We start from the raw sequence: 49657 nt of genomic DNA, 5'->3' as shown, positions 1-49657 counted from the left end.
GTAACTCATCGTCGAAGTTGGCTTCGCCAACGAACCGACGCGAGTCCCCACACAAATTATCTGTTTCAGTTTTTAAAGAGCGTCGCCTTCGAGAGGCGCTGCCGTTGCGCGGTGGCTAGGCAGAAGCGGAACTCTAAGCTGCTTCGTTCGTTTCGTCAACCCCTCGATTTTTTACTTCGAGGTGTCGGCGGCGACCCGAACCAGCTTCCTCGCAACCAGTTTTTCAACCGGCATCCGCTGCGAGGGGGCGCATCTTACTGTGTCGTTTCTGGCCGTCAACCCCCTCGAATTTTTTATTTTCGAGGTATCGACGACCCGTCGAATCAGCGTCTTCGCAGCCCGTTTTTCAACCGGCGCCCGTTGCGAAGGCGGCGCATCTTACTGTCTCGTTTCGGCCCGTCAAGCCCTTCGAATTTTTTATTTTCGAAGTGCTGGCGGCGGTTCGAAACAGCTTCTTCGCAGCCCGTTTTTCAACCGGCGCCCGCTGCGAAGGGGGCGCATCTTACTGTTTGGTTACAGGGCGTCAACACCCGGCGTAAAAAATTTTTGAGGTGCGTTTCGACGGCTGAAAACATGGTTATTTCTTCGCCACGCCGAAACCGTATTTCGTAGCCGTTGCGTGAATTTGCAAGAGCGTGGACGCCGGTCGAAAGAAAATTTTTTGGTTGCGAAAGTGCTCCTGGGCTGCTCCCAAGAGCACTCGATTCTGTTAAGGCGAGCGACTGCTACGCCGAAGCCCGCACGATCTCGATGTAGGCGAAGCCTCGCTTGCCGACCTGGAACAAGCGCGCCGGGCCCGGCTCGAGTGTGGTCTTGATGTCTTCGATCCGTTCGCCGTCGATGCGAACCGCGCCCTGCTGAATGAGGCGAGTCGCCGCCGAAGTGCTGTCGGCCAGCCCCGCTTGTTTGATGGCAGCAGCCACGCCGAGGTTCGCCGCCTCGATCGTGAGGGTCTTTTTCTCGATGTTTTCGGGAATCTCCCGACGCTGACTGCGTGAGGAAAAATTCTGCCTCGCCTGTTCCGCGGGCGCGGCGCCCGCGAAGCGCGTAGTGATTTCCATCGCGAGCTCGAATTTGATCTCCATCGGATTGCGGCCGTCGGCGATTTGCTGTCGCAGGCTGGCAAGCTCTGCATTGGGACGGAACGACAACAAATCGAAGTAGCGCCACATCAACTCGTCGGAAATCGACATGAGCTTGCCGAACATGCTGTCGGCCTGTTCGGTGACGCCAATATAATTGCCGAGCGACTTCGACATCTTGTTCACGCCGTCGAGACCTTCGAGCAGCGGCATGGTGAGCACGATCTGCGGCTCCTGTCCGAAGGCTTCCTGCAACTGACGGCCCATCAACAGATTGAACTTCTGATCGGTGCCGCCGAGTTCGACGTCGGCCTGGAGTGCAACCGAGTCGTAGCCCTGCACCAGCGGGTACAGGAACTCATGAATGGCGATGGGCTGGCCGCCCTTGTAGCGCTTGCTGAAGTCGTCGCGCTCCAGCATGCGGGCCACCGTACTCTTGGCTGCCAGCTGAATCATGCCCGCCGCGCCGAGCTGGCTCATCCAGCGTGAATTGAATTCCACCTTGGTTTTAACCGGATCCAGGATCTTGAAAATCTGGTCCTGGTAGGTCTTCGCGTTCGCCTGCACGTCTTCCGGCGTCAGCGGCGGCCGCGTCGCGTTGCGGCCGGAGGGATCGCCGATCAAACCGGTGAAATCTCCGATCAAGAAAATCACGTCGTGGCCGAAATCCTGAAAGCGGCGCATTTTGTTGATCAGCACCGTGTGCCCGAGGTGCAGATCGGGCGCGGTCGGATCGAAGCCGGCCTTGATCTTGAGTGGCTTGCCTCGCTTGAGCTTCGTGAGCAGCTCGGACTCCAGCAGCATTTCGCTGCTGCCACGTTTGAGCTCGGACAATTGTTCGTCGGCGGAAAGCATCGGATTTCCAGCGTGCCGCGAAGGGCACGGTAGTGATTGTGAGTTGGAATGCTCGGCGACTTTAGTCGCTTCGGCCAGCTTCGGTCACGCCCGTAAAGCGGTACGGAGCGATTGTTCAGCGCCAAAGTGATGATGAACAGGACCCAAAAGGCAGGTTCATCGATTGAATCGGTAGTTGACGCAGGCGCTTCGATTCTTCAAATTTGCGACTTGGTTCATTTACTTTAACTTATTTACGCACCGGCCATGCGCGAGTCCAGGCAAGCGGCACAACTCGGTTTTCGCAAGGGATTACAGGCTAATCCCAGCACCTCGGCCCCCATCGCGCGGACCGCTTTCGATTACAAGCCCCAGTCCCCTCGCGGCAGCAATCATGCGCGTTGGTTCGTCTCCGGCCTGGTGCTGCCGCTGATCGGCGGACTGATTGCGTATGGCGTGGCGACTCGCGACGGCTCGTTTTTTTCGCCGCGCGAGCCGGCGGTCAACCTGGACAACCTGCCGCCGCTCGAGATCGCAGATGTCGAGATCCCGACGTCGGCGATGCCCACTTCCATTCTTGGCGACACGGTCGAATACGTGGTCCGTCGCAACGACACGATGGATCGCATTTTCCGGCAGCTGAAACTGAACCTCACCGACCTGGCCGCGATTCGCGACATGCCGAGCGTGCAGGAGCAGCTCGATCAGCTGCGCGTCGGCGACATCATTACGCTGGTTCACGATGAAGGCCTGGTGCAGTCGCTGACCCGCCGCATCAGCGAGACCGCGATTCTCTCGGTGACGCGCGCCAACGAAGGCTTCAACGCCGAAGTGATCGAGACGCCGCTGGACATTCAGGAAGTGCAGTCCGAAGGCACGATCGACTCCTCGCTGTTCGTGGCGGCCCGCGCCGCCGGCATCAGCCCCGAGCTGATCCTGCAGATGGCCAACGACATCTTCGGCTGGGACATCGACTTCGCGCTCGATATCCAGCCCGGCGACAAGTTCAACCTGGTTTACGAGCAGAAGTATCGGGACGGCAAGTTCATCGGCAACGGCCGCATCCTGGCCGCCGATTTCATGAACAACGGCACTCTGCACCGCGCGGTGTGGTTCGAGTCCAAGGACGGCAAAGTCTCCGACTATTTCCGACCTGACGGCCGCAGCGTACGTCGCGCCTTCCTGCGCGCGCCGCTGGAATTCACACGCATCAGCTCGAACTTCAATCCCAAGCGCCGCCATCCCATCCTGAACACGATTCGCGCTCACAAGGGCGTGGACTACGCCGCCGCGACTGGAACCGTGATCAAAGCTGCAGGCGATGGCCGCGTGACATTCGTTGGCACCAAAGGTGGTTGGGGCCGCGTCGTGATCCTCGAGCACGGCGGCGGCGTCTCGACGCTCTACGGCCACATGTCCCGCTTCGCCAGCATTCGCGCCGGCCAGCGTGTCCGCCAGGGTTCGACGATTGGCTACGTCGGCAGCTCCGGCGCCGCGACCGGCCCGCATCTGCACTACGAATATCTGGTGAATGGCGTCCACAAGAACCCGCGCACGGTGCTGCTGCCGGAAGCCGGACCGATTCCGGAAGCATATCGCGCCGAGTTCCTGACGAAGTCCGGTCAGATGCTGGCCAAACTCGATCGCGCCGGCGCCGCCACCGTCACCACTGCCGCCCTCGCCCCGTAAGCTTCGCAACCGGATCGCGTCTTTTAGTGGCGCGATCTTGGACGACATGCGCATGTAACACATGCGCTACTGCGCCCGTAGTATTCTCGAAGACCCTGCTATGGGACTGCGGCAACGGCGGCTATGTTGGATGTGAATCTCAAGGCTCCCGAGCACTACATCAATCGGGAACTGTCTTTCCTCGATTTCAACCAGCGCGTGCTCGCGCAAGCTCACGATGAGCGCCTGCCGCTGCTGGAGCGGATTCGCTTCCTCGGCATTTCCTGCTCCAATCTCGATGAGTTCTTCGAGATCCGCGTCGCCAGCTTGAAGCAGCGTCAGGAGCTGGGCTCGCTGACCGGCGGCCCCGACGGCATGACCGTGCCGGAGCAACTCACCGCCATTCACGAGCGAGCCGCGGCGCTGGTGAAGGATCAGTACGAGTTGCTCCACGAGCTGGTGTTTCCCGACCTCGCGACTCAAGGCATCCAGTTCGTCAACGCCAAGACGCTGACGCCCGCGCAGCGCAAATGGGTCGGCGATTATTTCGCGAAGGAAGTCGAACCGGTGCTCACGCCGCTCGGGCTCGATCCCGCTCGCCCGTTCCCGCGCATTCAAAACAAGAGCCTGAACTTCATCGTGCGCTTGTCCGGCAAGGACGCGTTCGGCCGCGACGCCGAGCTTGCCGTCGTGCAAGTGCCGCGCTCGTTGCCTCGAATCATTCGCCTGCCGCCGAGCGCCGATGAGCCGGCCAAGACGACGTTCGTGTTCCTGTCAGCGGTGATCTCGACCTTCATCGCGCAGCTGTTCAGCGGCATGAAGGTGGAAGGCACGTGGCAATTTCGCGTCACGCGCAATAGCGATCTGTTTGTCGACGACGAGGAAGTGGACAACTTGCTGCGCGCCATCGAAGGCGAGCTCGCGCAACGACGCTATGGCGCGGCCGTGCGCCTGGAGACGTCGATCGACTGCCCGGAAGACATCACCAACTTCCTGCTGCGGCACTTCGCGCTCAAGCGCGACGATCTGTACCAGGTCAACGGCCCGGTGAATCTCAACCGGCTGATGGCGATCTACGATCTGGTCGACCGGCCGGACCTGAAATTTCCGCTGTTCACGCCTTGTATTCCCAAGCGCCTGGTCGCGAAGGAAGACATCTTCGCGGTCATGCGCGAAGGCGAAATTCTGCTGCACCACCCGTTCGAAGCGTTCGCGCCGGTGATCGATTTCCTGCGTCAGGCGGCGGCCGACCCGGATGTGCTCGCGATCAAGCAGACGCTGTATCGCACCGGCCCGCAATCGCCCGTGGTCGACGCGCTGGTCGATGCGGCCCGCGCCGGCAAGGAAGTGACCGTGATCATCGAGCTGATGGCGCGCTTCGACGAAGCGGCGAACATCCAGCTCGCGACACGACTTCAGGAAGCTGGCGCGCACGTCATGTATGGCGTCGTCGGTTACAAGACGCACGCGAAGCTGATCATGGTGGTCCGCCGCGAGCGCGGGAAACTGCGGCGCTACTGTCACTGCGGGACAGGCAACTATCACCCGAACACCGCGCGCGTCTACACCGACTACGGCCTCTTCACCTGCGATGAGGCGGTCGGCGAAGACCTGCACGAGCTGTTCTTGCAACTCACCAGCCCGACACGCGTCGCGACCATGCAGAAGATCCTGCAGTCGCCGTTCACGCTGCACGAGGGCCTGCTCGAAAAGACGCGCCGGGAAATCGCCTTTGCGCGCGAAGGCAAGCCGGCCCGCATCATCGCCAAGATGAATGCCCTCATCGAGCCGCAAATCATCCAGACGCTCTACTCCGCCGCGATGGCCGGCGTGAAGGTCGACCTGATCGTGCGCGGCATCTGCGCGCTGCGCCCCGGTCTGCCGGGCATTTCAGAGAACATCACGGTGCGTTCGGTGGTCGGGCGCTTCCTGGAGCACTCGCGCGTCTACTATTTCCACAACGACGGCAATCCCGAAATCTTCTGCGCCAGCGCCGACTGGATGGAGCGCAACTTCTTCCGTCGCATCGAAGTGTGCTTCCCAATCGAGCGCAAACAGCATCGCGATCGCATCGTCGAAGACTTGCAGACCTATCTGGCCGATAACGAGCAAGCGTGGGTGCTGCGGCCCGATGGCAAGTACGAGCGAGCCAACGCCAATGGCGCGCCACCAGTGAGCGCACAGCAGGTGCTGATCCAGCGGTACTCGAACTGCAACGACTAGGAGCTAAATCACGCGCAAGCGGTAGCCGGCCGCTTTCAGGTACTCGATCTCGTTGTCCAGATCGGCGGCGGTCAGCGGATGGGAATCGAGCCAGCCCTTCGGGAACGTGATCTCCATCGCTCGCGCGCGCGGCAACAGGTCGATCTTCGGCAGAACCTCAGCGCTGCGCCCACGGTGTAACAACACAGCGAGCCGCAGGATCAGGATCAAGAATTGCGCCTTGATGTGCCATGGCGGCGTCAGCTCCTGGAGCGCGTCGAGCGCCAACTTGCGCCGATGCGCACCGACGATGTACGCGAGGATCTTCTGTTCTTCCTGCGGAAAGCCCGGCAAGTCGGCATGTTCGAGCAGATACGCGCCATGCTTCTGGTAGTGCGAGTGCGAGACATCGAGGCCGATCTCGTGCAGTCGCGCTGCGCACGACAACGCCATTTCGGCGAAAGGATCGTCGAGCTCCCACGCGGCCTGCGTCTGACGCAAGAAGCCGAGCGCAGTGGCTTCGACGCGTGCCGCCTGCGCGAGGTCGACGTGATAGCGGCCTTGCATGGCGCGCACGCTGCGCAAACGCGCATCCTCATCGGTGAAGCGGCCCACCAGGTCGTAGAGCAAACCCTCGCGCAAAGCGCCGTCAGCGGCCTTCATCGTCTTGATATCGAGCACGCTGAGCACCTCGGCGAGGATGGCGAGGCCGCCGGGGAATACCGGTAAGCGCTCGTCCGCCAATCCGGGCAGACGCAATTTCGAGAGCTCTCCGGCGCGCAACAGCTGCTCGATCAACAGCTCGATCCCGGCCGGAGTAATGATTCCATCGCCACTGGAACGCGCGCGCAGAACGTCGCTGACGGCGCGAATCGTGCCGGATGAACCGACTGTGTGCTCCCACCCATAGTTCTTGAATGTCGTCTGCACCGGCTCCAGCTCGAGGCGCGCGGCGAGCCGAGCGCGCTTCATGCGCTTCTCGGTGATCACACCATCGTTGAAGATGCGCGAGCTCATGCTCACGCAGCCCATGTGCAGACTTTCGAGCTTCTTCGGATGCTGGCCTTCGCCGATGATGATTTCGGTGCTGCCGCCGCCGATGTCGGCCACCAGGCGGCGACCGGGCTCATTGGGCATGGTGTTGGCGACGCCGAGATAGATCAGGCGCGCCTCTTCGATGCCGGAGATCACTTCGATGGGATGACCGAGCGCCGAGCGAGCGCGATCCAGAAAGGCGCCTTTGCGCTTGGCCTTGCGAAGAGTGTTGGTGCCGACGACGCGCACGCTCTCGGCCTTCATGTCGCGCAAGCGCTGGCCGAAGCGCTCCAGACAGGCGAGCGCAACTTCGATGGCTTCGCGCTTCAGGCGGCCCTGCTCATCGAGCCCGGCGCCGAGCCGCACGCTTTCGCGCAGACGGTCCTGGATGACGAGCTGCCCGTGCGAATGACGGGCGACGACCATGTGAAAGCTGTTGGAACCGAGATCGACGGCCGCAATGACGTCGGGAATTTTGCGCGCCATCGCAAAGACTATCCGATCGCCCGATTGCAGTTGTTGGACACGGCCATTCGCTCAACGTCGCATTTTTGACAGCGGCAACTGTGCCACTGTCGGCGAGGTCGAGCAATCCGCGCGGCGTGCGGTTACGTGTTGAACGACGAGCCGCAGCCGCAGGTGGTCGTGGCATTCGGATTGCGAATGACGAACTGCGCGCCTTCGATGTCTTCCTTGTAGTCGATCTCGGCGCCGGCGAGATACTGGATGCTCATCGGATCGATCAGCAGCGTCACGCCGCCGTTCTCGACGCGCGTGTCGCCTTCTTCCAGGTTCTCGTCGAAAGTGAAGCCGTATTGGAAGCCCGAGCAGCCGCCGCCTTGCACGAACACGCGCAGCTTCAGATTGGGATTCGATTCTTCACGGATCAGCTCGCTGACCTTGGCGGCCGCGGCGTCGGTGAAGACCAGGCTGGGCGTGCCGGCATGCGGAGCAAAACTGGAAACGGCGGATTCGGTGTTCATGAGGCCACGTTGGGGACGGCAGCGTCTGAATCAAGTGTAGCCCAGGCGCTGCCTGGAACGGCAAAACGCTCCCAAACCATTGAGCTATAAGGTCATCAGCCTGCGGAATCTGCGGCTGTCTGGCCAGGAGCCGGCTTGATCTCTGGCTCGGCCTTGCCGCCTCGGCGCGGCTCGTGGATCAGCTTGCCGGTGATCTCCGCACCCATTTCCATCTCGATCAGGGCGTAATACACGTTGCCGGTGACCCGCGCGGTCGCGCCGAGCTCGACGCGCTCGTGCGCCAGGATGTCGCCCTTCACCGTGCCGTTGAGGATCACGTTGGGCACGGCCACCGAGCCTTCCACGACGCCACTGTCGCTGACACTGAGCGTCGCACCGGAGTCGGCGGGCGCATCGACGTTGCCTTTCACGTGACCGTCGACGTGGAAGCCGCCGGCGAACTGCACGTCGCCGATGATGCGGGTGCCGGCGCCGATCAGCGTGTCGATACGATGCGGTTTGGGTTTGCTACGGTTGAACATGCGCCGTCCAGGTCAGGGGCCAGCTCGCCTCGAGGCGGTTACGCTTCGGTCTGCACTTGCCAGGGATAGGATTCTCGCACAGGGTCCATGCGCGGCGAACGCACCTCGACCGTCACGGCCCGCGGCTCGAAGCCGTCCGGCAGCACGATGTCCTGCTCGAGATTCTGAAAATAGCGGAATTGAAAGGGCAGCTGCCCATCGGCCCGCTGGGTTTTCGCGGCCTCCGAAAGCTGCAGCTGGACCGGTCGATTCTCGCGCACGCCTTCGAGCTGCACGACTACCGATCCGGAAACCACGCTTTCCTGGCGCATCGACTGCACCAGCACCAGCCGCAGCCGGTATTGGTGGTCGCCCGCGCCGGGCAGCACCTGGAACCGTTGAATGCGCAAACCGCCGATGCCGTCTTCTGGCGACACGATGCCGCGATAGAACGTCAGCTGCTCACGATGCTTGAGGACCTGCGCCTGTAGGTCCGCGAGATTCTTTTCAACGTCGGCGTAGGCTTTGTTTTCGACCTTGCGATCCAGCTCGGCGGCCGCGACCGCGGCGCGCAGCCGTTCATTCTCGTCCTGCAGCGACTCGATCTTGGCGTTCAGCTCGCGACGCTGCTGGATCTCGGCGAACTTGCTGTAGCCGCCCTCGAAGCGGCCCCACTCGTACATCAGGTACAGCGCGATCAGCACGCCCAGTGTCCCCACGATGAGCACGGCGCGCCGCCGCCAGGAAGGCATCTGGCGAATGACGAAGGCGCCGGTGCGTTGGGGAGCGAATTCAGGCATTTCTGAACGACTGTGAGGTGAAAGGACGCGGCTGCATCGAAAATAAGTAGTACGAATTTGACGAAAGCTGGTGAAATTAGAGCACAGCCGCCGCGCCTCGTTTTGAGAAGCGCCGCAAAGAATCCCGTCCCGGCGCCGGACTCGCCCCCACATCGGCGGCCGCCGTGCGCGACCGCATGCGGCGATTACCCAAAGCGGCTACAGGCGAAAGCCGCGGCAGTCCCGAAGGTCACGGAAAAGGTCATTCATGCTCTGGCTCAAGGCGTTGCACATTATTTTCGTAATCACCTGGTTCGCGGGCTTGTTCTATCTGCCGCGCCTGTTCGTGTATCACGCGGCGCTTGGAGTCAGCGATCCGGCAGGCGCCGAGCGCTTCAAGATCATGGAACGGCGGCTTTTCACCATGATGACGGTGGGCGGCGTGCTCGCGGTCCTGTTCGGCGGCGCGACGCTGGGCCAGGTGCCGGGCTTCATGCAGACGGGCTGGATGCACGCCAAGCTGACGCTGGTGGCCGGGCTCATCGCGTATCACGTCTGGTGCTACCGGCTGCTGGTCGCCTTCCGCAACGACCGCAACCAGCGCTCGGAGCGCTGGTATCGAGGCTTCAACGAAGTGCCGACCCTGTTCCTGTTCGGCATCGTGATCCTAGTGGTCGTTAAGCCGTTCTAACCGATGGCCTTGTCGCGCGCGGCCTTTTGCTGCCGCTGCGCCAGGTTGCGTAAATATTTTTCTTCCTGGGACCACTCCGGCAGCGCCGGCGGGTCCTGTGGGAAGGCGGTGCGCGCCAACTCGTCCAGGGCGCGCGCATAGACGGCGCGCTTGAAGTAGATGACCTCGCGAACCGGGGTCCAGTAATCGACCCATCGCCAGCTGTCGAACTCGGGCTCGCCGTTGGACACCAGGTCGAAGCGATCCTCGCTGCCCGCGAAGCTGAGCAGGAACCAACGCTGTTTCTGCCCGATACAGGGCGGATGGCTGTTCTTGCGGACGTATTGTTTGGGCAGGCGGTAACGCAGCCAGTTGCGGGTGCCCGCGATCAGCTTCACGTCCTGGGGATCCAGCCCCACCTCCTCCTTGAGCTCGCGGTACAAGGCTTCCTCGGGGGTTTCCCGCTGCTGTACGCCGCCTTGGGGGAATTGCCAGCCGCGGCCGCCGGTCCGGCCGCCAAGGAAGACCTGGCGGTCCTCGCGGATCAAGACGATTCCGACATTGGCGCGAAAGCCGTCTGCATCGATGAAATCGGTCATGGAACTGGAAAAAAATCGGATTGATCCGATTCTTTCATCAGTCGCGCGCGAACGCCACCACATGGTCGGGCTCGATGCGGATGCCGATTTGTTCGCCGACTGCGTGATCGTGGTGGCTCGGCACGAGCGACAGCAGTTGCACGCCGCTCGCCAGCTTCAATGTGTACAAGAACTCCGCTCCACGGAACGCGCGCTGACACACTTCCGCGCGTAGCGTGCTGGCGTCGTCGTGAATGACGTCGTCAGGCCGTAACAGCAGATCGACGTGACGCCCCGTCTGCCACTGTCCGTTGCCGTTGGCGCGCACCACGCCCAGCTCAGTGCGCACCGAGCCCGCTGCGACGATCTCGCCGGGAATGAACACGCCCTGGCCGATGAAGTCCGCGACGAAGCGCGTCTCCGGTCGATGATAAAGCTGATACGGCGTATCCCACTGCTCCAGCTTGCCGTCCCTCATCACCCCCACGACGTCGGCGACTGCGAACGCTTCCTGCTGGTCGTGCGTGACCAGCAACGCAGTCGTGTTGAGCGTCTTCAACACCGAGCGGACTTCGACGCTCAGGCGCTCGCGCAGTTCGACATCCAGACTCGAGAACGGCTCATCGAGCAATACGATCTCAGGCTCTGGCGCCAATGCTCTCGCCAAGGCGACTCGCTGCTGCTGACCGCCGGATAATTGATGCGGGTAATGACCGCGGTGCTCCGCCAGGCCCACCGTTTCCAATATTTCTTCCGCGCGTCGCTTGCGCTTGCTTCGATCCAGGCGGTGCAGGCCGAACGCCACGTTGTCGAGCACGGTGAGATGCGGAAACAACGCGTAGTCCTGGAACACCATGCCGATCTGCCGGCTCTCCGGCGGCGAATGAAAACTCTCGGACGCAAGCACGCGGCCGTGCGCGCGAATCACGCCGACATCGACAGGCTCGAAACCCGCGATACAACGCAACGCCGTCGTCTTGCCGCAGCCGCTTGGGCCCAGCAGACAACCGATCGAGCCTTTTGCCAGGCGCATCGACAAGCCGTTCACGGCCGAGCGCTCGCCGAAACGCCGCACAACGTTTTCAAGCTCAAGCCACATGCGCACCTCTGCGCGTCAGCATGGCGGCGGGAATGAGTCCGACCAGCACGATGGCAACCGCAGGCAAGGCTGCGCGCTCCCACTCACCTTCGGACGTCATCTCCCACACACGCACTGCCAGCGTGTCCCAGCCCGGCGGACGCGTGATCAACGTGATCGGCATTTCCTTCATCACGTCGACGAACACCAGGGTCGCCGCCGTCGCGAGGCTGGTTCGCAGCAGCGGCACGTGAACTTTACGAATCAGATCGGTGCCGACGACTCCAAGACTGGCGGCGGCTTCATCGATACTGCGTGTCACACGCTGCAAGCCGCTCTCGACTGGATTGAATCCAACCGTAAGAAAGCGCGCGAGATAAGCGATGAGCACCGCGAGCAACGTGCCTTGGAGCAGCAGCACCGGCGCCGACTCACCCATCCATGCGCGCAACCAATCCTGCAGCTGATTGTTCAACAGGACCAACGGCACAGCGATGCCAACGGCCAGCACCGTTCCGGGAATCGCGTAACCCAACATCGCAAGTCGCACTAGCACGCGCATCGACCTCGTCGAGCGACGCCGCTCGATGTAAGCAAGCGCGAGACTGGCGAACACAATGACAACAGCTGCGCTGCCTGCGAGCACCAGACTGCGTGCGATGAAGCCCCAGTAGCGGCTGTCGATGTCACCCACATTTTCGGCAGACCAGATCAAGAGCTGTAACAGAGGCAACACGAACGAGAGCGCCAACACCAAGGCAGCGCCGACAAATGCGCCCCATCGTGCCATCGGACCAAGATTCAACCGTGCAGCTTCGCGCGTCATGTCTCGGCTGCTGGCAAAACGAGCCCCCGCTCGCGAGCTGCGTTCCAGCGCGAACGCTGCGATCACAAACAACAACAGCACACCCGCGAGTTCGAGCGCCGCGCTCACCGAGAACATCCCGAACCATGCACGATAGATCGCGGTCGTGAACGTGTTGTAGTTGAACACCGAGACCGCGCCGAAGTCGGCCAGCGCTTCCATGCAGACCAACGCGACGCCGGCGGCGATCCAAGGACGCGCCATCGGCAGAGCGACCTTCCACGTCGCCGCCGCGCGCCCCAGCCCTAACATCTGCGCAGCTTCGAGCGCACGCCGGCCTTGAGTGAGAAACGCCGTTCTCGCGAGCAAATAAACGTATGGATACAGCGCAAGCGACAGCACGAAGATGACGCCACCGGTCGAGCGAATCCTCGGCACCCACGCGGAGCTGCCGGTCGCCTCGCGCAACCAGCTCTGCAGCGGTCCCGCGAAATCCAGAAAGCCCACGGCCACAAACGCGAGCACATAGGTGGGAATGGCCAGCGGCAGCAACAGCGCCCAATCGAAAAAGCGCCGACCGGGAAACTCACAGATCGACGTGAGCCACGCCAGCACTGTGCCGACGATGCCACTCAACAGCGCGACCCCGACCACCAGTTTGATCGTGTTGATCGTGACTTCGGGCAGCACATAGCGAGACAAGTGCGCCCAGACGTCGGCTTCAGGCGAGAGCGTGGCGTGCGCGATGACCAACAGAGGCACGAGCGCGGGCAGGCACAGCACGACCGCGAGCACCACACTCAGCGGATCGCGCCACGCGCCCCGCACTTCGGGCTGCATCATTTAAAACTCGAGATCGGGCATCCTGCCACGACCTTCGTGCGAGCTTGCAAAAAGGCGCGACTTTTTGCTGCTCGCCGCCGCCTGAGGCGGCGGGGTACGTCCCTGCACCCGGGTGGCATTCGAATGTTCATATTTGCAACTCGTCAGCGATAGCCGGCCCGATCCATCAGCTTCACCGCCGTGGCCTGCAGCTCGCCGGCCTGCGCCACGTTCATCGGGCTGCGCTTGAAGTCGCCCCACGCCTTGACGATCGGATCGGGCTCGATGCTGGGGCTGGCGGGATATTCCAGATTCAAACCGGCAAACATCGACTGCGCCTCGGGTTGCGACAGCCATTCCAGAAATTTCTTCGCCTGCTCGCCGCGCGGCGCGTGCGCCGTGACGCCGGCGCCGGAAATATTGATGTGCACGCCCTGCCCTGCCTGATCGGCCCAGAACAATTTGACCGGCAGATCGGGCTGATCGCGCAACAGCCGGCCGAAGTAATAGGTATTCACCAGTCCGACGTCGCATTGGCCGGCGGCGATGGCTTCCATCAGCAGCGTGTCGTTCGAGAAAGGCTCGGTGGCGAGGTTCGCGACCCAGCCGCGTACGATCTCTTCGGTTTTCGGCTCGCCATATTCGGCGATGAGCATGGCGACCAGCGATTGGTTGTAGACCTTCTTCGAAGTGCGCAGGCAGAGCTTGCCTTTCCAACGCTCGCTGCCGAGCGAGGCGTAGTCGCTCAACTCTTCGGGCTTCACGCGCTCGGTGCTGTAAACGATGGTGCGCGCGCGAATCGAGAAGCCAAACCAGCGGCCCTGCGGATCGCGCAGGCTTTCGGGAATGTTGGCGTTCAGCACTTCCGAATTCACGGGCTGCATCAGCCCGAGATCGGCGGCGTGCCACAACTCGCCGGCGTCGACTGTCATCAGGATGTCGGCCTGGGAGTTCGCGCCCTCGGCATTCAAGCGCTCGATCAAGGGACCCGCGTCGTCGGTGACGAAGCGGATTTTCTGGCCGCTCTCGGCCGCGTAGCGATCGAAGATGGGCTTGATCAGCTGCTCGTTCCGGGCCGAGTACACGACCAGCTCGGAGGGTTGCTTGGCGCAGCCGGCGAGACCCACTGCGAGCACCAGCGCGCCGACCAACGGCGCAAACACACCGAACCTTACTGACATGACCCGCGGAACCTCGGCTGAATCAATGCGAATGAATCGCATTTAATCACGTTTTGCCGAGGTCTGTCAGATGACTCTCTCAGCCGCAGGGCTTGTCGGGCATCTCGCCCGACGCCAGCGCGGCCCGATTCCGGCCAGCTTGCTTCGCGCGATAGAGCGCAGCATCGGCGTCGGCCAGCAGCCGCTCGGCGGCAGCCTTCAGATCCGCTTCGTCCCGCGCCACCGTGATCCACGCGACACCAATGGACACCGTCATATTCAACTGGACCCCGGAAGGCAGAGTCAGCGGCGTATCGCACACCGTTGCACGGATACGCTCGGCCAGACATGCCGCCTGTTTCGGGGTGATGGCCGGCGCCAGAACGACGAACTCGTCGCCGCCGAACCGGGCCGCTGCATCGCTGCCACGGATGTGCGCATCGACTCGTTGAGCCGCCTCGCGCAAGGCCATGTCGCCGGCGAGGTGTCCGTGCTGATCGTTGATCTGCTTGAACCGGTCCAGATCGATGACCAGGCACGTGAGGCTCGTGCCCTGACGCTGCGCGCGCGCCAGCTCTTCTTTGAGCCGCGCATTGAGATAGCGACGGTTGTGCCAGCCGGTGAGGAAGTCGGTCAAACCACTGCGCACCAGGCGCGCGCGGTTGATCGTGTTTTCGATCGCGAACGAGGCAATCACGCCCAGGTGCGCGAGGAAGTCGGTCGCGAGATGCCGCGAGAAACGTTTCTCGTCGATGCTGCCGAAGTTGAGACTGCCGAGCAGACGATCCTGCCGACGCAGCGGAATCAGCGCGGCGCTCTTCAACCCCGTGACATTGGGGAACACCAGCTGATGATCGCAACCCATGTATGGGCCCAGCCACGGCCGATGAAACGAATTGAACTGCGGCGCCATGCCCGCCAGGCTGTCCGTGAACAACACCTGCGGAAAGTCTTCCAGACTGACGTTGTCGGCGATCAGCAAATGGCGGATTTCGTGCTGGGGATCGAGCAACAGCAAGGTCACCGATTCGAGCGCGTATGAGGCTTTCAGCCCTTTGCAGATAGCGTCGAACAGCTGCGACATGTTCTCGGCCTTGAGCAGTTCGAGCTCGCGCTCCTGGCTCCGGCGCAGCAGCTTTTCATTGTTCGCAGCCTCATCCATGAGCGCGGCAATGCGCCCGCGCAATTCGCGGATCTCGCCTTGGAGATCCCGGGCCGACATTTATGCGAACCTCCCCGCGGCAGACCAACTAATCATTACGAACCCGGCCCGCGAGATACTCGCGGCCCTGCTGCATCATCGCGGTGAACTGCGGCGCGTCGCCGGTCGATACCGACTGCCACAACTTCTCCACCGCCCCGCGCAGTGCCTGTAGCGATTCGCGGCCGTAGTCGTTCAGATGCTGAATCTCGAAATACAGATCGGGGCTTTCGGCGGCCACACGGGTCGCGACATCGACCTGCGCGTCATAAGTCGTGCTGGACAATTGCGCCAGGCGCGGCGCAGCTTCACCGCTCTCGGCGAGCGCGGTGAAGAACGCAATGTTCAATGCGTGCGACAGACCCAGCACGTAGGCAATCAATCGGTCGTGTTCATCCAGCCCCATGACTACCTGTTTGGCCATCGTCGAGCCAAACAGTTCCTGCGCGGCCTGCACCGCCTCCGCGTTGCCCATATCGATGAAGATGACGTGGCGGCCGGACAGCAACTCGGTGTCCGGACCGAACATGGGATGCACGGACGTGACTTTCACGCCGGCGCTCTGCAATGCATCGATGCCTTGTCGCAGCGGTGTCTTGAGCGAGCCGATGTCGAAGACGATGCCGCGCGGCTTGCGCCCGGCCAGTTCCTGCAACACCACGTTCGCTATCTTGAGCGGAGTGGCAACCACGATCAGATCGTAGTCCAGCGAGGTTTCGCGCCAATCCGCGATGTACGCATATGCAGCGTTGTCCGGGCGGCGCGCCGGATCGGCCACGGTCACCGTATATCCCTGCGAGGCCATGAAATCGCTGAACCAGCGTCCCATCTTGCCGGTGCCGCCGATGATCAGCGCGGTCTTGCCATCGCCCCGGCCGCCGGCCGCAACGCGAATGCGCTCCTGCGTGGTCAGCGAGCCACGGATCAACAAGCGCATCACCTGCTCCGCCAGCGCCGGAGAAATGCCCATGGACTCCGCCGTCGCGCGCGCCTGCATCAACACCTCGCGCTCGCGGGTGTAGTCGCGGGTAGCCTTGCCTTCGGCGCGTTTGGCCTCGGCCACCTCACGGCTGAGCCGTTGGCGTTCGGCGACAAGCGCGACTACCTGCCGGTCCAGCTCGGACAGGCGTTCGCGAATTTCTTGCAGATTCATGGGAATTTCAGCCCGGACATGGCGGATTGCTGACGCCTTTTACCAACCCGTATGCGCAGCCCGCAAGTTCGCGCCTCATAAAATCAGGGCCGCGCACTGGCATAATTACTTCATCATTTGCCCCAGTACCGCCATGGCCGCCGACGAACTGCTCCCCGAGCCTCTGCCCGCCGATCCCCTGCCCACGTTTGCCAGTTGGTTCAGCGATGCGCGGGCCCGCAACGTGCAGCCCAACCCGGACGCCATGGTGGTGGCGACCGTCGGCGAAAACAGCGCGCCGTCGGCTCGGGTCGTGCTGTGCAAACGACTGGTCCCGGACCAGGGCTTCATCGTGTTCTTCACGAACTACGATTCGCGCAAAGGCCGGGAACTGGCCGAGCATCCGCGCGCGGCGGCAGTGTTTCATTGGGACGCGATGCATCGGCAGGTGCGCCTGGAAGGGCCCGTCGTGCTCTCGCCGGCGCCCGAGAGCGATCAATACTTCGCCAGCCGTGCGTTTGAAAGCCGCGTGGGCGCATGGGCCAGCGTTCAGAGTGCACCGCTCGCCTCGCGCGCGGCGCTGGTCGATCAAGTGCAGTCAGTGAGAGAGCGGCTCGGCTTGTTGCAGGCGACCGAAGGAAACGTGCCGCGGCCACCCCATTGGGGCGGGGTTCGATTGTGGATCGATACCATCGAGCTGTGGGCGGAAGGTGCCGGCCGGATTCACGATCGCGCGCGCTGGCAGCGCACGCTGACCAGGAAAGATGAGTTCACATTCAGCGCCGGTCCGTGGACCGGAACGCGGCTGAACCCCTGACGCCCGCATATTCAATTCAGAGCGCCCCGCTCGGCTTCGGGCCCTTCCGGGCCAGCGGCAAGCGCCAATCAAAGAATTGCTGCTGGGTTATTTGACGACTTTCAAAGTCGGCTTCGCGCGCTTGGGCTCTGGGCTGCCTGACGGCGCTTCCGTTGGCGCAGTTGGCGGCGCCGGCGGCGGTGCGTCCGCCTCCGAGAAAATCATGCCCTGCCCTGTTTCTCGCGCATAGATGCCGAGCACGGCCGCAATCGGCACCATCACGTCGTGCGTGACCGCGCCGAACCGCGCGCGGAAGCGAACTACGTCATTCCCCAAGCTGAGATTGCTGGTCGCGCTGTTGCTCACATTCAGGATGATCTTGCCCCCCTGAACATATTGGCGCGGCACTTCCACGCCTTGTAACGAAGCATCGACCACTATGTGGGGGGTCTGATCGCTGTCGCTGATCCATTCGTGCATGGCACGCAACAAATAGGGACGGCGCGATCGAACTGGAGCATCTGCCATGAGTACCGCCGCGGCTTTACGCGCGCATTTCCTGCTCGGCGCGCGACAGGCTGTGCCTGAATGCGGGCCGGGAGAACAATAGGTTGGCGTACTTGGTAATAGGTTGAGCCTGCGCTGGCAAGTCGATTTCCCAATACAACAGGCGCCACAGGATGGGAGCAATGGTGGCGTCCACCAACGAGAACTCATCCGACAGGAAGTACGGCTTGGCCTTGAACACGTCCGTGCTGGCCAGGATGCTGTCGCGGAGGATCTTGCGCGCCTTCAGGCCGTTCTTGCGATCCGAGGGATCGTCGATCTGCTGCGCGAGGCTGTACCAGTCCCGCTCGATCCGATACAGCGCCAGCCGGAACTGCGCACGCGCCACCGGATCCACGGGCATCAGCGGCGGGTGCGGGAAGCGCTCGTCCAGGTACTCGATGATGACTCGGGAGTCGTAGAGCACCAGGTCACGGTCCACCAGAGTGGGGACCGTGTGGTACGGGTTCAGGTCGAGCAGATCCTCGGGCAGGTTGCCGCCCTGCACGTCGATGGTCTCGACGTGGATGCTCTTCTCAGCCAGGACGATCCTGGTGCGATGGCTCCAGGGATCGTCGGCGCGTGAGAAGAGCGTCATCACGGTAGTACGCTCCAGACAGTTCTGAATGACCGCGCGGCAGCTCCCACGAGCGGAGCTACTTCACGTCCTTCCAGAATTCCTTCTTCAGGAAGTGAGCGAACAAGAAGAAGACTATCAGGAATGCCAGCACGCGCATGCCCAAATTGCGCCGTTCGAGCTGCATCGGCTCGGCGATATAGTCTAGAAAATTGACCGTGTCGCGGACGAATTGGTCGTACTCCTGTGGCGAGAGGCTGCCTTGCTTCGCCAGTTCGAATTCCTTGAACTTCTTATGGACCGTGTTGTGCTCCGCATCGCTCTCGCCATCATAGACCGCGCGCTGCAAGCCTTGTAGCTCCCACAGCACATGAGGCATGGCGGTACCCGGCAGGATCAGATTGTTGGTGCCAGTCGGCCTGCTCGGGTCGAGGTAGAACGACTTCAAGAACGAGTAGATGTAATCGGCGCCGCGGCTGCGCGCAATGAGGGACAGGTCCGGCGGCGTGGTGCCGAACCAGTGGCTCGCATCCTCGGGCTTCATGCCGATCTTGATCGTGTCGTGAATTCGCTCACCCACGAACATCAGGTTGTCAGTCACCTGCTTTTCACTCAGCTCCAGGTCTTCCGCCAGACGGCTGTACCGGACGTACTTGGCCGAATGGCAGCCGCTGCAGTAATTCACGAAGTTGCGCGCGCCGCGCTGGAGCGAGGCGATGTTGGCAACGTCGTTGCGCGCCAGTTGCAGGGCCGAGTTATGGCCTTCCGCCGCCGCGCCGACCGCAGACCATGCCAGAGCGGACAGGCCCACCACACCCAGAACCAGTTTATGGAAACTCTTCTTCATCATGGCTTCGGCTAGATGCTCAGTGGGCATGGTAAGTCACGCGTTCCGGCACAGGCTTGGTCTGGTCGATCCTCGTGTACCAGGGCATGAGCAGGAAGAACGCGAAGTAGATGACCCCGAAGAAACGGGCCGCCAGGGTGTAAGTCGGCGTCGCTGGCATCAGGCCGAGGTAGCCGAGCGCAATGAAGCTCACTGCGAACGCGCCGAGGAAGCTGCGGAACAGCCAGCCGCGGTAGCGGATCGACTTGACCTTGGACCGGTCCAGCCACGGCAGGAACACGAACAGCACCACGGCTGCGCCCATCAGCGCGACACCCATGAGCTTGTTCGGCACCGCGCGCAAGATCGCGTAGAACGGCGTGAAGTACCACACCGGCGCGATGTGCTCCGGCGTCTGCAGCGGGTTGGCTGGATCGAAGTTGGCGTGCTCCAGGAAGTAGCCGCCCATTTCCGGCGCGAAGAACAGCACCAGCGCGAACACCATGGCGAACACGATGAAGCCCACCAGGTCCTTCACGGTGTAGTACGGATGGAACGGAATGCCGTCGACCGGGTGGCCGTCCGGGCCCTTCAGCTTCTTGATCTCGATGCCGTCCGGATTGTTCGACCCCACTTCGTGCAGGGCGAAGATGTGCGCGATCACCAGGAACACCAGCGCCAGCGGCAACGCGATGACGTGCAGCGCGAAGAAGCGGTTCAGCGTGATGTCGGAGATGTAGTAGTCGCCGCGGATCCACTCGACCAGCGACTCACCGATGCCGGGAATCGCGCCGAACAGCGACACGATCACCTGCGCGCCCCAATAGGACATGTTGCCCCAGGGCAGCAGGTAGCCGAAGAACGCCTCGGCCATCAGGCACAGATAAATAAGCATGCCGAAGATCCACACCAGCTCGCGCGGGTTCTTGTACGAGCCGTACATGAGGCCGCGGAACATGTGCAGATAGACGACGATGAAGAAGGCCGACGCGCCGGTGGAGTGCATGTACCGGATCAGCCAGCCCCACTCCACGTCGCGCATGATGTACTCGACCGACGCGAACGCGTCCGCGGCCGAGGGCTTGTAATTCATCGTCAGGAAGATGCCGGTGACGATCTGCAGCACCAGCACCACCAGCGCGAGCGAGCCGAAGTAGTACCAGAAGTTGAAGTTCTTCGGCGCGTAGTACTCGCTGGCATGCTCCTTCATGAAGCGAGTCATCGGGAAGCGCGCGTCGATCCAATCGACGAGCTGGGCCATCTTGCCCTTCTCCGGCATGGTGGCGCTCATTATGCGACCTCCGCATCGACGCCAATCTGCACCACGCCGTCAGTGACGAAGCGGTACGGCGGCACTTTGAGATTGGTGGGCGCGGGCACGTCCTTGAAGACGCGGCCGGCCAGATCGAACTTCGAGCCGTGGCACGGGCAGTAGAAGCCGCCGGGCCAGTCGGCGCCGAGCTCGGCGTCCGCCGGATTGAAGCGGCTCAGCGGCGCGCAACCGAGGTGCGTGCACACGCCGACCAGCACCAGGTACTCGGGCTTGAGCGAGCGCACGTCGTTCTTGGCGTACTTGGGCTGCTCGGACTGTTCGGATTTCGGGTCGCGCAGCCGCTCGGCCAACGCGGGATCTTCGAGCTGCTTCATCATCTCGGGCGAACGCCGCACGATGAAGATGGCCTGGCCGCGCCAGTTCACCTTGACCACGGCACCCGGCTCGAGCTTGCTGATGTCCTGCTCCACCGGCGCGCCCAGCGCTTGCGCGCGAGCACTCGGCTTCCAGGACGCCAGGAACGGGACAGCTGTCAGCGCGGCACCGGCTATACCGGTGACGGTGGTCGCGACCAGCAGGAAATGGCGCCGGCCGCCATCAACCCCCTCTTCATTAGACTTGCCAACTTCTGACGTCATCCACTCTTTCTCCGCGAGGCATCTGTCGCACGCGCAACCTCACCCGAGCCCTTGAAGCCCGGCTGAGGTTTCAAACGTTCAAGGAATTCCGCATTATACACATATCGCCCACGCGCATTGTCTCAGGGCGCTACGAAGCGCCCCCGGTCTCCTCACCGGTACTCTTACTCGAGCCGTCACCGTGCCCAGCGTGCCGCAGACCCTGTTATTCCTGCTGAAATGGACCTTGGTGGGCCTTGCCATTGCGGCCGTGCTGCTGCTGGTAAGGCCGGCGCAGCCAGGCCCATCCGCCGCGCCCGCCACGCAGGCAGCCCCTGCTGCCCCGGTATCTTTCACGCCGCGTGAAGGCGAAGTGCGCAGGTCTTTTGCCGATGCAGTCGGCCGCGCCGGCCCCGCCGTAGTTAACATTTATACAGCCCGCGTCGTCGCGAACGCTCCCGGCGCCACCAATGGCAATCCGCTGTTGCGACAGAATCCAGCCCGGCTCAGGCAGCGCGTCGAAGGCAGCCTCGGCTCCGGAGTCATCCTCGATTCCGACGGTCACCTGGTCACCAACGAGCACGTGATTCACGGCGCGGACCAGATCCGCGTGCAGCTGGCGGACGGCCGCATTGCCACTCCTACGATTGTCGGCACCGATCCGGACACCGATCTTGCCGTCTTGCGCGTGGATTTGGAGAACCCGCCAGTAATGCCGATGGGTCGCTCAAACGTGCTGCGCGCGGGCGATGTAGTGCTCGCGATCGGCAATCCGTTCGGGCTCAGTCAGACAGTCACTCAAGGCATCGTCAGCGCCACGGGCCGCGGTCGCCTCGGCGTCACCGATTTCGAGGACTTCATTCAGACCGACGCCGCCATCAATTTTGGTAATTCCGGCGGCGCGCTGATCAATGCCGATGGCGAGCTGATCGGCATCAACACCGCGGTACTGGCGCAAACGCTGGGCACTGACGGCATCAGCTTCGCGATTCCCGTGAACATGGTCCGCGGCGTGATGGATCAAATCATCGAGCACGGCCGGGTGCGTCGTGGCTGGCTGGGTGTGTCTTCTGAAGAACTGCCAAGAGCCATGGCCGCGGCGCTCAATATCGATCCGCCGGTGGCGTTGCGCATCAGTTCGGTGGACCCGCAGGGCCCCGCCGCGAAAGTCGGCATGCGCGTCGACGATCTCGTGACGCACCTGAACGGGCAGCAGATCGTAAACGCACAGGAAGCACTGAACCGGGTGGCAGCCATGTCACCTGGCTCCACCCTCGAGATCCGCGGCCGTCGTGGCCGCGAGCCACTGAGTATCGAGGCCACCTTGGAAGAGCGCCCGCCTCGCGGCTCGCGCTAGCGCGCGGCCGCCTTCATTTCCGGGCAAGCGCAGGGACGAGAAGAAACTGCTGCGTTAAGCGACGCGTTTGATTTGCGCGCCGATCTGCTCGAGCTTTTCTTCGATGCGCTCGTAGCCGCGATCGATGTGATAGATGCGGTGAATTTCCGTCGAGCCCTGCGCGACCAGCGCCGCGAGCACCAAGCTCGCCGACGCGCGCAAATCCGTGGCCATCACCGGCGCAGCAGTGAGGCGCGGCACGCCGCGAATGATCGCGGTGTTGCCTTCGATGCGAATGTCGGCGCCGAGGCGTCGCATCTCCAGCATGTGCATGAAGCGGTTCTCGAAGATCGTCTCGGTCACCGCCGCTACGCCTTCCCCGACTGTGTTCAACGCCGCGAACTGCGCCTGCATATCCGTCGGGAACGCCGGATAAGGTGCGGTACGAAGATCGACGGACTTCGGCCGGCGGCCGCGCATGTCCAGGTCGATCCAGGTATCGCCAATCTCGATCTGCGCGCCCGCTTCACGAAGCTTCAACAGCACCGCGTCGAGATGATCCGGTCGCGTGCCTTTGATCTTCACGTGTCCGCCGGTGATCGCGCCGGCGACCAGATAGGTGCCCGTCTCGATGCGATCAGGCAGCACGTCGTAGCTCGCGCCGTTTAGTCGCTCGACGCCTTGTACGGTAATCACATCCGTACCCGCACCGCTGATCTTTGCGCCCATGGCGCTTAGGAAATTTGCGAGGTCGACGACCTCAGGCTCGCGCGCGGCGTTCTCGATGACGGTCTGCCCTTCTGCCAACGTCGCGGCCATCAGCAGGTTCTCCGTGCCCGTGACCGTCACGGTCTCGCACACGATGCGCGCTCCTCTGAGGCGATTGGCCTTGGCGCGGATGTAGCCATTTTCGATCTGGATGTCCGCGCCCATCGCGCGCAGACCATCGACGTGAATGTTCACCGGTCGTGCGCCGATGGCGCAGCCGCCAGGCAACGACACATCCGCCTGCCCGAAGCGGGCCAGCAGCGGACCGAGCACGACGATCGAGGCGCGCATCGTGCGCACCAGCTCATACGGCGCGACGAATGCATTGGCCGTGGACGCATCGACCTCGACCCGCATGCGATCGTCGATGGTCACGCTCACGCCCATGCGACCGAGCAGCTCGATCATGGTCGTGACGTCCTGCAGATGAGGCACGTTGCCTACCGACACGGGCCCTTCCGCCAGCAGTGTCGCAGCCAGAATCGGCAGCGCGGCATTCTTCGCGCCCGAGATGCGAACCTCACCTTCGAGCGGCGTGCCGCCCTGTATCAACAGCTTGTCCATGACTTACTTTTGTTCCGAAGGCGCGAATGCCTGGATGCTGAGCGCGTGGATCTCGCGACCCATCAGCTGCCCGAGCGTCGCGTACACCAGCTGATGACGCTGGATCATGCGACGCCCCTCGAACTGCGGAGCCACGATCACCGCTTCGAAGTGAGTGTCGTCATCGGATGCGACGCGCACCTGCGCGCCCGGCAGTCCGGTCTGGATCAGCGCTTGGACTTCGGCGGCATTCATCGATGCTGGACACCCAGGATTGCAAAGGGCCGTCATGATATCCGATCCCCGCGCGGGTCCGCCGTGCCGATTTACCCCCGGTCACGACATGCAGTCATGACAGGAAATAACCAGCCGCGCGGCCTGGAGTACAGCCAATCCGCGCTATCATTCACGGATGCGATCTTTACCGACGTCCACACAGCTCGATTCCGAACAGTTGCTCTCACGCGGCCGCCGCGTGCTGGCAACGGAAGTCGCTGCGGTGCAAGCGCTGGAAGCCCGCCTGGATGGCGATTTCGTCGCGGCCTGTCAGCTGCTGCACGACTGCCGCGGCCGAGTCGTCGTGACCGGCATGGGCAAGTCCGGCCACATCGGCAACAAGATTGCCGCGACCCTGGCGAGCACCGGCACGCCCTCATTTTTCCTGCACCCGGCCGAGGCCAGTCATGGCGACATCGGCATGATCACCCACGAGGACGTGGTGATCGCGATCTCCAATTCCGGCGAGACGGCCGAATTGATCACCATCCTGCCGGTCATCAAGCGACTCGGCGTGCCGCTGATTGCCATGACCGGCAAAGCTCAATCGACGCTCGCCAAGGCGGCCGCAGCGGTGCTCGACGTGAGCGTCCCCGAGGAAGCCTGTCCTCACAATCTCGCGCCGACCGCGAGTACTACTGCGACGCTAGCAATGGGCGACGCCCTGGCGGTCGCGGTGCTGGAAGCACGGGGTTTCAGCGAGCAGGACTTCGCGCGCTCGCATCCGGGCGGGAGTCTGGGACGAAGGTTGCTCTTGCATGTCGAAGACGTCATGCGCACGGGAGATCAGCTGCCCGCGGTGAGTCCGGATACCTCGCTCAAGGAGGGATTGCTGGAGATCAGCCGCAAGGGCCTCGGCATGACCGCGGTGGTCGACGACCAAAGGCGCGTGCTGGGCATCTATACCGATGGCGACCTGCGCCGCGCGCTGGACCATCCGATCGATATCAACGCCGTGCGCATGCGTGATGTGATGACCGCGAACCCCAAGACGATCCCACCGAGAGTCCTGGCCGCGGAAGCCGTGCACCTGATGGAAAAACATCGCATCACCCAATTGCTGGTCACCGACACAGGCAATGTGCTGGTCGGCGCGTTGAATGTTCATGATCTGTTCCGCGCCGGGGTGATGTAATCCATGGACACCCTGGTGGAACGCGCCAACGACGTGCGTCTGTTGGTCCTGGATGTGGACGGGGTGCTCACCGATGGGCGGCTGTATTTCACCGCGCGCGGCGAGACCATGAAGTGTTTTCATGTGCGCGACGGCGCGGGCATCAAGCAGGTGCTGAATGCCGGGCTGCAGGTCGCGGTGATTTCGGGCCGCCAGTCGAAGGCGGTGGACAAGCGCATGAGCGAGCTCGGCGTGACCTGGATTCGACAGGGCGTGCACGACAAGCTGGCGGCGCTGCGCGAGTTGCTGGAGATGCTGAACCTCACACCACAAGCCGTGGCGAGCGTCGGCGACGACACGCCGGATCTGTCGCTGTTTGAGGCGTCGCGCCTGGCGGTTGCCGTCGCGGACGCGCATCCGAGCGTGAAGTCGCGCGCGCATTTCATTACGCAGGCGCCTGGCGGCCAGGGCGCGGTGCGTGAGGTGTGCGATCTACTGCTGGAAACCCGGCAGATCGGCGTCAATCGGCAGGTGCACGGGTGAACTGGCGCTGGGTGTCATTGGCCGCCGCGCTCGCCGCCATCGTGATCGGCTACGGCGCGTTCGTGGACAATGACGATGTACCCACGGCGAACCACGAGATGCCGGAGCAGCCAGGTTATTACCTGAAGGACGCGGTGATCCTGCGCACGCGCGAAGACGGCTCGCCGGGAATCGAGCTGATCGCCCGGCGCATCGATCAGCGGCTGAGCCGCGCCCCGGCGCGCGGAGAAGCTATTACGATGGAATCGGTGCGCGTGAATTACTTCGGCAAGGAAGACTGGCAATGGGCGCTGACTGCCAACAGCGGGCTGGTGCCACCGAACTCGCGCGTCGTGCAGTTGGAGGGCGACGTGGAGCTGCGTTCGCTGGAAGGCAATGCGAACGCGTACCTGCGCACCAATGAGTTGGCGATCGATACCGAGAAGAACATTGCATATAGCACTCGCTCGCCGGTGAAGGTGCGTTTCGGCCAGCATGCGATGACCGTGAAGAGTCTGCGCGCCGATTTGACCAGCGAGAAACTGCGGCTGGAGACAGTGAATGGAAGATTTGACCCGCAACCTCAGCGGTAGGCGCGCGACCAGTGCGCTCGGAGCCGCGCTGTTGCTGTTTGCAACCGTGGTCAGCGGCGCTGCGAAAGCGCCGGAACTGGACGGCGGCTTCACCTGGAGCGCCGATGTGGTCAGCTCCGACTTTCGCAACGACACGCTCGATCTTTCCGGCAATGTGCGCGCGGCACAGGGCCCGATGTCCATCGAAGCGCAGACCGCAAAGGCGCGTGATTTCCGCGCGCCCAACAGCAAATGGATCTTTGAGGAGGCCGTGCGCATTCGTAGCGCTGAGGCGGATCTGCACTCCAATCTCGCCACGGCCGCGTTCGTCAACGGCGAGCTGTCCGACGTGCGCATCGAAGGCGCGCCGGCCCGCTTCGAGCAGATCGGCGCCGAGAACAATCGTCAGGTGCGCGGCCGGGCGGGCGTCATCGAATACGACATCAACACCGGCGTCGTGAAGCTCTCCAATCAAGTGTGGTTCAGCAATGGCAAGGACGAGTTCCGGGGTGACGTGGTGATCTACAACGTTCGCGACGAGCGCGTGCAGATCAATCCGGGCGGCTCCTCGAACCGGGTCCGCGGCATCATTCGCCCGAAGCAGAACAAGTCGCAGACCAGCGGCAGCAATCCCGGCACTGCAGCCATCGTCGAGCCGACCTTCAATGAGAACGGCGAGGCGCTCGAGAACGAGCGCGTCGAGCCGAAGTTGGCCACCGAACGCACCGGCGGCGGCGCATGACCCGGCTGCGCGTCGAGGGTCTCGCTAAAAAGTATCGCTCGCGGCAGGTCGTCAAAAGCCTGTCACTGGAAGTATCGAGCGGTGAAGTCGTCGGTCTGCTCGGCCCGAACGGCGCCGGCAAGACCACCGCGTTTTACATGATCGTCGGCTTGGTCCCCACGGACGCGGGTCGAATCCTCATCGACGATCAGGACATCTCCAAGTTGCCAGTGCATCGCCGCGCGCGACTGGGGGTGGGCTATCTCCCGCAAGAAGCGTCGGTGTTCCGCAAGCTTTCGGTCGAGGACAACATCCGCGCAATTCTCGAAGTGCGTGCCGAGCTGAGCCGCGACAAGCGCGACGAGATGCTCGAGTCGCTGCTCGACGAACTGCACATCGGCCACATCCGCAACAGCATCGGTCAGAGCCTCTCGGGCGGCGAGCGCCGCCGCGTCGAGATCGCACGTGCGCTGGCCGCGGAGCCAGAGTTCATGCTGCTGGACGAACCGTTCGCGGGCGTCGATCCGATCTCGGTGCTGGACATCCAGCGCATCATCCGGCACCTCGTCGGACGCAACATCGGTGTCTTGATTACCGATCATAACGTCCGGGAAACCTTAGGAATTTGCGGCCGGGCCTATATCGTCAGCGGGGGCAGCGTGATCGCCGAAGGGACTGCGGACGAGATCCTTGCAAATCAGCAGGTCCGTGAGGTGTACTTGGGTCAAGACTTCCGGCTTTAGGCATCCTGCTTGCAGGGCCCCGCCGGCCCGTTGACGATCACAAGCGAGACGAATGCTCAAGCCCGCTCTGCAGCTCCGACTCGGCCAGCAGCTGACCATGACCCCTCAGCTGCAGCAGGCCATCCGCCTTTTGCAGTTGCCCGTCCTGGAGCTCCAGGCACAGATCCGCGAGGCGTTGGAAAGCAACGTCATGCTGGAGGCCGAAGACGAGTCCGGCAGTCTGGAAACCGGCGAGTCCGCGCTCGAGCCGCAATACGAGTCCAGCTACGAATCGCCCGCGCCCAGCACCGAAGCCAGCTCCAGCAGCGAGCACAACGAACACACCGATAGCGAGCGGGCCGAATCCGCCGAGGCCGAGCAGCCGCTCGACATCGTCGAGGATCAGGACTGGAGCGACTCGCAGGTCACCGGTCCGGCCGATACGCCCTGGTCGGGCGACGACGATCATTCGCAGGACTTTTCCGACGCCCGCGGCGAGACGCTGCAGGAACATCTGACCTGGCAGCTCGAGATGTCGCGCCTCAACGAGCGCGAGATGCGCATCGGCGCAGCCATCATCGATGCGATCAACGACGACGGTTACGTCATCGAGCCGCTCGACGAGATCGCGCGCAATTTACAGCCCGAGCTGGTCGTTCAGACCGCCGAGGTCGAGCGCGTGCTCAAGCATGTGCAGGCGATGGATCCTGCGGGTGTCGGTGCGCGCTCGGTCAGCGAGTGCATCGAGCTGCAGCTTCGTCAGCTGGATCCAGATACGCCGGGTCGCGAAACCGCGCTGGCGATCGCGGCCGGTTATCTCGATCAAGTCGCCGAGCAGCAGTACGCACTGTTACGCCGGCAGCTGCGGGTCACCGAAGAGGAATTGGAAAACGCGCTGGTGCTGGTCCGCGCCTGTCAGCCGCGCCCAGGGTCGAGCGTGCATTCCGTGCCTGCCGAGTACATCGTGCCCGATGTGTTCGTGCGCCGGACCGAGCGAGGCTGGGCGGTGGATATCAATCCCGCGAGCCTGCCGCGCATTCGCGTGAATCAAAGTTACGCGGGCCTCATCGGCCGTTCCGCCGATCACGCCATGCTCAGGACTCAGCTGCAGGAGGCGCGCTGGCTGATCCGCAGTCTCGAGATCCGTAACGAGACGCTGCTGAAGGTGGCCCGCTGCATCGTGCAGCGTCAGTCCGCGTTCCTGGAGAACGGCGACGAATACATGCAGCCGATGATTCTGAAGGACGTGGCCGAAGCCGTGCAGATGCACGAGTCGACCATCTCCCGCGTCACGACCAACAAGTACATGCACACGCACCGTGGCGTGTTCGAGTTTCGTTATTTCTTTTCCAGCCATGTCGCTGCCAGCGATGGCACGGAGATGTCCTCCACCGCCATCCGCGCCAAGATCCGCAAGCTGGTGGCCGCGGAGGAGCCTGACAAGCCGCTTTCCGACAGCCGTATCGCGGAGATCCTGTCGCGCGAGGGCGTGCTCGTCGCACGGCGTACCGTCGCGAAATACCGCGAGGCGCTAGGTATACCTCCGTCCAGCGAACGCAAGCGAGTTTCGGTGAGATAGCCAGCAGTTTCCCCGCTCCATCCATAGGAGGCTTCCATGCAACTGAACGTCACTGGTCACCACGTCGATGTCACCACTTCCATGAAGGGCTACGTCGAAAAGAAGCTGGACCGCATCGTCAGGCACTCCGACCACATCATTGACGTTCACTGCATCCTTACCGTGGAAAAACTGCGCCATAAAGCCGAAGCCAAGGTGCTGCTGAACGGCGCCATGGTGTACGCCGACGCCGTCGACATGGATATGTACGCCGCCATCGACGCGCTGGCCGACAAGCTCGACCGGCGCGTGAAGAAGCACAAAGAGAAGCTGGCCGATCACCACGCGCTGGAAGTCCAGAAAGTCCGGCCATCCTGAAAAGCCGGGCTTCCTAGTCAGTCACCGCCGGCGGAGCCACCGAAAGGTTCACAATTCTGTCGGCGATCGGGCACATGGAGCGTGCCCCCGTTGTAATACACGCCCGACTCGTTGCCGCCCGCGCGCCGCTCGCTGTAGTCTTTGCAGTTGCAGCCCCTACCAGCGCGTTCTCTGTTCGTACCCATGCGTCTCGTCATCGTCAGTGGCCTGTCCGGATCCGGCAAGAGCGTGGCGCTGCACATGCTCGAAGATCTCGACTATTACTGCGTGGACAACATCCCCGCGGGGCTGCTGCCGATGTTCATCTCCCACACCGTCCGCTCGCGCGAGTCGACGTATGGGTACACGGCGGTGGGCGTAGATGCGCGCAACCGTCCCGCGGAAATCGCCTCGGTTCCGAAGCTGGTCGCCGACCTGAAGCGCAGCGGTGTCGCTTGTGAAGTGCTATTCCTGCGCGCCGACCAGGAAGTCCTGCTGAAACGGTACAGCGAGACACGGCGACGGCACCCGTTGAGCCGCGACGGCCTGGGCCTGGCCGAGGCCATCAGCCAGGAGCAGTCGCTGCTCGAGCCGATCGCCGATGCGGCCGATCTGATCATCGATACCACGCGCAGCAGCGTGCATGAGTTGCGCGAATTGATGCGCGACCGGGTCGGCGCGCGCGTCGAAGGACGCATGTCGATCCTGTTCGAGTCGTTCGCATTCCGTCACGGCGTGCCGGGCGATGCGGACTTCGTGTTCGATGTGCGCAGCCTGCCGAACCCCTATTGGGAGCCCGGGCTCGCGCGGTTCACCGGCCGCGATCCCGCCGTGGTGGAATATCTCGAACGGCATCCGCAAGTCACCAAGATGTTCGACGACATCGTCGGCTTCCTGGAGCACTGGATTCCCGAGCTGGTGCGCACCAATCGCAGCTATCTGACCATCGCCATCGGCTGCACCGGCGGCCAGCATCGCTCCGTGTATCTCGTGGAGCGCCTGGCGCGACATTTCTCGGCAAAATTCCCGCAGGTCCACGCGCGCCATCAGGTCGCCGCCACCCACCGCGCCAGCTAATAACAACTTCGCGGGCGCGCCGCTCGCCGTTACACTGCGCGCGCCATGACTGAAGCCCAGGAACAAAAGCAGAGCCGACTCGCCGCGCTACGTAGCGCGCTCGAGCAGGGTTCGCTGCGCCATGGGCATCGGCTCATCAACAGCCTGCACCCGGCGGAAATTGCATCGCTGATCGAATCGCTGCCGCCCGCCCGTCGCGAGATCGTCTGGGAATTCGTCGATCCGGAAGTCGAAGGCGACGTGCTGATCGAGCTCAACGAGGAAGTGCGCGCCGAACTGATCGGCGGCATGGACGCCGAGGAGCTGATCGCAGCCACCGAGGGCATGGAAGTCGACGACCTCGCCGACTTGATCGGCGACCTGCCCGAGACGCTCAACGAGCGCGTGCTGCATTCCATGGACGCGCAGGACCGCGAGCGCCTGTCGGCGATCCTGCAGTTCGAGGAGGACAGCGCCGGCGGTCTCATGAACCTCGACGCCGTCACCGTCCGCGCGGACGTGACGCTCGAAGTGGTGTTGCGCTACCTGCGCATGCGCGGCGAGTTGCCGGCTCGCACCGACCAGCTGTTCGTCGTCAATCGCAACGACAAGTACCGCGGCGCTCTCGACATAACGCGCCTGCTCACCGAAGACCCCGAGAAGACCGTGGGTGAAGTGATGGACTCCGGCGTCGAAGGCATCCCGCCGGAAACGCCGGCGCGCGAGGTCGCCAAGCTGTTCGAAGACCGCGACCTGGTCTCCGCTGCCGTGGTGACGAGCGATGGCAGATTGCTCGGCCGTATCACCATCGATGACGTGGTCGACGTGATCCGCGAAGAAGCCGATCACTCGGTCATGAGCATGGCCGGTCTCGGCGAGGATGAGGATATGTTCGCCGGCGTCCTCACCAGCGCGCGCCGTCGCGCCATCTGGCTGAGCGTCAACCTCGCGACCGCGTTCCTCGCCGCTAACGTCGTCGGCCTGTTCGAAGCCACGATCGAAAAGGTCGTCGCGCTCGCGGTGCTGATGCCCATCGTCGCCAGCATGGGCGGCATCGCCGGCAGTCAGACGCTGGTGCTGATCATCCGCGGTATCGCGCTCGGTCAGGTCGAGCAGGCAAATGCGCGCTGGCTATTGATTCGCGAAATCTCGGTGGGCTTGCTCAATGGCATCGCCGTCGCCAGCATGGTGGGAATCGCCGCGGGCATCTGGTTCGAAACGTGGACGCTCGGCGTCATCATCTTCGCGGCGCTGATGATCAATCTTGTCGCCGCGGCGCTGGCCGGTGTCGGTGTGCCGCTGATCTTGAAACGTTTGGGAATCGATCCCGCGTTGGCCGGCGGCGTGGTGCTCACCACGGTTACAGACACCGTGGGCTTCGCCTCACTTCTGGGCCTCGGCACGCTGTTCCTTACGTGAGTCCAGACGCCGCAGGATCGCGGTAGCCCCGGTCGACGCAACCGAGTAGCCCGCGAGGAACGACATCAGGTCGTCGGCCCGCTTCATCGCGTCCTGGTAGCCGAGCGCAATCAACTCCCGCGTGTACGTGTCCTGGAACAGCAGATAGCTCATCAGCTGGCCGCCGCCCGTATTCATCGCGCCCAACGTTCTCAACAGCACGCGCAAGGTCCGCGGCAACGACTCGACGTGATGACGCGCGATCTCCGATAGATCGCGGCTCGGCAAAATCACCAGCATGTCGATTCGCCGCAAATGCACCGCACCGTCCGGATTGCTCACGGTGATGGGGCCGACCTTGTCGACGATCTGATTCAGCTGCGTGAGCCGCTCCAGGTCCGAATACATGCCGTCGCTGAACAGCGAATCCAGCATGTAGCCGAAGATCTGGCCGAACGTGGGACACAGCGGCGGCGCCGCCATGGTCGGCGACAGTTCGTTGCGTGTACCAATGACCAACAAGCGCTGCGCACCAAGATGAATGGCCGCGCTGAATGGATTCGCCTCGCGCATCGCGCCGTCGCCGTAGTACTCGTCACCGAGCAATACCGGCGGAAACAGGAACGGCACGGCGACGCTCGCCATCAGATGCTCGACCGAGAGCTCCGTCGGCTCGCCCGCGCGGCGTGTGCGCTTCCACGGCGCGCAGCCGGGCTTGGCTTCAAAGAAGGAAACGGATCGTGTGCTGCCGTAGCCGGCGGTCGACATGGCGATGGCGTCGAGATGACCGTCGGCGATGGAGCGGCTGATACGGCTGAAGTCGAATTGTTGCTTGAGCAGTTCGCGCAGCGGCGAGTTATCGAACAACGATTTCGGCGGCGGCAGCAACCAGCCGCCGGACAACATCGCAAACAGCCAGTGAAGACTGGCGCGCAGCATGCTGGCGGTATCGGCGCGAAAGACCTGCCCGACCTGGAAATTGCGCCAGACGCGCTCGAGATTACCCACCGCGACGCGGAAACGATCGGCGTGAACGGCGATGGCGGTGGCATTCACGGCACCCGCCGAGGTTCCGGACACCACCGGAAAAGGGTTGATCGCCCGCGCCGGCAATAGATCCGAGATCGCCCGCAGGACGCCCACTTGATAGGCGGCCCGCGCGCCGCCGCCCGGCAGCACCAACCCGACCTTGGGTGGTCCAACCGAAGGCGCGGATGTCGGAGTGCGCTCGCTCATATGTTGAATCCGTGCTGTTATCGTTGGCGAAATTCCCGACGCTGTTGAATTGATCCGGGCGCTCGCCGCTGAGCGATTAGTATGGCACAGTGCCTCGGAACCCCCGTGACACGCGTGTTATACGGCGTCGCGGACCGCCTCACCGGGTCCAGCACCTCGCGGCCGGACCGAAAGCTTCGAGGATTTGCCTATGCATCTGCGTCTCTCACGCCTGAACATGCACGCCTGGATGCGCTCCTGGGCGCTGGCTGTCACCTTTACCTGGCTCGCCGCCAACATCGCCGAAGCCGCCGAGGAAGGCCCGGCCGTGGGCAGCGCCGCGCCGGCATTCAAACTGCAGGACCAGGCCGGCAAATGGCACGAGCTGAAGGACTATCGCGGCAAGTGGGTGGCGCTGTATTTCTATCCCAAGGACAAGACGCCCGGCTGCACCACGCAGGCGTGCGAGTTCCGCGACAACGTGTTTGCATTCCGCGACGCCAACGCCGTCATTCTCGGCGTGAGCGTCGATGACGTCGAATCTCACAAGGAATTTTCCGAGAAGCACGGCCTGCCATTTCCCATCCTGGCCGACGACAAGAAGGTCGTCGCGAAGGAATACGGCGTGCTGAAGCGCTTCCTCGGCGCCTTCGAACTGGCCAAGCGCGATACGTTTCTAATCGACCCGCAAGGCAAGATCGTTCGCCACTATCCGGATGTCGATCCGAAGGGTCATTCGCAGATCGTGTTGAAGGACATCAAGGATCTGCAGGCGAAGAGCTGAGCGGAGGTTTTGATTTCCGCTAAAGAAGACCCTCACCCCCTGGCCCCCTCTCCCGTTGGAGAGGGGAAAGTATTTTTTATTTTTTGTCCTGCGGACGGGATCTAAGAGGGGGGATTCATCGCAGGCAAGCTCATGTGTGCTGTCGGGCGGCGTCAGGGCGGGGTGTCTCCTCCCGACAGCTTTTCGGCACATGGACGGGGCCGAAACAGCAGGGCTCACCATGGACGTGACGCCAGGAGCGCGATGCGCTCAGGCGGGCGCCCGGTGCCGGGAGGAGACACCCCGCCCTGGCGCCGCCAAACCACTCACGTCTCTCCGACTCCGAACAACAATGCTCAGTGCAGCGCCTTGATCGCCTGCTCCAGTCCGCCGAGCGTCAATGGAAACATCCGGTTCTCAATGAGCTCGCGCGTGACCTGCACGGACGGCGTGTAATCCCAGCGCTGCTGCGGCTCGGGATTCAGCCAGACGTGATGCGGCCAGGTTTTCGCCAGTCGTTGCATCCACACCGAGCCCGCCTCTTCGTTCCAATGCTCGATGCTGCCGCCGGGCTGCACGATTTCGTAGGGGCTCATGGTCGCATCGCCGACCACGATGAGTTTGTAATCGTGGCCGTAAGTGCGCATCACTTCCATGGTCGGAATCTTCTCCGCGTGGCGGCGGCGGTTGTCCTTCCAGACGTGCTCGTACACGAAGTTATGGAAGTAGAAATATTCCAGGTGCTTGAACTCCGAACGGGCCGCGGAGAACAGCTCTTCGCAAACTCGGACGTGATAGTCCATCGATCCGCCGACGTCGAGGAACAGCAGCACTTTGATGGCGTTGTGCCGCTCGGGCACGAACTTCAGATCGAGCAGCCCGGCATTGCGAGCAGTTGCATCGATGGTGTTATCCAGGTCCAAAAGCTCCGCCGCGCCCTCGCGCGCGAACTTGCGAAGCTTGCGGAGTGCGATTTTGATGTTCCGCGTGCCGATCTCGACCGTGTCGTCGAGATTCTTGAACTCGCGCTGATCCCACACCTTCACCGCACTCTTGTTGCGCGACTCATCCTGGCCGATGCGAATGCCTTCCGGGTTGTAACCGTACGCACCGAACGGCGACGTGCCGCCGGTGCCAATCCATTTGTTACCGCCCTGGTGGCGCTCCTTTTGTTCGGCGAGGCGCTGCTTCAATGTCTCGATCAGTTTGTCCCAACCGCCGAGCGCTTTGATCTGCGCCTTCTCTTCATCGCTGAGCGTGCGCTCGCCCATGCGCTTGAGCCATTCCTCGGGAATGGCCTTCATCATGGCGTCGAACAAATCTTCGGCGCCCTTGAAGTGCGCGGCGAAGGCGCGATCGAAGCGATCGAAGTGACGCTCGTCCTTCACCAAGCAGGCGCGCGACAGATAATAGAAATCCTCCGCGCTGGCGCTCGCAACGCGAGCCTGCAAGGCCTGCAGCAGCGACAGGAACTCGGTGATGGACACCGGCACGCCGCCCTCGCGCAACTTGAAAAAGAACGGAACCAGCATGGCTCTGCTCAGCGGCCGCCGCGACGGTTCAAGAACACCAGCTGTTCGAACAAATGCACGTCCTGCTCGTTCTTCAGCAGCGCGCCGTACAGCGGCGGAATGGATTTCTTCGGGTCGTCGCTGCGCAACGCCTCCGGCGGAATGTCTTCCGCGACCAGCAGCTTGATCCAGTCCAGCAGCTCCGACGTCGAAGGCTTCTTTTTCAGCCCGGGCATCTCGCGCACTTTGAAGAACGCGGTCAGCGCCTCCGACAGCAACTCCTTCTTCAACGTCGGATAGTGCACATCGACGATGCGCTCCATGGTCGTTGCATCGGGGAAGCGGATGTAATGGAAGAAACACCGGCGCAGGAACGCATCCGGCAACTCCTTCTCGTTGTTGCTGGTGATGATGATGATCGGGCGATGGTGCGCCTTGATCCATTGACGCGTCTCGTACACGTAGAATTCCATGCGATCCAGCTCGTGCAGCAGATCGTTCGGGAATTCGATGTCGGCCTTGTCGATCTCATCGACCAGCAGCACCGGCTGCACGTCGCTTTCGAACGCTTCCCACAAGCGCCCTTTGACGATGTAGTTGCCGATGTCGTGCACCTTCGCCTCGCCGAGCTGCGAGTCGCGCAGTCGGGACACGGCATCGTATTCATACAAGCCCTGCTGGGCCTTGGTGGTCGACTTGATGTGCCAGCGATACAGCGGCCGATTCAACGACCGCGCAACTTCTTCGGCGAGCTGCGTCTTGCCGGTCCCCGGCTCGCCTTTGACCAGCAACGGCCGCCCCAGCACCACGGCCGCATTGACGGCCATCATCAAATCTTCAGTGGCGACGTAGTTGTCCGTGCCGGCGAAACGTGACGACATGAATACCCCGAGTCGACGAGTAGACAGAACCGGCACCTTACCACCGGCGGCCGGCGCTACTAAACGTCTTACGGGGCGGAGTTGGCAGCAGGCGCCAATCTGAGCACGTATTTCGGCTCGCCTGGCAGCAGCGGACGCGGCTCGCCGCGAGCCCAGGCTTTGTGGCCTGCTCCGTAGAACGGCGACATCGGGTGGTCGACCGGCCCACCGGGCATCTGGAAATATCCCTGCGCTTCACGTCCCGGCGAGACCACCATGCGCTCGGACGCGCCGAACGAAGGTCCCTGAACGCGTGGCATGAATGAATCTCCCGACAGCCGCTGAGCCGGCATGTCGAGCCAGCGGCCCACGAACGCCGGCATGACTTGCGACAGCGGATGTCGCATGGCGAGTGTGTTCTGCGCGCCCCAGGTGCACCGGCTCAGCGAGCCACACTCCTGCAGCAGTTCCTTGAGCGCCGCATCGACCGACGCCAACAACGCAGCATCCCAACTCGGATAACGCGGATCGAGCATATGCGCCGGCTGACGCGTGACCAATTGCCACAGCGGACCTTCGAACTGCGCCGACGGCGAAAATTTGCTATCCGGATATTTGAGACGGGCCGCAGCGGTCAACGATTCGAACACGTTCTGGCGAACCTGCAGCCGCATCGCTCGCACCAACCGATACCCGACGTCCTCGGCCGCCGCTCGCGCCGACCAGTCTTCCAGGAATTTTCTGGCCTCGGCCCGCAACGGCCGGCCTTGCACGGCATCCTCATCCAGCAGCTCGAGCAGGAAATCGCGCCAGCGAACCAGAAACAAAGCGCGATCGTCCAACTGAATGTTGACCATGTCGGCCGGCGTCGCATTCTCGAGCGCCAGCAGATCGTCACGAATCTGCGCGGCACGTGCGCCGTTGTCGTACATGCCATCGCCCATGAAAGACAACCACGTTTCGACATCGACAGTGCGCGCATTGGCCGTCCACAGTCGACCGGCCGTAGGATCGACGATGCGCGGATATTCCTCCGGTTTGCGCCAACCGTTCCAACCCGCTTCCGGCGTGTTCCACAGATAGGGCATGGTCGAGTCATAGTTGCCGCGCACCGGCACCTGCCCCATCAGCGTCCAGCCGATGCGACCGCTCGCATCGGCCGCCACGAAGTTCTGCACCGGCACGCCCGAGCGATTCGCGACCAGCAATGCCTGATCGACGCTGTCGACGCTCTCCAGATCGAGCATGCGCAAATTGGTCGCTTGCGCATGCTGCGCGGTCCAGGCCAGCGCGAGCGGCCGGTTCGATGTGTCCTCGCGCACGACCGGGCCCCAACGCGTGCCTATCACGGTGAGCTTCTCGTCCTCGCCGTCTTTGACCTTGAGCACTTCCTCGTGCACGACGAAGGGCTCGGAGCCCTCGGCAGTGAGATAGCGCGCAGGGTCCTGCGGATCGCGCTCGACGATGACCAGATCGGTCCAGTCGCCGAAGCTGTTGGTGAACCCCCAGGCCACGCGACCGTTGCTACCGACGATCAGCACCGGCAATCCAGGCAGCGTCACGCCGACCAGATCGCGTCGCGCATCGCCTTCGCCCTCGACGATCATGCGCGCGCGATACCAAACATGCGGCAAGCGCAGGCCGAGGTGCATATCGTTGGCGAGCAAAGCGCCCTTATCGGCGGTGAGACTGCCGGCGACCGCCCAGCTGTTGCTGCCGACGTACGTCTTTTCTTCCATCGTGCCGGCCGTGCGAGGCGCCGTTAGAGCCGCGGCTCGTGAGACGCCGTCTCGTAGATCGAACACGTCCGGCCCCGGAATGGTTGCGGAGCGAATCGTGCCGCCCGCAATCGGCGCATCCCATTCGGTGCCCAGCGGCGCAATGAACGCAAACATTGCCGGCGGCAAGGCATCGCGCAGCTGCAAGCGCGTCAGCTCTTCGCTGCCGCTCGAATCGTTCAAGTTGAGATACATGGAGAACGCGGCCAGCACCGAATCTTCGGGTAGCCAGGGCGCGGGTTTCGCGCCCAACAACAAATATTCCCAAGGCTTGGCCGTTGCTTGCGACAGCGCGAAGTTCACACCCGCCGAATATGCATCCAGCAAGGCGAGATCGTTGGCCGTCGCGGCAGCCACGACTTCGCGAGCGACCCGACGAAAGCCGTGCACGCGCAACTTGCGGTCGGTATCCAACACGGATGCGCCGAGTAACTCGGCCAACTCGCCGGCGGCCGCGCGCCGCATCAGGTCCATCTGGAAATAACGGTCCTGTGCGTGCGCGAAGCCAGTGGCAAATGCGAGGTCGGCGCGAGTGCGGGCACGCAGTACTGGCGTGCCCTCGGCATCACGCTGGATCTCAGCGGGCGCCGAGATGCGAGCGTCGGAAATATTGCCATCGAGTTTCGGCAGGCTGGCGCGGAGCGCCCAGTATCCGATCAGCCCGCCGACGACGAGAACGATCAGTAAGGCAAGGCCAACAACGCGCAGCGTCCGAAGCAAACGCATCTTTAGTGGCTGCGTTTAAACGCGCACCTCGAGAATCTTCATGGCATTGGTCTTGCCAGAAACGCCGGACAACTCACCCTTGGTGAGGATGATGCGGTCGCCCATCTCCACCATGCCCTGCTTGAGCATGAGCTTGAAAATGTCCGCGTACAACAGCTGTGCATTGGTGTGAGTGATATCGAACGTCACCGGATACACACCGCGATACAGCATCACGCGACGGCGCGTCTCTTCGTGCCGCGTGAACGCATAGATTGGAATATCGGCACGAATACGCGACATCCACAGCGGCGTCGAGCCCGACTCGGTCAACGCGACGATGGCCTTCACCTTCAGATGATTGGCTGTGTACATCACCGCCATAGCGATGGCTTCATCGGTCTTCTCGAAAATCCCGTGCTCGCTGCGGGCACGCACCGGCGTATGCGAGCTTTCGTACTTCTCCGCACCGAGGATGACCTGGGCCATCGTCGCCACGGCTTTGACCGGATACTTGCCCACGGCGCTTTCGCCCGAGAGCATCACCGCGTCGGTGCCGTCCATCACCGCGTTGGCGATATCCGAAACTTCGGCGCGCGTCGGCACCGGGTTGTGAATCATCGATTCCATCATCTGCGTCGCCGTGATGACCACGCGATTGCGCTTACGACACGCGGAGATGATGTGCTTTTGCAGACCCGTCAGCTCGGCGTAACCGACTTCGACGCCGAGGTCGCCACGCGCCACCATGACGGCGTCGCTGGCTTGAATGATGCGATCGAGGTTCACCAGCGCTTCGCTGCGCTCGATCTTCGCGACCAGGTGACCGTGACCGCCCGCCCCGCGCAACAGGTGACGGGCTTCTTCCATGTCGTGACCGTCGCGAGCAAACGAAACGGCGAGATAGTCGACGCCGAGCTCGGCTGCGAGCTTGATGTGCTCGCGATCCTTGTCCGTCAGCGCGCCAGCCGACAGGCCGCCGCCCTGTTTGTTGATGCCCTTGTTGTCGGAGAGCTCACCGCCCACCACGACCTTGGTCATGATGCGCGGGCCATCGACATCGGTGACTTCCAGAACGATCAGGCCGTCGTTCAACAACAGCGTGTCGCCGCCGCGCACATCCCTGGGCAGATTCTTGTACGCCACACCCACCGACTTGGCGGTGCCCGCCTTGGAGTCGAGCGACACGTCGAGGACGAACGGCTCGCCCTCGTTCAAGAACACTTTGCCTTCGACGAAGCGATCGATGCGGATCTTCGGGCCTTGCAGGTCGCCGAGCACGGCGACCCACTTGCCGACCTGCTCGGCCACTTCGCGCACCATCTTGACGCGATTGGCGTGGGCCGCGGCCTCGCCGTGCGAGAAGTTCACTCGCACGACGTCGGCGCCGGCCCGCAGCATCTCACCAAGCACCTTTGGGTTATCGGTGGCCGGCCCGAGGGTGGTCAGGATCTTGGTGCGACGGAGCATTGAAAACCTCGTGTTAAGTGCGACTGCGCTCTTCCAGGACCGCAACCGCTGGCAGCTTTTTGCCTTCCAGGAATTCCAGGAACGCACCGCCACCGGTCGAGATATAGGAAATGTCGTCTTCTACACGATATTTCTCGATGGCCGCTAGAGTATCCCCACCACCGGCGATGGAGAACGCCGATGATTTCGCTATCGCTTGCGCTAATGTCCGCGTGCCTTCGCCGAATTGATCGAACTCGAACACGCCCACCGGGCCGTTCCAGACGATGGTGCCGGCGCTCGCGAACGTGCGTGCAAACTTTTCCGCGGTGTCCGGACCGATGTCCAGGATCATCTCGTCGGCCTGGACCTTGGTCACCGGCCGCACGTCGGCTTCGGCGTTGGCGGAGAACTCCTTGGCCACGACTACGTCGGTCGGGATCGGGATCTGCACCTTCAACTCGGCCGATCGCTTCAGCAGGTTCTTGGCGATATCGATCATGTCGGCTTCGTACAGCGACTTGCCCACCGAATGCCCCTGCGCGGCGATGAACGTGTTGGCGATGCCGCCACCGACGATCAGCGTGTCCACCTTGGACAGCAGGCTCTCCAGCACCGTGAGCTTGGTCGAGACCTTGGAGCCCGCGACGATGGCGATCAACGGCCGCTTGGGTTTTTCCAGCGCGGTTTCGAGCGCCACCAGCTCGTTCATCAGCAGCGGCCCGGCACAGGCCACCTTCGCGAATTTGGCTACACCGTGGGTGCTGGCTTCAGCGCGATGCGCCGTGCCGAACGCGTCCATCACGAACACGTCGCACAGCTCGGCCATCTTCTTGGCGAGGTCTTCTTTGTCTTTCTTCTCGCCCTTGTTGAAGCGCACGTTCTCGAGCAGCACCACTTCGCCGGGAGCGCATTCGACGCCATCCAGCCAATGCTTCTCGAAGCGCACCTTGAAGCCCAGCAGCTCGGACAGCCGCTGCGCGACCGGCGCGAGCGAAAACTCTTCGTCGTACACGCCCTCCTCCGGGCGCCCCAGGTGCGACATGACGAGGACGCGCGCGCCCTTTTCCTTCGCTGCCTGGATCGTCGGCAGCGACGCGCGAATACGCGCGTCGCTGGTCACAACTCCACCCTGCACTGGCACGTTCAGATCCTCACGGATCAGCACGCGCTTGTCGCGCAGGTCTAAATCGACCATCCGCAAGACGGCCCCTGTAGTGGTCATGTTCAGCCAGCCTTCGACCAGGCTACCGTCGTGTCGAGCATGCGGTTGGAGAAGCCCCACTCGTTGTCGTACCACGCGCAGACCTTCACCAGCGTGCCGTCGATGACCTTGGTCATGGTGGCGTCGTAGGACGAGGAATGTGGATCGTGGTTGAAGTCCACCGACACCAGCGGGCCGTCGGTATAGGCCAGGATGCCCTTGAACGCACCGTTGGCGGCTTCCTTCATTACGCTGTTGATCTCTTCGATCGACGTCGCGCGCTTGGCGACGAAGCTCAGATCGACCAGCGACACGTTGATGGTCGGCACACGCACCGAGAAGCCATCGAGCTTGCCGTTCAGTTCCGGCAACACCAGGCCGACCGCGGCAGCCGCGCCCGTCTTGGTCGGAATCATCGACTGAGTGGCCGAGCGCGCGCGGCGCAGGTCCTTGTGGAATACGTCGGTGAGCACCTGGTCGTTGGTGTACGAGTGGATCGTGTTCATCACGCCCGACACGATGCCGATCTTCTCGTGCAGCACCTTGGCGAGCGGCGCGAGGCAGTTGGTCGTGCACGACGCGTTGGAGATCACGGTGTGGCTGGCCTTCAGCGTGTTGTGGTTCACGCCGTAGACGACGGTGGCATCGACGTCCTTCTCGCCCGGAGCGGAGATCACGACCTTCTTCGCGCCGCCCTGGATGTGCAGCCCCGCCTTCGCCTTGCTGGTGAACAGGCCGGTGCACTCGAACACGTAATCGACGCCGAGCTGGCCCCACGGCAGCTTGGCCGGATCGCGCTCGGCGAGCACCTTGATGCGGTCGCCGTTGATGACCAGCGAGTCGCCGTCGACTTTCACTTCGCCGTTGAACTTGCCGTGCACGGTGTCGTAGCGCGTCAGGTGCGCGTTGGTCTGCGCATCGCCGAGATCGTTGAGCGCAACGATCTGGATTTCCTTCTGGCGATTGGCCTCGTACAGCGCGCGCAGGATGTTGCGGCCGATGCGGCCGTAGCCATTGATACCAACTTTGATGGGCATTTAAGGTTACCTCGTTAGAATCACTGCAGCAGCTTCTGCACGGTGCGGACAACATTGTCCGCCGTGAACCCGAAGTGCTTGAACAAATCCTTGGCCACACCGGACGCACCGAACGTGGTCATGCCAATGATGGCGCCGCGCAAACCGACGTAGCGGTACCACGTGTCGGTCGCGGCCGCTTCGATAGCAATGCGGACTTCGACACCGCGCGGCAGCACCTGCTCGCGATACGCCTCGTCCTGCGCATCGAACACGTTCGTGCTCGGCATGGAGACTACGCGCACTCGCTTGCCGTTCTGTTGCAACAGCCCGGCCGCTTCGACCGCGACCGCGACTTCCGAGCCGGTTGCGATCAGGATCACTTCGGGCGTGCCCTCCGAATCCTTCAGCACGTAACCGCCGCGGCGAATGTTCGCGATCTGCTGCTCGGTGCGAGTCTGGGGCGGCAGCGCCTGACGGGTGAGCGCCAGCGTCGACGGGCCGTTGCGACGCTCGATCGAGTCCGCCCATGCGATGGCGGTCTCGGTGCTGTCGCAGGGACGCCAGACCGTCATGTTCGGGATGATGCGCAGGCTCGGCAGATGTTCCACCGGCTGGTGCGTCGGGCCGTCTTCGCCCAGGCCGATGGAGTCATGGGTCATGACGTAGATGACCCGCTGTTTCATCAGCGCCGACATGCGCATGGCGTTGCGTGCGTAGTCGGAGAACACCAGGAAGGTGCCGCCGTAGGGAATCAGGCCGCCGTGCAGGGCCATGCCGTTCATGATCGCGGACATGCCAAACTCGCGCACGCCGTAATGAATGTAATTGCCGGACGCGTCCGCGCCGGTGAGGGAGCGGGAGTCCTTGCGATTGGTGTTGTTCGAGCCGGTCAGGTCGGCCGAGCCGCCCAGCAATTCCGGCAAGCCCGGGCCGTAGGCGTTCAACGAGGCCTGCGAGCTCTGGCGAGTCGCCAGCGGCTTGCTCTCCTTGGCAACGTCGGCGACGTACTTCGTGACCACATCGCGCCACGACGACGGCAGCTCACCTGCCTGCCGGCGCTCGTACTCCGCCGCGAGCTCGGGGAACTTCGACTTGTAGGAGTTGAAGCGCTGTTGCCACTCACCTTCGCGCTTCGCGCCTTGCGCTTGCGCGTCCCAGCCTTGGCGAATTTCATCGGGGATCACGAACGGCTCGTAGTCCCAGCCGAGGTGCTTGCGCGTGGCCGCGACTTCGTCGGCGCCGAGCGCCGCGCCGTGCGTCGCTTCGGTGCCCTGCTTGTTCGGGGAGCCCCAACCGATGATGGTCTTGCAACAGATCAACGAAGGCTTGTCGGTTTGTGCGACTGCCGCCGCGATCGCCTTCTCGATCGCCGCCGGATCGTGGCCGTCGACATTCGGTACGACGTGCCAGCCGTAGGCTTCGAAACGCTTCGGCGTGTCGTCAGTGAACCAGCCGTGCACTTCGCCGTCGATGGAGATGCCGTTGTCGTCGTAGAACGCGATCAGCTTGCCGAGTTTCAGCGTGCCGGCGAGCGAACAGGCCTCGTGCGACACACCTTCCATGAGGCAGCCGTCGCCGAGGAACACCCAGGTGCGATGGTCAATGATGTCGTGCCCCGGGCGATTGAACTCACTGGCGAGGTGCTTTTCCGCGAGCGCCATGCCAACCGCATTGGCCAGGCCCTGGCCCAGCGGGCCGGTCGTGGTCTCGATACCGAGGTGCGCGTCATGCTCGGGATGACCGGCGGTGTGCGAGCCGAGCTGCCGGAATTTCTGCAGATCTTCGATCTTCAGCGGGTAGCCGGTCAGGTGCAGCAGCGAGTACAGCAGCATCGAGCCGTGACCGTTGGACACCACGAAGCGGTCGCGGTCCGACCACAGCGGATTGCCGGGATTGTGCTTGAGATGATCGTTCCACAAGACTTCGGCGATATCGGCCATGCCCATGGGCATGCCCGGATGGCCGGAGTTGGCCTTCTGCACGGCGTCCATCGCCAGGGCACGGATGGCGTTGGCGAGCTGCCGGCGGTGCGATGTCTGCATTCAAATTATCTCGAAAGGTGCGTGGAGAGGCTCGCCCAAGAGCATGCGATGAGCGCTTAGGAAGGCCGCGCATTTTGGACTACTAGGCGGGGTGGGGCAAATGCGGGCGGGGGCCGCCGGGGAACGAAACGCCGCCTCGCCAGTCGGAACCGGAACAGGGACGGCACGTTGTTGCGTTGTGGGTCGTTCCGTTGCGACACCTGGAGTTTGTGAGACGAAGCGCAAAACTCACGCTCGCAACGCCTGCGAGCCGTGCGATTAGACACTGGTCACCTTTTCGCCCCGCCCTCGTTGCTACGATGATTGTGGCTATTTTGCCCCATTATGTCGCGCGCTCCAGGGTCAAGATTTCGAAGACAGTAACGATGCAATCGGTCCGCCTCATTCAGTTCAGCGATCTGCACCTGTTCGGTGAAGCGGGCGGGCGCCTGCGTGGCGTTGCGTGCTTGCCTGCGCTGCAAGCCGCGGTTGCGGACGCCCAGCGTCGCAGTCATCGGGCTGACGGCGTGTTGCTGACAGGCGACTTGGTGCAGGACGACCCGGAAGGCTATCGCTGGGTGCGCCACGTGTTTGGCTCCTCGCGCGCGCCAGTGCTGTGCCTCGCGGGCAATCATGATCTTCCCGATCACATGCGCGCAGCCTTGCGCGGCGGGCCGTTCAAAGTCGGCGGTCACACCGAGTTCGGCCGCTGGCTGGTGGTCATGCTGGATTCCTGGGTGGCCAACGACGCCGCCGGACGCGTCGGCGCCGAGCAGCTGAACTATCTGCGCGAGGTGCTGCGCACTCATCGCAATCACCATGTGCTGGTGTGCCTGCACCATCACCCGATCTCGATCCGCAGCCAGTGGCTCGACCAGGTCGGCCTGTACGACGCCGATGAGTTCATGACCATCGTGCGCGAGCACTCGAACGTGCGCGGTGTGCTCTGGGGCCACGTGCACCAGTCATTGGACAGCTTCATTCACGGCGTGCGCTTCATGGCGACGCCGGCCACCTGCGCACAGTTCGTGCCCGGCAGCGTCGATTTCGCCATCGATGACCGCCCGCCCGGTTACCGCGTGCTGGAGCTGATGCCCGACGGCTCGATTGCCACGGAAGTCTGCTGGCTCGAGGCGTATGCCCAAAGCAGCGTCGCCTGAGGTGCGCTAGTCTTGTCCGCGACGGTTTGAGCCGCTGGGGACAAGGAATGAATAAAATACTCGTGGCGCTGTGCGCGCTCTGGCTCAGCGCGGGCGCCTGCGCCGCCGAACAGCACCACAGCCTGTGGTCGCTCCAGGGCAAGACCAATACCGTGTATCTGCTCGGCTCGGTGCATTTCCTCAACGAGTCCGAAAAGCTGCCTGCGGCGCTCGACGAGGCTTATAAAGACGCCGAAGTGCTGCTGATGGAGATCGACATGGACGATCTCGATCCGGCCGAGACTCAGCAGGTCACGCTCGAGCTGGGCATGCTGCCCGCCGGTCAATCGCTCGAGCAACAGCTCGGCAAGCCCACCTACTCCAAACTGAGCACGCGCGCGCAGGAAGTCGGCGTCGATCCCATGCTGCTCAATCGCTTCAAGCCCTGGTTCGCAGCCATGACCCTGGTGCAGCTGCAGCTGGTGAAAATGGGGCTCGCGCCGACGTCGGGAATCGAGCAACGCTTCACGACCCGCGCGGTCGCGGACAAAAAGCCCATCCACGGCCTGGAAACATTGCGCGAGCAGCTGGGCATGCTGGCCGGATTGCCGGAGCGCCAGCAACGCGAGTTCCTGCTCTACAGCATCGAAGACACGGATCGGATTGCGGAGGAGATCGACGAGTTGCTGTCAGCCTGGCGTCGGGGCGACAGCCAGGCGCTGGCCGCGTTGCTGGCCGAAGGGTTCGAGCAATATCCGGATCTTTACCGGCCGTTGACCACCGACCGCAACCGCCGGTGGCTGAGCCAGGTCGAGCAACTGCTCGACGATCGGGAGGACTATCTGGTGATCGTCGGGACGCTGCACCTGGTGGGCAAGGACAGCCTGATCGATCTACTGGAAAACAAGGGTCACAAGGTCACGCAGCACTGAGCGCTCAGACCTCGACCATCTCGAAGTCTTCCTTGCCGGCGCCGCAGTCCGGGCAGCGCCAGGACAGCGGCACGTCGTCCCAGCGCGTGCCGGCTGCAATGCCGGATGCGGGATCGCCTTTTTCTTCTTCGTAGACGTAACCGCAGATCACGCACATATAGGCTTTCATTTCGCAGCGCCGACCGAACCTAGGTGAGACAAGGGGCCGGATTATAGGGAACTGAAGCCGGCGATGGGAGGCCGCTGAGCCGTCGATCCGACCCCGGGTGGTACACTCCGCGTCCGAGATCATCCGGAGCTCTCCCGTGTCGTTATTTTCCGATGCCAGCCGCTACATCCCCGGCGGCGTGAACTCTCCCGTCCGCGCGTTTCGCGGCGTCGGCGGCGAGCCTGTTTTCATCGAGCGCGCGGCCGGCTCGCGTGTCTTCGATCAGAGCGATCGAGGTTACATCGACTACGTCGGCTCCTGGGGCCCGATGATCCTGGGCCACGCGCACCCCAACGTGATCCGGGCCGTGCAGGAGCGCGCCGCGCTGGGCCTGTCGTTCGGCGCGCCGACGCAGATCGAGACCAAAGTCGCTCAGAAGATCTGCGAGATCATGCCGTCGATCGAGCTGGTGCGCATGGTGAGCTCCGGCACCGAAGCGACCATGAGCGCGATTCGGCTGGCGCGCGGCTTCACCGGCCGCGACAAGATCGTGAAATTCGAAGGCTGCTATCACGGCCATTCCGATTCGTTGCTGGTGAAAGCGGGCTCGGGCGCCCTCACCTTCGGCGTGCCGACGTCGCCGGGCGTGCCGAAGGAATTCGCGGCCCAGACCATCACGCTCAACTACAACGATATCGCTCAGCTCCAGCAGCTGTTCAGTGACAGCGGCAACGAGATCGCCTGCATCATCGTCGAGCCGATTGCGGGCAATATGAATTGCGTGCCGCCGGTGCCGGGTTTTCTGGAAGCATTGCGCTCGGTGTGCGATCAGCACGGCAGCGTGCTGATCTTCGACGAAGTGATGACCGGCTTCCGTGTCGCGCGCGGCGGCGCACAGGCGCTTTATAACATTCGTCCGGACCTGACCACGCTCGGCAAGATCGTCGGCGGCGGCATGCCGGTCGGCGCGTTCGGCGGACGGCGCGACATCATGGAAAAGATCGCGCCGCTCGGACCGGTGTATCAAGCCGGCACGCTCTCCGGCAATCCGGTCGCGATGGCCGCCGGGCTTGCGACGCTGGAACTGCTCGATCAGCCGCAGTTCTACGAACAGATCGCCGCGCGCACCGCGCAGTTGATGGAAGGACTCCAGCACGCCGCGAAGCTGGCGAACATTCCGCTCTCGACCAACCATGCGTGCGGCATGTTCGGCCTGTTCTTCACTGACAAGGCGCCGGTGCGGTATTTCCGTGAAGTGATGGCTTGCGACGTGGAGCGCTTCAAACGTTTCTTCCACGGCATGCTGGACGAAGGAATCTATCTTGCACCCTCGGCGTTCGAAGCGGGCTTCGTTTCCGCAGCTCACACAGCGGCGGACATCGACGCCACGATCGACGCAGCGAAGAAGGTATTTGCGACCTTGTAAGGGACTAGCGGGCGTCGCTTCTCAAGCGCTCAGGACAATAGCCAACTGCGCGGCACCGCCAGTTTGAACGCGCGCTCAACGGACTTGCGACGCAGCCCCGGATGTTTGATGCCTCTCCAGATGGGACTCAGCCATTGGCGCTTTGGCAGGTTGAGCACCGCCTCGCGACTCTCCGCTTCGATGCGGTACATCGAAACGATCTGCTCGCCCAGTTGCCGCCGCTCCGGCGGCAACTGCGGCAGCGCCTGCAGACAGCGCTCGTGATCGTTGGCGATCTCGCGATACATGCGAATCGTGCGCTCGTAGCGCTTACGGCGCGCCGCCCTGCCCGGTCCGGTGCGAACGAACACAGTCCGGCCCAGATTGCCTTCGTGTCGGCGATAGCCCAGCAACGATTCTTTCAGGCAATAGATCCGACCGAACAAGCTGGCGCGTAATGTAAGCATGTTGTCTTCGACCAGCCCGGTCAGCGGCGGCAGATCGTCGAGCAACTCGCGACGCAGGGACATCGACGCTCCCAGCAGCGTGACGAACTTTCCAAGGTGCAGCAGCTTGCGCTGGTCCATCGGCGAGTCGAGATACCAAGCGCCTCGACGCAGCACTTGACCCGACACGTCGATCTCGTCGACGGCCGACCCCACCGCGTAGGCATCCGCATGAGCGTCGAAGGCGGCCAGCAGCCGCGCCACACGCTGTGGGTAGGAAACATCGTCGGCTGCCATGAAGATCAGGATTTCGCCGCTCGCGATCTTCGACACCGTATCGATGTGCCGGCACAAGCCCTGGTTCTGCTCGTTGCCGCGAATGATCACTTTGTGAGGACCGGCGTAGGCCGCCGTCATCTCGCGCGCTATCTCCAGGCTACGGTCACCCGAAGCATCGTCAGACACGATGATCTCGCATGGCACGGTCTGCGCGAGCGCGGACGCCAGCGCCGGTCGCAGCGTGTTCTCCATGCGATACGCCAACAACAGGATACTTGCTCTGTGAGGTCCTCGCCGCAGCACCGTCGTGTCTGTCAAAACCGATAGCTCAAATACGCGCTCGCGCCGTACATCTGATAGATGACATCGCCCCACGTATTGCCGGCTGGGTCGGACGGCAGCAGCACATCGCGGGCGATTTTGTCGGAAGCGCGCAAGTCGAGAGTGAGATCCAAGCGAGGCAGCACGTCGCGCAATTGGGCGCCGATGCCGCCGTAATAACCGTAAGCGGCAGTAGGCGCGTTGAGGCGCATGGCCCCCGCGTAGGCGCCGATGGAGAGTTTCCGACCGACTCGGTAGCGGTAGTCGAGGGCTCGAACGCCGATTGCAGTCAGACCATCGAAATCGTCCATCTCGACGCGCACGCCCAGATCGCTACGCGAAGTCACTGCGCGGC

The 49657-nt window shown here is 62.9% G+C and carries 47 protein-coding genes (1 of these 47 running past the window's edge); 18 read left to right on the top strand and 29 right to left on the bottom strand.

From position 1 onward, the window contains the following. Positions 1 to 725 precede the first annotated feature (725 nt). On the bottom strand, positions 726 to 1937 hold the full coding sequence (tyrS, locus tag EK373_RS14615) for a tyrosine--tRNA ligase (RefSeq protein ID WP_129644125.1): 1212 nt from the start codon (positions 1935 to 1937) through the stop codon (positions 726 to 728). A gap of 246 nt (positions 1938 to 2183) precedes the next feature. Here tyrS and EK373_RS14610 point away from each other — a divergent pair, with 246 nt between their 5' ends. Together EK373_RS14610 and ppk1 are read left to right on the top strand one after the other, a co-directional pair. Then, positions 2184 to 3605, top strand: coding sequence for a M23 family metallopeptidase (locus EK373_RS14610; protein WP_129644122.1), 1422 nt, complete (start codon positions 2184 to 2186; stop codon positions 3603 to 3605). A 123-nt stretch (positions 3606 to 3728) separates the two neighbouring features. Next, complete coding sequence (ppk1, locus tag EK373_RS14605) at positions 3729 to 5807, top strand: polyphosphate kinase 1 (protein WP_129644119.1); 2079 nt, start codon at positions 3729 to 3731, stop codon at positions 5805 to 5807. Positions 5808 to 5810: 3 nt separating this feature from the next. Here the strand turns inward: ppk1 and ppx are convergent, their stop codons facing one another. The 4 genes from ppx to EK373_RS14585 form a co-directional block, all read right to left on the bottom strand. Further along, complete coding sequence (ppx, locus tag EK373_RS14600; RefSeq protein WP_129644116.1) at positions 5811 to 7307, bottom strand: exopolyphosphatase; 1497 nt, start codon at positions 7305 to 7307, stop codon at positions 5811 to 5813. 122 nt (positions 7308 to 7429) lie between these two features. Then, complete coding sequence (gene erpA / locus EK373_RS14595) at positions 7430 to 7804, bottom strand: iron-sulfur cluster insertion protein ErpA (protein WP_129644113.1); 375 nt, start codon at positions 7802 to 7804, stop codon at positions 7430 to 7432. Positions 7805 to 7899: 95 nt separating this feature from the next. Continuing rightward, positions 7900 to 8325, bottom strand: coding sequence for a bactofilin family protein (locus EK373_RS14590; RefSeq protein ID WP_129644110.1), 426 nt, complete (start codon positions 8323 to 8325; stop codon positions 7900 to 7902). Between the two features lie 38 nt (positions 8326 to 8363). Continuing rightward, positions 8364 to 9104, bottom strand: a complete 741-nt coding sequence (locus EK373_RS14585; protein WP_129644107.1) for a DUF6776 family protein — start codon at positions 9102 to 9104, stop codon at positions 8364 to 8366. A 247-nt stretch (positions 9105 to 9351) separates the two neighbouring features. Here EK373_RS14585 and EK373_RS14580 point away from each other — a divergent pair, with 247 nt between their 5' ends. After that, positions 9352 to 9774, top strand: a complete 423-nt coding sequence (locus tag EK373_RS14580) for a CopD family protein (protein ID WP_129644105.1) — start codon at positions 9352 to 9354, stop codon at positions 9772 to 9774. On the opposite strand, the gene EK373_RS14575 is transcribed toward EK373_RS14580, so the two are convergent. The 6 genes from EK373_RS14575 to EK373_RS14550 form a co-directional block, all read right to left on the bottom strand. Next, complete coding sequence (locus EK373_RS14575) at positions 9771 to 10352, bottom strand: RNA pyrophosphohydrolase (RefSeq protein ID WP_129644102.1); 582 nt, start codon at positions 10350 to 10352, stop codon at positions 9771 to 9773. The genes EK373_RS14580 and EK373_RS14575 overlap by 4 nt on opposite strands. Positions 10353 to 10389: 37 nt before the next feature. Next, the gene (locus EK373_RS14570; protein ID WP_129644099.1) at positions 10390 to 11430 is read right to left on the bottom strand and encodes an ABC transporter ATP-binding protein; all 1041 of its coding nucleotides are present in this window, start codon (positions 11428 to 11430) and stop codon (positions 10390 to 10392) included. After that, entirely contained in the window at positions 11420 to 13057 is a 1638-nt protein-coding gene (locus EK373_RS14565) for an ABC transporter permease (protein ID WP_198683350.1), read from the bottom strand. Before EK373_RS14565 ends, EK373_RS14570 begins: the two co-directional genes overlap by 11 nt. Before the next feature lie 143 nt (positions 13058 to 13200). Beyond that, on the bottom strand, positions 13201 to 14217 hold the full coding sequence (locus tag EK373_RS14560; protein ID WP_129644096.1) for a Fe(3+) ABC transporter substrate-binding protein: 1017 nt from the start codon (positions 14215 to 14217) through the stop codon (positions 13201 to 13203). 79 nt (positions 14218 to 14296) lie between these two features. After that, a complete protein-coding gene (locus EK373_RS14555) occupies positions 14297 to 15418 on the bottom strand; it encodes a GGDEF domain-containing protein (RefSeq protein ID WP_129644093.1) in 1122 nt (373 codons plus the stop codon). Between the two features lie 28 nt (positions 15419 to 15446). Next, on the bottom strand, positions 15447 to 16550 hold the full coding sequence (locus tag EK373_RS14550; protein ID WP_129644090.1) for a prephenate dehydrogenase/arogenate dehydrogenase family protein: 1104 nt from the start codon (positions 16548 to 16550) through the stop codon (positions 15447 to 15449). Positions 16551 to 16683: 133 nt separating this feature from the next. Here EK373_RS14550 and pdxH point away from each other — a divergent pair, with 133 nt between their 5' ends. Then, the gene (gene pdxH, locus EK373_RS14545; protein ID WP_157994372.1) at positions 16684 to 17346 is read left to right on the top strand and encodes a pyridoxamine 5'-phosphate oxidase; all 663 of its coding nucleotides are present in this window, start codon (positions 16684 to 16686) and stop codon (positions 17344 to 17346) included. 87 nt (positions 17347 to 17433) lie between these two features. Here the strand turns inward: pdxH and EK373_RS14540 are convergent, their stop codons facing one another. Genes EK373_RS14540 through petA form a run of 5 tightly spaced genes read right to left on the bottom strand, consistent with a single transcriptional unit; the run spans position 17434 to position 21185 of the window. Continuing rightward, positions 17434 to 17853, bottom strand: a complete 420-nt coding sequence (locus EK373_RS14540; protein ID WP_129644085.1) for a ClpXP protease specificity-enhancing factor — start codon at positions 17851 to 17853, stop codon at positions 17434 to 17436. 16 nt (positions 17854 to 17869) lie between these two features. Further along, the gene (locus tag EK373_RS14535; protein WP_116810385.1) at positions 17870 to 18469 is read right to left on the bottom strand and encodes a glutathione S-transferase N-terminal domain-containing protein; all 600 of its coding nucleotides are present in this window, start codon (positions 18467 to 18469) and stop codon (positions 17870 to 17872) included. 58 nt (positions 18470 to 18527) lie between these two features. Continuing rightward, positions 18528 to 19325, bottom strand: a complete 798-nt coding sequence (locus EK373_RS14530) for a cytochrome c1 (RefSeq protein ID WP_232831113.1) — start codon at positions 19323 to 19325, stop codon at positions 18528 to 18530. Next, entirely contained in the window at positions 19315 to 20565 is a 1251-nt protein-coding gene (locus EK373_RS14525) for a cytochrome b (protein WP_232831112.1), read from the bottom strand. The genes EK373_RS14530 and EK373_RS14525 overlap by 11 nt, the downstream gene beginning before the upstream one ends. Continuing rightward, complete coding sequence (gene petA / locus EK373_RS14520; protein ID WP_129644082.1) at positions 20565 to 21185, bottom strand: ubiquinol-cytochrome c reductase iron-sulfur subunit; 621 nt, start codon at positions 21183 to 21185, stop codon at positions 20565 to 20567. Before petA ends, EK373_RS14525 begins: the two co-directional genes overlap by 1 nt. Positions 21186 to 21366: 181 nt before the next feature. Between petA and EK373_RS14515 the strand changes: the two genes are divergently transcribed. Beyond that, a complete protein-coding gene (locus EK373_RS14515) occupies positions 21367 to 22521 on the top strand; it encodes a S1C family serine protease (RefSeq protein WP_198683349.1) in 1155 nt (384 codons plus the stop codon). Positions 22522 to 22575: 54 nt separating this feature from the next. On the opposite strand, the gene murA is transcribed toward EK373_RS14515, so the two are convergent. Next, positions 22576 to 23832, bottom strand: a complete 1257-nt coding sequence (murA, locus tag EK373_RS14510; RefSeq protein ID WP_129644079.1) for a UDP-N-acetylglucosamine 1-carboxyvinyltransferase — start codon at positions 23830 to 23832, stop codon at positions 22576 to 22578. Between the two features lie 3 nt (positions 23833 to 23835). Beyond that, entirely contained in the window at positions 23836 to 24066 is a 231-nt protein-coding gene (locus EK373_RS14505; protein WP_116810387.1) for a BolA family protein, read from the bottom strand. A 157-nt stretch (positions 24067 to 24223) separates the two neighbouring features. On the opposite strand from EK373_RS14505, the gene EK373_RS14500 reads away from it, so the two are divergent. The 9 genes from EK373_RS14500 to mgtE all read left to right on the top strand — a co-directional run bounded on the left by EK373_RS14500 (position 24224) and on the right by mgtE (position 32128). After that, positions 24224 to 25222: a KpsF/GutQ family sugar-phosphate isomerase gene (locus tag EK373_RS14500; RefSeq protein WP_129644076.1), complete on the top strand. Its 999-nt coding sequence runs from the start codon at positions 24224 to 24226 to the stop codon at positions 25220 to 25222. A 3-nt stretch (positions 25223 to 25225) separates the two neighbouring features. Next, complete coding sequence (gene kdsC, locus EK373_RS14495) at positions 25226 to 25744, top strand: 3-deoxy-manno-octulosonate-8-phosphatase KdsC (protein WP_129644073.1); 519 nt, start codon at positions 25226 to 25228, stop codon at positions 25742 to 25744. Beyond that, positions 25741 to 26316, top strand: coding sequence for an LPS export ABC transporter periplasmic protein LptC (lptC, locus tag EK373_RS14490; protein WP_157994371.1), 576 nt, complete (start codon positions 25741 to 25743; stop codon positions 26314 to 26316). Before kdsC ends, lptC begins: the two co-directional genes overlap by 4 nt. Beyond that, positions 26285 to 27037 carry an LptA/OstA family protein gene (locus EK373_RS14485; protein WP_129644068.1) on the top strand — a complete coding sequence of 251 codons (753 nt, stop codon included), beginning with the start codon at positions 26285 to 26287 and terminating at the stop codon, positions 27035 to 27037. The genes lptC and EK373_RS14485 overlap by 32 nt, the downstream gene beginning before the upstream one ends. Then, entirely contained in the window at positions 27034 to 27759 is a 726-nt protein-coding gene (gene lptB / locus EK373_RS14480) for an LPS export ABC transporter ATP-binding protein (RefSeq protein WP_129644065.1), read from the top strand. Before EK373_RS14485 ends, lptB begins: the two co-directional genes overlap by 4 nt. Positions 27760 to 27811: 52 nt before the next feature. Beyond that, complete coding sequence (locus EK373_RS14475; protein WP_129644062.1) at positions 27812 to 29317, top strand: RNA polymerase factor sigma-54; 1506 nt, start codon at positions 27812 to 27814, stop codon at positions 29315 to 29317. A 36-nt stretch (positions 29318 to 29353) separates the two neighbouring features. Then, positions 29354 to 29674 (top strand): ribosome hibernation-promoting factor, HPF/YfiA family, encoded by a 321-nt coding sequence (gene hpf / locus EK373_RS14470; protein WP_129644059.1) that lies wholly within the window; start codon positions 29354 to 29356, stop codon positions 29672 to 29674. A gap of 183 nt (positions 29675 to 29857) precedes the next feature. Beyond that, positions 29858 to 30730 carry an RNase adapter RapZ gene (gene rapZ / locus EK373_RS14465; protein WP_129644056.1) on the top strand — a complete coding sequence of 291 codons (873 nt, stop codon included), beginning with the start codon at positions 29858 to 29860 and terminating at the stop codon, positions 30728 to 30730. Positions 30731 to 30775: 45 nt separating this feature from the next. Beyond that, on the top strand, positions 30776 to 32128 hold the full coding sequence (gene mgtE / locus EK373_RS14460; protein WP_129644053.1) for a magnesium transporter: 1353 nt from the start codon (positions 30776 to 30778) through the stop codon (positions 32126 to 32128). Here the strand turns inward: mgtE and EK373_RS14455 are convergent. Next, positions 32093 to 33343 (bottom strand): patatin-like phospholipase family protein, encoded by a 1251-nt coding sequence (locus EK373_RS14455; RefSeq protein WP_129644050.1) that lies wholly within the window; start codon positions 33341 to 33343, stop codon positions 32093 to 32095. The genes mgtE and EK373_RS14455 overlap by 36 nt on opposite strands. Before the next feature lie 190 nt (positions 33344 to 33533). On the opposite strand from EK373_RS14455, the gene EK373_RS14450 reads away from it, so the two are divergent. Continuing rightward, positions 33534 to 34106, top strand: coding sequence for a peroxiredoxin (locus tag EK373_RS14450; RefSeq protein ID WP_198683348.1), 573 nt, complete (start codon positions 33534 to 33536; stop codon positions 34104 to 34106). Between the two features lie 335 nt (positions 34107 to 34441). On the opposite strand, the gene EK373_RS14445 is transcribed toward EK373_RS14450, so the two are convergent. The 7 genes from EK373_RS14445 to tkt all read right to left on the bottom strand — a co-directional run bounded on the left by EK373_RS14445 (position 34442) and on the right by tkt (position 44653). Further along, positions 34442 to 35617, bottom strand: a complete 1176-nt coding sequence (locus tag EK373_RS14445; RefSeq protein ID WP_129644047.1) for a vWA domain-containing protein — start codon at positions 35615 to 35617, stop codon at positions 34442 to 34444. 8 nt (positions 35618 to 35625) lie between these two features. Then, a complete protein-coding gene (locus EK373_RS14440; RefSeq protein WP_129644044.1) occupies positions 35626 to 36477 on the bottom strand; it encodes an AAA family ATPase in 852 nt (283 codons plus the stop codon). 68 nt (positions 36478 to 36545) lie between these two features. After that, positions 36546 to 38960, bottom strand: a complete 2415-nt coding sequence (locus tag EK373_RS14435) for a penicillin acylase family protein (protein WP_129644041.1) — start codon at positions 38958 to 38960, stop codon at positions 36546 to 36548. Positions 38961 to 38975: 15 nt separating this feature from the next. Next, positions 38976 to 40409: a pyruvate kinase gene (pyk, locus tag EK373_RS14430; protein ID WP_129644038.1), complete on the bottom strand. Its 1434-nt coding sequence runs from the start codon at positions 40407 to 40409 to the stop codon at positions 38976 to 38978. A gap of 13 nt (positions 40410 to 40422) precedes the next feature. Next, complete coding sequence (locus EK373_RS14425; protein WP_129644035.1) at positions 40423 to 41613, bottom strand: phosphoglycerate kinase; 1191 nt, start codon at positions 41611 to 41613, stop codon at positions 40423 to 40425. A 2-nt stretch (positions 41614 to 41615) separates the two neighbouring features. After that, the gene (gene gap, locus EK373_RS14420) at positions 41616 to 42629 is read right to left on the bottom strand and encodes a type I glyceraldehyde-3-phosphate dehydrogenase (protein WP_129644032.1); all 1014 of its coding nucleotides are present in this window, start codon (positions 42627 to 42629) and stop codon (positions 41616 to 41618) included. Positions 42630 to 42649: 20 nt separating this feature from the next. Further along, entirely contained in the window at positions 42650 to 44653 is a 2004-nt protein-coding gene (gene tkt, locus EK373_RS14415) for a transketolase (protein ID WP_129644029.1), read from the bottom strand. A 365-nt stretch (positions 44654 to 45018) separates the two neighbouring features. Between tkt and EK373_RS14410 the strand changes: the two genes are divergently transcribed. Continuing rightward, the gene (locus tag EK373_RS14410) at positions 45019 to 45792 is read left to right on the top strand and encodes a metallophosphoesterase (RefSeq protein WP_157994370.1); all 774 of its coding nucleotides are present in this window, start codon (positions 45019 to 45021) and stop codon (positions 45790 to 45792) included. Positions 45793 to 45839: 47 nt separating this feature from the next. Next, on the top strand, positions 45840 to 46703 hold the full coding sequence (locus tag EK373_RS14405) for a TraB/GumN family protein (protein ID WP_129644023.1): 864 nt from the start codon (positions 45840 to 45842) through the stop codon (positions 46701 to 46703). Between the two features lie 4 nt (positions 46704 to 46707). Here the strand turns inward: EK373_RS14405 and EK373_RS14400 are convergent, their stop codons facing one another. After that, positions 46708 to 46872 (bottom strand): rubredoxin, encoded by a 165-nt coding sequence (locus tag EK373_RS14400; protein WP_116810406.1) that lies wholly within the window; start codon positions 46870 to 46872, stop codon positions 46708 to 46710. A gap of 136 nt (positions 46873 to 47008) precedes the next feature. Here EK373_RS14400 and hemL point away from each other — a divergent pair, with 136 nt between their 5' ends. Beyond that, the gene (hemL, locus tag EK373_RS14395; protein WP_198683347.1) at positions 47009 to 48277 is read left to right on the top strand and encodes a glutamate-1-semialdehyde 2,1-aminomutase; all 1269 of its coding nucleotides are present in this window, start codon (positions 47009 to 47011) and stop codon (positions 48275 to 48277) included. A 29-nt stretch (positions 48278 to 48306) separates the two neighbouring features. Here the strand turns inward: hemL and EK373_RS14390 are convergent, their stop codons facing one another. Together EK373_RS14390 and EK373_RS14385 are read right to left on the bottom strand one after the other, a co-directional pair. Beyond that, positions 48307 to 49284 (bottom strand): glycosyltransferase, encoded by a 978-nt coding sequence (locus EK373_RS14390; protein ID WP_269813705.1) that lies wholly within the window; start codon positions 49282 to 49284, stop codon positions 48307 to 48309. An 11-nt stretch (positions 49285 to 49295) separates the two neighbouring features. Then, positions 49296 to 49657, bottom strand: partial view of a capsule assembly Wzi family protein gene (locus tag EK373_RS14385; protein WP_129644014.1) — the final stretch only. 1609 nt of this gene lie beyond the right edge of the window; 362 of the gene's 1971 nt are visible here — the last part of the coding sequence; the start codon falls outside the window, past its right edge — the gene reads right to left on this strand; the stop codon is at positions 49296 to 49298.

The sequence above is a fragment of the Peristeroidobacter agariperforans genome (assembly GCF_004138335.1).
GTDB classification, from domain to species: domain Bacteria; phylum Pseudomonadota; class Gammaproteobacteria; order Steroidobacterales; family Steroidobacteraceae; genus Steroidobacter; species Steroidobacter agariperforans.
This window is presented reverse-complemented; position numbering and strand designations above follow the sequence as displayed.

What these genes read in the sequence shown, in the direction of transcription:
- tyrS (WP_129644125.1), bottom strand. Translation starts at nt 1,937, where the DNA reads ATGCTTTCCGCCGACGAACAATTGTCCGAGCTCAAACGTGGCAGCAGC.
- EK373_RS14610 (WP_129644122.1), top strand. Translation starts at nt 2,184, where the DNA reads ATGCGCGAGTCCAGGCAAGCGGCACAACTCGGTTTTCGCAAGGGATTA.
- ppk1 (WP_129644119.1), top strand. Translation starts at nt 3,729, where the DNA reads ATGTTGGATGTGAATCTCAAGGCTCCCGAGCACTACATCAATCGGGAA.
- ppx (WP_129644116.1), bottom strand. Translation starts at nt 7,307, where the DNA reads ATGGCGCGCAAAATTCCCGACGTCATTGCGGCCGTCGATCTCGGTTCC.
- erpA (WP_129644113.1), bottom strand. Translation starts at nt 7,804, where the DNA reads ATGAACACCGAATCCGCCGTTTCCAGTTTTGCTCCGCATGCCGGCACG.
- EK373_RS14590 (WP_129644110.1), bottom strand. Translation starts at nt 8,325, where the DNA reads ATGTTCAACCGTAGCAAACCCAAACCGCATCGTATCGACACGCTGATC.
- EK373_RS14585 (WP_129644107.1), bottom strand. Translation starts at nt 9,104, where the DNA reads ATGCCTGAATTCGCTCCCCAACGCACCGGCGCCTTCGTCATTCGCCAG.
- EK373_RS14580 (WP_129644105.1), top strand. Translation starts at nt 9,352, where the DNA reads ATGCTCTGGCTCAAGGCGTTGCACATTATTTTCGTAATCACCTGGTTC.
- EK373_RS14575 (WP_129644102.1), bottom strand. Translation starts at nt 10,352, where the DNA reads ATGACCGATTTCATCGATGCAGACGGCTTTCGCGCCAATGTCGGAATC.
- EK373_RS14570 (WP_129644099.1), bottom strand. Translation starts at nt 11,430, where the DNA reads ATGTGGCTTGAGCTTGAAAACGTTGTGCGGCGTTTCGGCGAGCGCTCG.
- EK373_RS14565 (WP_198683350.1), bottom strand. Translation starts at nt 13,057, where the DNA reads ATGATGCAGCCCGAAGTGCGGGGCGCGTGGCGCGATCCGCTGAGTGTG.
- EK373_RS14560 (WP_129644096.1), bottom strand. Translation starts at nt 14,217, where the DNA reads ATGTCAGTAAGGTTCGGTGTGTTTGCGCCGTTGGTCGGCGCGCTGGTG.
- EK373_RS14555 (WP_129644093.1), bottom strand. Translation starts at nt 15,418, where the DNA reads ATGTCGGCCCGGGATCTCCAAGGCGAGATCCGCGAATTGCGCGGGCGC.
- EK373_RS14550 (WP_129644090.1), bottom strand. Translation starts at nt 16,550, where the DNA reads ATGAATCTGCAAGAAATTCGCGAACGCCTGTCCGAGCTGGACCGGCAG.
- pdxH (WP_157994372.1), top strand. Translation starts at nt 16,684, where the DNA reads ATGGCCGCCGACGAACTGCTCCCCGAGCCTCTGCCCGCCGATCCCCTG.
- EK373_RS14540 (WP_129644085.1), bottom strand. Translation starts at nt 17,853, where the DNA reads ATGGCAGATGCTCCAGTTCGATCGCGCCGTCCCTATTTGTTGCGTGCC.
- EK373_RS14535 (WP_116810385.1), bottom strand. Translation starts at nt 18,469, where the DNA reads ATGACGCTCTTCTCACGCGCCGACGATCCCTGGAGCCATCGCACCAGG.
- EK373_RS14530 (WP_232831113.1), bottom strand. Translation starts at nt 19,325, where the DNA reads ATGCCCACTGAGCATCTAGCCGAAGCCATGATGAAGAAGAGTTTCCAT.
- EK373_RS14525 (WP_232831112.1), bottom strand. Translation starts at nt 20,565, where the DNA reads ATGAGCGCCACCATGCCGGAGAAGGGCAAGATGGCCCAGCTCGTCGAT.
- petA (WP_129644082.1), bottom strand. Translation starts at nt 21,185, where the DNA reads ATGACGTCAGAAGTTGGCAAGTCTAATGAAGAGGGGGTTGATGGCGGC.
- murA (WP_129644079.1), bottom strand. Translation starts at nt 23,832, where the DNA reads ATGGACAAGCTGTTGATACAGGGCGGCACGCCGCTCGAAGGTGAGGTT.
- EK373_RS14505 (WP_116810387.1), bottom strand. Translation starts at nt 24,066, where the DNA reads ATGAATGCCGCCGAAGTCCAAGCGCTGATCCAGACCGGACTGCCGGGC.
- EK373_RS14500 (WP_129644076.1), top strand. Translation starts at nt 24,224, where the DNA reads ATGCGATCTTTACCGACGTCCACACAGCTCGATTCCGAACAGTTGCTC.
- kdsC (WP_129644073.1), top strand. Translation starts at nt 25,226, where the DNA reads ATGGACACCCTGGTGGAACGCGCCAACGACGTGCGTCTGTTGGTCCTG.
- EK373_RS14485 (WP_129644068.1), top strand. Translation starts at nt 26,285, where the DNA reads ATGGAAGATTTGACCCGCAACCTCAGCGGTAGGCGCGCGACCAGTGCG.
- lptB (WP_129644065.1), top strand. Translation starts at nt 27,034, where the DNA reads ATGACCCGGCTGCGCGTCGAGGGTCTCGCTAAAAAGTATCGCTCGCGG.
- EK373_RS14475 (WP_129644062.1), top strand. Translation starts at nt 27,812, where the DNA reads ATGCTCAAGCCCGCTCTGCAGCTCCGACTCGGCCAGCAGCTGACCATG.
- hpf (WP_129644059.1), top strand. Translation starts at nt 29,354, where the DNA reads ATGCAACTGAACGTCACTGGTCACCACGTCGATGTCACCACTTCCATG.
- rapZ (WP_129644056.1), top strand. Translation starts at nt 29,858, where the DNA reads ATGCGTCTCGTCATCGTCAGTGGCCTGTCCGGATCCGGCAAGAGCGTG.
- mgtE (WP_129644053.1), top strand. Translation starts at nt 30,776, where the DNA reads ATGACTGAAGCCCAGGAACAAAAGCAGAGCCGACTCGCCGCGCTACGT.
- EK373_RS14455 (WP_129644050.1), bottom strand. Translation starts at nt 33,343, where the DNA reads ATGAGCGAGCGCACTCCGACATCCGCGCCTTCGGTTGGACCACCCAAG.
- EK373_RS14450 (WP_198683348.1), top strand. Translation starts at nt 33,534, where the DNA reads ATGCATCTGCGTCTCTCACGCCTGAACATGCACGCCTGGATGCGCTCC.
- EK373_RS14445 (WP_129644047.1), bottom strand. Translation starts at nt 35,617, where the DNA reads ATGCTGGTTCCGTTCTTTTTCAAGTTGCGCGAGGGCGGCGTGCCGGTG.
- EK373_RS14440 (WP_129644044.1), bottom strand. Translation starts at nt 36,477, where the DNA reads ATGTCGTCACGTTTCGCCGGCACGGACAACTACGTCGCCACTGAAGAT.
- EK373_RS14435 (WP_129644041.1), bottom strand. Translation starts at nt 38,960, where the DNA reads ATGCGTTTGCTTCGGACGCTGCGCGTTGTTGGCCTTGCCTTACTGATC.
- pyk (WP_129644038.1), bottom strand. Translation starts at nt 40,409, where the DNA reads ATGCTCCGTCGCACCAAGATCCTGACCACCCTCGGGCCGGCCACCGAT.
- EK373_RS14425 (WP_129644035.1), bottom strand. Translation starts at nt 41,613, where the DNA reads ATGACCACTACAGGGGCCGTCTTGCGGATGGTCGATTTAGACCTGCGC.
- gap (WP_129644032.1), bottom strand. Translation starts at nt 42,629, where the DNA reads ATGCCCATCAAAGTTGGTATCAATGGCTACGGCCGCATCGGCCGCAAC.
- tkt (WP_129644029.1), bottom strand. Translation starts at nt 44,653, where the DNA reads ATGCAGACATCGCACCGCCGGCAGCTCGCCAACGCCATCCGTGCCCTG.
- EK373_RS14410 (WP_157994370.1), top strand. Translation starts at nt 45,019, where the DNA reads ATGCAATCGGTCCGCCTCATTCAGTTCAGCGATCTGCACCTGTTCGGT.
- EK373_RS14405 (WP_129644023.1), top strand. Translation starts at nt 45,840, where the DNA reads ATGAATAAAATACTCGTGGCGCTGTGCGCGCTCTGGCTCAGCGCGGGC.
- EK373_RS14400 (WP_116810406.1), bottom strand. Translation starts at nt 46,872, where the DNA reads ATGAAAGCCTATATGTGCGTGATCTGCGGTTACGTCTACGAAGAAGAA.